At 34.9% G+C, this 57,671-nt stretch carries 37 protein-coding genes and 2 pseudogenes (2 of these 39 only partly in view); 14 read left to right on the forward strand and 25 right to left on the reverse strand.

Annotated elements, in window-relative coordinates:
* The 3 genes and pseudogenes from ACWA1B_RS01315 to ACWA1B_RS01325 all read right to left on the reverse strand — a co-directional run.
* Positions 1-448, reverse strand: partial view of an NUDIX hydrolase gene (locus ACWA1B_RS01315; protein WP_456904047.1) — the 5' portion only. Its footprint begins 245 nt before the window's first position; the window shows 448 of its 693 coding nt (coding positions 1-448); it begins with the start codon at positions 446-448; the stop codon falls past the left edge of the window.
* 183 nt (positions 449-631) lie between these two features.
* Positions 632-697: pseudogene (locus ACWA1B_RS01320) on the reverse strand (PKD domain-containing protein); the annotation flags it as partial.
* Between the two features lie 67 nt (positions 698-764).
* Positions 765-1,670 (reverse strand): LysR family transcriptional regulator, encoded by a 906-nt coding sequence (locus ACWA1B_RS01325; RefSeq protein ID WP_456904049.1) that lies wholly within the window; start codon positions 1,668-1,670, stop codon positions 765-767.
* 86 nt (positions 1,671-1,756) lie between these two features.
* Between ACWA1B_RS01325 and ACWA1B_RS01330 the strand changes: the two genes are divergently transcribed.
* The 3 genes from ACWA1B_RS01330 to ACWA1B_RS01340 all read left to right on the forward strand — a co-directional run bounded on the left by ACWA1B_RS01330 (position 1,757) and on the right by ACWA1B_RS01340 (position 5,140).
* Positions 1,757-2,518 (forward strand): type 1 glutamine amidotransferase domain-containing protein, encoded by a 762-nt coding sequence (locus ACWA1B_RS01330; RefSeq protein ID WP_456904051.1) that lies wholly within the window; start codon positions 1,757-1,759, stop codon positions 2,516-2,518.
* A 170-nt stretch (positions 2,519-2,688) separates the two neighbouring features.
* Complete coding sequence (locus ACWA1B_RS01335) at positions 2,689-3,846, forward strand: iron-containing alcohol dehydrogenase (RefSeq protein WP_456904053.1); 1,158 nt, start codon at positions 2,689-2,691, stop codon at positions 3,844-3,846.
* 298 nt (positions 3,847-4,144) lie between these two features.
* A complete protein-coding gene (locus ACWA1B_RS01340; RefSeq protein WP_456904055.1) occupies positions 4,145-5,140 on the forward strand; it encodes an NAD(P)H-dependent glycerol-3-phosphate dehydrogenase in 996 nt (331 codons plus the stop codon).
* Between the two features lie 146 nt (positions 5,141-5,286).
* Here ACWA1B_RS01340 and ACWA1B_RS01345 read toward each other — a convergent pair whose 3' ends face one another.
* From ACWA1B_RS01345 to ACWA1B_RS01355, 3 genes are all read right to left on the reverse strand, one after another.
* Positions 5,287-5,694: a hypothetical protein gene (locus ACWA1B_RS01345; protein WP_142451476.1), complete on the reverse strand. Its 408-nt coding sequence runs from the start codon at positions 5,692-5,694 to the stop codon at positions 5,287-5,289.
* 84 nt (positions 5,695-5,778) lie between these two features.
* Positions 5,779-6,798, reverse strand: a complete 1,020-nt coding sequence (pheS, locus tag ACWA1B_RS01350) for a phenylalanine--tRNA ligase subunit alpha (RefSeq protein WP_035652981.1) — start codon at positions 6,796-6,798, stop codon at positions 5,779-5,781.
* A 122-nt stretch (positions 6,799-6,920) separates the two neighbouring features.
* Positions 6,921-7,277 carry a hypothetical protein gene (locus ACWA1B_RS01355; protein ID WP_035652978.1) on the reverse strand — a complete coding sequence of 119 codons (357 nt, stop codon included), beginning with the start codon at positions 7,275-7,277 and terminating at the stop codon, positions 6,921-6,923.
* A gap of 242 nt (positions 7,278-7,519) precedes the next feature.
* Between ACWA1B_RS01355 and ACWA1B_RS01360 the strand changes: the two genes are divergently transcribed.
* On the forward strand, positions 7,520-8,050 hold the full coding sequence (locus ACWA1B_RS01360; RefSeq protein ID WP_456904057.1) for a CvpA family protein: 531 nt from the start codon (positions 7,520-7,522) through the stop codon (positions 8,048-8,050).
* Positions 8,051-8,313: 263 nt separating this feature from the next.
* Here the strand turns inward: ACWA1B_RS01360 and ACWA1B_RS01365 are convergent, their stop codons facing one another.
* The 5 genes from ACWA1B_RS01365 to ACWA1B_RS01385 form a co-directional block, all read right to left on the reverse strand.
* Positions 8,314-10,722 (reverse strand): glycoside hydrolase family 95 protein, encoded by a 2,409-nt coding sequence (locus tag ACWA1B_RS01365; RefSeq protein WP_456904058.1) that lies wholly within the window; start codon positions 10,720-10,722, stop codon positions 8,314-8,316.
* A gap of 309 nt (positions 10,723-11,031) precedes the next feature.
* Positions 11,032-12,978 (reverse strand): sialate O-acetylesterase, encoded by a 1,947-nt coding sequence (locus tag ACWA1B_RS01370; protein WP_456904060.1) that lies wholly within the window; start codon positions 12,976-12,978, stop codon positions 11,032-11,034.
* 111 nt (positions 12,979-13,089) lie between these two features.
* On the reverse strand, positions 13,090-15,327 hold the full coding sequence (locus ACWA1B_RS01375; RefSeq protein ID WP_456904062.1) for a glycoside hydrolase family 3 C-terminal domain-containing protein: 2,238 nt from the start codon (positions 15,325-15,327) through the stop codon (positions 13,090-13,092).
* A 52-nt stretch (positions 15,328-15,379) separates the two neighbouring features.
* A complete protein-coding gene (locus ACWA1B_RS01380; protein WP_456904064.1) occupies positions 15,380-17,386 on the reverse strand; it encodes a glycoside hydrolase family 97 protein in 2,007 nt (668 codons plus the stop codon).
* 195 nt (positions 17,387-17,581) lie between these two features.
* The gene (locus tag ACWA1B_RS01385) at positions 17,582-20,083 is read right to left on the reverse strand and encodes a glycoside hydrolase family 2 TIM barrel-domain containing protein (protein ID WP_456904066.1); all 2,502 of its coding nucleotides are present in this window, start codon (positions 20,081-20,083) and stop codon (positions 17,582-17,584) included.
* A 445-nt stretch (positions 20,084-20,528) separates the two neighbouring features.
* On the opposite strand from ACWA1B_RS01385, the pseudogene ACWA1B_RS01390 reads away from it, so the two are divergent.
* The 3 genes and pseudogenes from ACWA1B_RS01390 to lepA form a co-directional block, all read left to right on the forward strand.
* Positions 20,529-20,696 (forward strand): annotated as a pseudogene (locus ACWA1B_RS01390) (NrtR DNA-binding winged helix domain-containing protein); the annotation flags it as partial.
* Between the two features lie 20 nt (positions 20,697-20,716).
* Positions 20,717-21,433: an NUDIX hydrolase gene (locus ACWA1B_RS01395; protein WP_456904068.1), complete on the forward strand. Its 717-nt coding sequence runs from the start codon at positions 20,717-20,719 to the stop codon at positions 21,431-21,433.
* Positions 21,434-21,595: 162 nt separating this feature from the next.
* A complete protein-coding gene (lepA, locus tag ACWA1B_RS01400; protein ID WP_456904070.1) occupies positions 21,596-23,392 on the forward strand; it encodes a translation elongation factor 4 in 1,797 nt (598 codons plus the stop codon).
* Positions 23,393-23,465: 73 nt separating this feature from the next.
* Here lepA and ACWA1B_RS01405 read toward each other — a convergent pair whose 3' ends face one another.
* Positions 23,466-23,960 (reverse strand): hypothetical protein, encoded by a 495-nt coding sequence (locus ACWA1B_RS01405; RefSeq protein ID WP_456904072.1) that lies wholly within the window; start codon positions 23,958-23,960, stop codon positions 23,466-23,468.
* Between the two features lie 16 nt (positions 23,961-23,976).
* Positions 23,977-24,495, reverse strand: coding sequence for a hypothetical protein (locus ACWA1B_RS01410; protein WP_456904073.1), 519 nt, complete (start codon positions 24,493-24,495; stop codon positions 23,977-23,979).
* A gap of 186 nt (positions 24,496-24,681) precedes the next feature.
* Here ACWA1B_RS01410 and ACWA1B_RS01415 point away from each other — a divergent pair, with 186 nt between their 5' ends.
* The gene (locus ACWA1B_RS01415; protein ID WP_456904075.1) at positions 24,682-25,641 is read left to right on the forward strand and encodes a helix-turn-helix transcriptional regulator; all 960 of its coding nucleotides are present in this window, start codon (positions 24,682-24,684) and stop codon (positions 25,639-25,641) included.
* A gap of 50 nt (positions 25,642-25,691) precedes the next feature.
* Here ACWA1B_RS01415 and ACWA1B_RS01420 read toward each other — a convergent pair whose 3' ends face one another.
* Positions 25,692-26,189, reverse strand: a complete 498-nt coding sequence (locus ACWA1B_RS01420) for a DinB family protein (protein WP_456904076.1) — start codon at positions 26,187-26,189, stop codon at positions 25,692-25,694.
* A gap of 46 nt (positions 26,190-26,235) precedes the next feature.
* Positions 26,236-26,715, reverse strand: a complete 480-nt coding sequence (locus tag ACWA1B_RS01425) for a DinB family protein (protein ID WP_456904078.1) — start codon at positions 26,713-26,715, stop codon at positions 26,236-26,238.
* A 218-nt stretch (positions 26,716-26,933) separates the two neighbouring features.
* Between ACWA1B_RS01425 and thiL the strand changes: the two genes are divergently transcribed.
* Complete coding sequence (gene thiL, locus ACWA1B_RS01430) at positions 26,934-27,980, forward strand: thiamine-phosphate kinase (protein WP_456904080.1); 1,047 nt, start codon at positions 26,934-26,936, stop codon at positions 27,978-27,980.
* Between the two features lie 90 nt (positions 27,981-28,070).
* Here the strand turns inward: thiL and ACWA1B_RS01435 are convergent, their stop codons facing one another.
* From ACWA1B_RS01435 to ACWA1B_RS01455, 5 genes are all read right to left on the reverse strand, one after another.
* The gene (locus tag ACWA1B_RS01435; RefSeq protein ID WP_035652933.1) at positions 28,071-28,769 is read right to left on the reverse strand and encodes a response regulator; all 699 of its coding nucleotides are present in this window, start codon (positions 28,767-28,769) and stop codon (positions 28,071-28,073) included.
* Positions 28,759-30,816, reverse strand: a complete 2,058-nt coding sequence (locus ACWA1B_RS01440) for a tetratricopeptide repeat-containing sensor histidine kinase (RefSeq protein ID WP_456904082.1) — start codon at positions 30,814-30,816, stop codon at positions 28,759-28,761. Before ACWA1B_RS01440 ends, ACWA1B_RS01435 begins: the two co-directional genes overlap by 11 nt.
* 96 nt (positions 30,817-30,912) lie before the next feature.
* Positions 30,913-31,149, reverse strand: coding sequence for a hypothetical protein (locus ACWA1B_RS01445; protein WP_035652931.1), 237 nt, complete (start codon positions 31,147-31,149; stop codon positions 30,913-30,915).
* 178 nt (positions 31,150-31,327) lie between these two features.
* Positions 31,328-32,227 (reverse strand): LytR/AlgR family response regulator transcription factor, encoded by a 900-nt coding sequence (locus ACWA1B_RS01450; protein WP_456904084.1) that lies wholly within the window; start codon positions 32,225-32,227, stop codon positions 31,328-31,330.
* Between the two features lie 263 nt (positions 32,228-32,490).
* Entirely contained in the window at positions 32,491-34,032 is a 1,542-nt protein-coding gene (locus ACWA1B_RS01455; protein WP_456904086.1) for a glycine--tRNA ligase, read from the reverse strand.
* A 203-nt stretch (positions 34,033-34,235) separates the two neighbouring features.
* Between ACWA1B_RS01455 and ACWA1B_RS01460 the strand changes: the two genes are divergently transcribed.
* A complete protein-coding gene (locus ACWA1B_RS01460) occupies positions 34,236-34,814 on the forward strand; it encodes a ComF family protein (protein ID WP_456904088.1) in 579 nt (192 codons plus the stop codon).
* Positions 34,815-34,883: 69 nt separating this feature from the next.
* On the opposite strand, the gene ACWA1B_RS01465 is transcribed toward ACWA1B_RS01460, so the two are convergent.
* On the reverse strand, positions 34,884-37,556 hold the full coding sequence (locus ACWA1B_RS01465; protein ID WP_456904089.1) for a zinc-dependent metalloprotease: 2,673 nt from the start codon (positions 37,554-37,556) through the stop codon (positions 34,884-34,886).
* Positions 37,557-37,751: 195 nt separating this feature from the next.
* Here ACWA1B_RS01465 and ACWA1B_RS01470 point away from each other — a divergent pair, with 195 nt between their 5' ends.
* The 4 genes from ACWA1B_RS01470 to ACWA1B_RS01485 all read left to right on the forward strand — a co-directional run bounded on the left by ACWA1B_RS01470 (position 37,752) and on the right by ACWA1B_RS01485 (position 41,448).
* Positions 37,752-38,681, forward strand: a complete 930-nt coding sequence (locus tag ACWA1B_RS01470) for a bifunctional riboflavin kinase/FAD synthetase (protein WP_456904091.1) — start codon at positions 37,752-37,754, stop codon at positions 38,679-38,681.
* 120 nt (positions 38,682-38,801) lie between these two features.
* Positions 38,802-39,239 carry a hypothetical protein gene (locus ACWA1B_RS01475; protein WP_035652919.1) on the forward strand — a complete coding sequence of 146 codons (438 nt, stop codon included), beginning with the start codon at positions 38,802-38,804 and terminating at the stop codon, positions 39,237-39,239.
* A gap of 172 nt (positions 39,240-39,411) precedes the next feature.
* A complete protein-coding gene (bioB, locus tag ACWA1B_RS01480; RefSeq protein WP_035652916.1) occupies positions 39,412-40,500 on the forward strand; it encodes a biotin synthase BioB in 1,089 nt (362 codons plus the stop codon).
* Between the two features lie 81 nt (positions 40,501-40,581).
* A complete protein-coding gene (locus ACWA1B_RS01485; RefSeq protein ID WP_456904092.1) occupies positions 40,582-41,448 on the forward strand; it encodes a cupin-like domain-containing protein in 867 nt (288 codons plus the stop codon).
* Between the two features lie 69 nt (positions 41,449-41,517).
* Here the strand turns inward: ACWA1B_RS01485 and ACWA1B_RS01490 are convergent, their stop codons facing one another.
* The 4 genes from ACWA1B_RS01490 to ACWA1B_RS01505 form a co-directional block, all read right to left on the reverse strand.
* Positions 41,518-45,255: a T9SS sorting signal type C domain-containing protein gene (locus ACWA1B_RS01490; protein WP_456904094.1), complete on the reverse strand. Its 3,738-nt coding sequence runs from the start codon at positions 45,253-45,255 to the stop codon at positions 41,518-41,520.
* Between the two features lie 473 nt (positions 45,256-45,728).
* Positions 45,729-51,080, reverse strand: coding sequence for a fibronectin type III domain-containing protein (locus tag ACWA1B_RS01495; RefSeq protein ID WP_456904096.1), 5,352 nt, complete (start codon positions 51,078-51,080; stop codon positions 45,729-45,731).
* A gap of 607 nt (positions 51,081-51,687) precedes the next feature.
* Positions 51,688-55,542 (reverse strand): T9SS sorting signal type C domain-containing protein, encoded by a 3,855-nt coding sequence (locus ACWA1B_RS01500; protein ID WP_456904097.1) that lies wholly within the window; start codon positions 55,540-55,542, stop codon positions 51,688-51,690.
* A gap of 153 nt (positions 55,543-55,695) precedes the next feature.
* Positions 55,696-57,671, reverse strand: partial view of a T9SS sorting signal type C domain-containing protein gene (locus tag ACWA1B_RS01505; RefSeq protein ID WP_456904098.1) — the 3' portion only. 3,838 nt of this gene lie beyond the right edge of the window; 1,976 of the gene's 5,814 nt are visible here — the last part of the coding sequence; its start codon lies off the right edge, out of view; its stop codon occupies positions 55,696-55,698.

Here is a 57,671-nt window from a genome sequence, read left to right on the forward strand (position 1 = left end):
CAATGGGTTCATAAGTCAGTTTTGCTTTTAGCCTTTCGATACCTTTTTTTAAAATTAAATTATGATCAAATGCCAGAGACGGAATTTCATCAATTTTAAACCATTGTACTCTTTCGGCATCAGTATCGGCTTTAATTTCCAAATTTGAGGCATCAATTAAAGCATAGTATGCCACCGAAATAACGCGATTTCTGGAATCGCGATTAATATCATCTCCAAATGTGTACAATTGTTCCATAAAAGTCAATTGCACATTGGTTTCTTCATGCAATTCTCGAATAACTGCATCTTTCAAAGATTCATTGTCCTGAACTAAACCTCCCGGCAAAGCCCAATATTTCTCTGAAGAACCAAATTGCTGTTCGATTAACAATACATATAAACCACTGCTTTTATAACCAAAGACAATAGCATCAACAGCAATTCTAATATTTTGCAATTTTTCCATACTTAAAAATCATATTCGAACAAATATAACGAATGAGAGTCAATTTTATAATTTAATGCTGAAACATAAATTACAAAATTGACTCTCATTAAATAACTTTTTTATCTAATTTATAGTAACACTTCGCTTAGGAACCGAAGTACATGTCGCAGCATCTTTACTTATCGTTACCTCAGCTTTTACTTAGTATGTTCCCTCAGCAGTGTATGTATGAGTAACTTCAGTTCCAATTCCTGTGGTTCCGTCTCCAAAATCCTATTTAACAAAAGTCAGAGTTTCAGTTCCGTTATAAATAGCGGAATAATTCATTTTCAAACTATAATCTATTTCCAAAGAACAGTTTTAATTCTTTCTCAATAATATCAAAAAAAGATTTCAAATTATTGTTTTTTGGAGTCAATAAATACACAAATTCTTCAGGAACATGAAAACTGTTCCAAACTAACTGGAGCTTATTTTCTTTAATAAAATTTCTGGCATTACAATTCCATGTGGCAGCTATTCCCTCATTTTTAGCTAAAAGTCTAAGCATTTCAGATTCTGAAGGAATAATGTAATTCGGAACCATCGATGGTCTTTTTTTATTGAAAGCATGCAACCAGAACAGTTTTATATGCGGAATACGAGCGTCGTGACTATACCACTTTTGTGCATTAAGCCATTGCTCTATTTCATTGAAATCATCTGCTTTTAATTTTTGGCGGAATTCCGTTATATCCAAACTCGTTGGAGCAACAAGAATCAATTTAATTTTGCCGACAATTTCATAAGTAGTATCAAAAGTGTCAAATCTTTTTGTGGTAATGGCAAAATCTAATTTTTTAGCATCCACTAAGGCAAAAAGTTCATCATTTTCTGCAAAAGTAAAATCTATTAAATCAAATTTTGCAATTAAAAGAGCTCCAACGCAGTCAAATAAATGTCTTGAAATTCCAACCGAAATTAATCGGTTTGCATCTTCTGCCTTTGCCCTGAAACCAGTTTCAACACTTTCGAGTCTGTCAAGCGCGTCTATTATTAAATTATTCAGTAACTTAGCGTATTCAGTTGGTTCTACGCCCTTTGACTTTCGATTAAATAATTTATTCCCAACATGAGCTTCAAGCATAGAAATCTGCTGACTTACGGCTGGCTGGCTCATAAATAACTCTTTTGCAGCGACAGAAAAATTTCCATTTTTATAGACTGCCTTAAAAGTTCTGTACCATTCTAAATTGACCATGACATAAATTTATTTATGACAAACATAGTTTATTTTATTTTTACTGATATCACTTAAGACGTAAATTTGTCAAAAAATTTAATCTTATGAAAAAAATAGCACTACTCGCAATAATTGCAATTACAGCCACAAGCATTTCTGCATTGGCACAAAAATCAAATAAAAAAGGTATGAAAAAAGTATTATTTGTTGTGACCAGCAATGATAAACTGGGCAACACAGGAGAAAAAACCGGATTTTGGTCAGAAGAACTAGCTGCGCCTTATTACGAATTATTAGATCAGGGAGTTGAAATAACAATTGCATCTCCGCTTGGAGGCCAACCACCAATTGATCCAAAAAGCTCTGATCCAGCTTCAGCAACTGAAGACACAAAACGTTTTGATGCAGATAAAGTTTTACAAGAAAAACTAAAACATACGTTAAAACTTTCAACAGTAAATCAAAAAGATTACGATGCGGTTTTTTACCCAGGAGGTCACGGTCCGCTTTGGGATTTAGTAGAAGACAGAAATTCGATCACTTTAATCGAATCTTTTTACAATCATAAAAAACCAGTTGCTTTTGTTTGTCATGCGCCTGCCGTTTTGAAAAACGTAAAAGTTGATGGGCAATATCTGGTAAAAGGGAAAAAAATAACCGGTTTTACTAATGAAGAGGAAGAAGCAGTAGGATTGACAAAAGTAGTTCCGTTTTTATTAGAAGACGTTTTAGCATCAAACGGCGGAATTTTTTCAAAAGGACCAAACTGGCAGCCATACGCAGTTGAAGACGGACTTTTAATCACAGGACAAAATCCAGCTTCATCTAAATTGGTCGCTGGAAAATTGCTAAAAAAATTAAAATAAAAGGTACTAAGGTTCTGAGTGGCTAAGATTCTAAGTTCTTTTAATCATAGCTACTTAAGAATTCGGTATTTAATAATAATTACAAAGAATAATAACCCGATACTAAGATTCAGACGCTAAGTAAAAACTTAGAATCTCCAGAACCTTAGCATCTTAGAACCTTAAAAAAAATGCTAAACTTTGAATTGTATAATCCGACGAATTTAATTTTCGGAAAAGGGCAAATAGAAAAGCTTTCGACTTTAGTTCCAAAAAATGCTAAAATATTATTGGCTTATGGCGGCGGAAGTATTTTTAAAAACGGAATTTACGATCAGGTAATCCAAAATCTAAAAGGATTTGAAATTGTGGAATTTGGCGGAATCGAACCAAATCCACGATTTGAAACTTTAATGAAAGCTGTCGATATAATAAAAAGAGAAAAAATCGATTTTATTCTTGCTGTTGGTGGTGGATCTGTAATTGATGGAGTGAAATTTATTTCTGGCGCTGTTAATTTCGAAGGAAATCCGCTTGATATTCTTCAAAAAAGAATTTTGATTAAAGAAAACGCAATACCTTTTGGAACCGTTTTGACACTTCCGGCAACAGGAAGTGAAATGAATTCTGGCTACGTGATAACTATTGAAGCAACTCAGGAAAAATTAGCTTCTGGCGGAAGCGCTTTATTTCCTCAATTCTCCATTTGCGACCCAACTGTAATAGCTTCTTTACCAAAAAGACAAATCGAAAACGGTGTTGTAGATGCTTATACCCATGTTATGGAGCAATACTTGACGTATCCGCATGATGCTTTTCTTCAAGACAGAATTGCAGAAGGAATTTTACAGACTTTAATTCAGGTTGGTCCTGGTGTAGTCAAAAATCCAACAGATTATACTTTGGCTTCTAACTTTATGTGGAGCTGTACAATGGCTTTAAACGGATTAATTCAAAAAGGTGTTCCAAGCGATTGGGCAACACATATGATTGGTCACGAATTGACAGCTTTATACGAAATTGACCATGCAAGAACTTTGGCAATTATTGGCCCAAGTTTGTATACCGTAATGTTTGAAACTAAAAAAGGAAAACTGGCTCAATACGGAAGACGCATTTTCAATCTAACAGGTTCAGATGACGAAGTGGCAAAAGAAGCAATCAACAAAACCGTTGAGTTTTTCCACACAATGGGAATGGACACCAAACTTTCGCAATACACAAGAGAATACTCAAATACAGCAGATTTTATTGTAAATCGTTTTGACGAAAGAGGCTGGAAAGGTTTAGGCGAAAATCAATTGGTTACGTTAGAAAAAGTAAAATCAATCGTAGAATTGAGTTATTAAACTTTAAAAATTAACTAAATCAGAAAAGGCGTTCTTAAAGTAACTTTAGGAACGCCTTTTCACAATACTAAAACAAAACTAACTAACTCAATTTTTATTAAACTCATTAAAATTTTAATTTATAAACAGTTACAACGTAAGGTTAGTTGTTTTATTGTGTACAACGTAAAATATTTTTTTGTTTTTTTTCTAACCACTTGAAAAACCGCGGTATTTAAAGGCGTTTTTCAAATTTCTTAAATCAGATTTTGTATTATTACTACATTATTAAGTACTTTTGTTTTAAATTATTAAAATAATGAGCGAAAATTTAAAATTTGCAGTAATTGGTGGAGGAAGCTGGGCAACTGCAATTGCAAAAATGTTATGCGTAAATCAATCTGAGATTGCATGGTACATGCGCAACGATGCTGCGATCGAGCACATTCAAAAATACAAACACAACCCAAACTATTTAAGTTCAGTAGAGTTTGACACTAAAAAACTTAAATTAACCAACAATATCAACGAAGCAATTGAATATGCCGATTATTTAATATTCGCTATCCCATCTGCCTTCTTAGATGCCGAAATGAAAAACATGACGGTTTCTTTATCAGACAAAATTATTTTCTCGGCAATTAAAGGAATCGTTCCTGAAACAAGCTTAATTGTTGGAGAACATTTCCATATTCAATATGATATTCCATATTACAATATTGGTGTTATTACAGGTCCTTGCCACGCAGAGGAAGTGGCGCTAGAAAGACTTTCTTATTTGACAATTGCTTGTGGCGATCCTGAAAAAGCCTGCAACGTTGCCAAATCACTTTCAGGAAATTACATTAAAGCTAAAATTTCAGACGATATTATCGGAACTGAATATGCGGCGATGTTGAAAAACATTTACTCTATTGCTGCCGGAATAGCTCATGGTTTAGGTTATGGCGATAACTTTCAATCGGTTTTAATGAGTAATGCGATTCGTGAAATGAAGAAATTCATCAGAAAAGTGCATAAAATGAAACGTAACATCAATGATTCGGCTTATTTGGGCGATTTATTGGTTACTGGATATTCCGTTTTCTCAAGAAACCGAATGTTCGGAAATATGATTGGAAAAGGCTATACCGTAAAAAGCGCAATGATGGAAATGAGCATGGTTGCCGAAGGTTATTATGCAACAAAAAGTGCTTATAAACTAAATCAAGGTTATGGTGCAAAAACACCAATTATAGATGCCGTTTATGCTGTTTTATACGAAGGAAAAGACGCGAAATCTGTATTTAGGAAATTGACTGAATCTTTGGATTAAGTTTTTAGAAAAAAAGAAGCAAGAAACAAGAGAAAAGACTTGTTCTCTTACAAATAAAAAAGAGCCAAACTGAATTTTAGTCTTGGCTCTTTCTCTTTATTCTATTTCTATGAAGTTTTCCTTCTTGTTTCTTACTTCTTTTTTCTCTACTTAACCATCACGCCCTCAACAAACAAAATCGGCACTTCTTCCGTATTATTTTCGTTGATTAGGTTCGATTTAAAGATGAATTTCTTGTCGTATAAAGTATTCCCGATGAAGAAAGTCACCATGAATTCATTATTCAAAACCAAAAGACTTTTCTCAATCATTTCGATTTTAACAACAGAAACCGAAGGAACTTCAACAAATGCATGACGCAGAATCGAAGTTTTTTTCATTTCACCATCAATCGTTCCAAATGCTTTTGAAACAACCATCACGCTGTCTAAATTAAAGTCGCTATCGTTTACCAGATATGCGTACCACACTTTTTCCATAAAATCGTCGCTCCACTCCTGCACCGCTGCAAGAAACACGTTTTCAACTTCTGGAATTATTATATCTTTTTTCATGTTAGTCAAAAGTTTAAAAGTCGAAAAGTCGAAAGCCACAAAGTAAAGACTTTATGACTTTCGACCTTAGACTTTCGACTTAAATTATATATTTGATTTGAACTGCTCTAAGAAACGAACATCGTTTTCATAAAACATTCTGATATCGCCAATTTGGTATAAAAGCATTGCGATACGCTCTACTCCCATTCCGAAAGCGAATCCGTTGTATTCATCTGGATTGATATCGCAGTTTTTAAGAACGTTTGGATCTACCATTCCGCAACCTCCAATTTCCAACCAGCCAGTTCCTTTTGTAATTCTGTAATCAGTTTCGGTTTTTAATCCCCAATAAATATCAATTTCAGCACTTGGTTCTGTAAATGGGAAATAAGACGGACGAAGACGAATTTTAGATTTTCCGAACATTTCTTTAGTGAAATAAAGCAATGTTTGTTTCAAATCAGCGAAAGACACATCTTTGTCAATGTATAGTCCTTCCACTTGATGGAAAATACAGTGCGAACGAGATGAAATCGCCTCGTTACGGAAAACACGTCCCGGAGAAATAGTACGAATTGGCGGTTTGTGATTTTCCATATAACGCACCTGAACAGATGATGTATGCGTACGCAACAGCACATCAGGATTTGTCTGAATGAAAAATGTGTCCTGCATATCACGCGCCGGATGATATTCTGGCAAGTTCAATGCAGTAAAATTATGCCAGTCGTCTTCAATTTCCGGACCTTCAGAAACATTGAATCCAATATTGGCAAAAATATCTATAATCTGATTTTTTACAATCGAAATCGGGTGACGAGATCCTACAATTACTGGCTCAGCAGCACGAGTCAAATCACCAAAGGCACCTTTAACTTCTTCTTTGCTTTCAAGCTCTTCCTGAATAACTCTAACTTTTTCTTCAGCAACAGCTTTTAAGGTATTGATTACTTGTCCAAAATCTTTTTTCTGATCATTTGGAATATTTTTAAACTCAGTAAAAAGTTCTTTTAATAACCCCTTACTTCCTAAATATTTAATTCGGAATTGCTCTAAAGATTCTTTATTTTTCTCATTAAAGGCCTTTGCTTCCTCTATATGTACTTTTATCTTATCTATCATTTTCCTTCGGTTCTTGAGAATACAAATTTAGTGTTTTTAGTTTAAAGTGTGCAGTCACAGTCACAGTTTTCAGTTTTGAAACCAATAATTCTGTAAACTACGACTATCACTGTAGCTAAAAACTACTCGATAAGGTTTCTTTCTAAAAAATAACTTACAATGGCTTCTTTCATCAAAACCGATTGTTCTCCGGCTTTCAATGGTGGCAATTGCTCTTTTATTTTGTAATGTGGCCATCCATCTTCATCAAAATATTCGAATTCATAAAATCCGTAAGGTTCTAATAATCGACATATTGCGATGTGCATTAAGTTCAGTTTTTCATCTTTTTTGAATTCACGGTGTATTTTCCCGAATTCCTGAACTCCAATAAGGTAAATTATGGCATCCAAATCCAGATCTTCGCCTTGCGAAAATTGATTTGAAAGTATATCAACGAGCTTTTCCCATCGCTCTTTTAGTTGTGTATCTCTAGACATTTTGATTATGATTTTAGATTGTAGATTTTAGATTGCTGATTAAAAATCTATTCTGAGGGGGCAGAATCGCAATCTGAACTCTAAATTTGAATTGCAAAGATACATAGTTCACTACATTGCACCTAAAAAAATAAACACATACCAAAAAAGCACTACAAAAAGCCTCTGAACGTTTGTCTCATTGAACCTCTGAACCTCAAAAAAAGCATATCTTTACGCCTCATTAAACACCAAACCAAAGCATGAGTTTTTTTGATATTATTGTAGGCGCACTTTTATGTTACAGTCTATACAAAGGCATAAAAAATGGTCTTTTTGTAGAAGTTGCTTCTTTTATTTCTTTGCTGTTAGGAATTTATCTTGCCATTAAATTTTCGTCATTAATGACCGGAGTGATTTCAAAACATGTTTCCTGGAATCCCACAAACATTCAAATTACGGCTTTTATCCTCACTTTTATTCTGGTTGTAATTGGTGTTTACTTTTTAGCCAAAATATTAACCGGAATTGCTGATTTTGCCATGTTGGGCTGGATGAACAAACTGGGTGGCGGGTTTTTTAGAATTTTAAAAAGCATCTTAATTCTGAGTATTTTTATTGCTTTGTTCGAAAAAATAAACTTCAACAATACTTTTGCCAAACAAGAAACTTTAGATAAATCTATTTTTTACAATCCGGTGAAAAAAGTAGCCGCTTTTGTGTATCCTTCCATCGAAAAATGGTACGAAAGTTTTAAAAAACATCATTCTGAGAAACCAGAAGAAAAAGAATAAAAAAATTATAACCGCATTCGATAAAGCCCCAGCGGAGCAAAATATTTATAGAAATAAAATTTACACAAAGAAAAAGAGTCCAAGGGGAGCAGCATAATTTATATTGTCATAACACATGTCGCTCCAATGGAGCTTCAATCGTAGATGTTCATCTTTTCTATAAACATTTCGCTTCTCCAAAGCTTTAAAAAACGAAACCCGACAGGCTTTAAAAACCTGTCGGGTTTACTATTGAGTTGTCATGCTGAGCGAAGTCGAAACCCTTACCAACTAATGTCTTTCTTCTCTCCTTTTTTCAAAACAACTTCCTGCTTTTTATCCCCGAAAATCAAAGTTGTTTTTCCGCCGATTTTAGAAGAAACGATCAATTTTTGAATCGTTTTATTGCTCCAGTTCATTTCAATTTCAAATCCGCCTCTTGCACAAATTCCTTTTACAGAACCTTCTTCCCAAGCGTCTGGCAAAGCAGGAAGTAAACGAATTTCATTTTCATCTGACTGAACCAACATTTCGGCAACGGCTGCTGCACCACCAAAATTTCCGTCAATTTGAAATGGCGGATGCGCATCGAACAAATTCGGATACGTTCCCCCTCCTCGTCTTGGTCTTTCGGTTTTCTTTTTATCTGGATCTACGTAACGTAGCAATTCACGATACATTTTATAAGCGCGATTTCCGTCCCAAAGTCGTGCCCAAAGATTAATTCTCCAACCTTTTGACCAACCTGTTGTTTCGTCGCCTTTTATTTCGAGCGTTTTTCTCGAAGCCTCAGCCAAATCTGGCGTTTTTAATGGCGTAATATGATTTCCTGGAAAAAGTCCGAATAAATGCGATTGATGACGGTGTTTTGGCTCGTTGTCATCCCAGTCAAAATACCATTCTTGCAAATTTCCTTTTTTACCAATTCGATACGGATGAAATTTCTCAAGCGCTTTTTCTAATTTTTCCCTAAAAGCAGCATCTGCATTCAGCACTTTTGAAGCTTTTATGGTTTTGTCAAAACATTCGCGAATCATTGCCAAATCTGCAGTGCCTCCATATAAAGTAGCTCCGACAAAACCATCTGCTAACTTATATTGATTTTCTGGCGAAGTAGATGGCGATGTTATTAAATTTCCATTTTTATCCGTCACAAGCCAGTTTAAGCAAAATTCGGCTGCACCTTTCATTAACGGATAACCTTCTTTTTTAAGATAAGCTACATCTTTTGTAAATATATAATGTTCCCAAATATGCGTACTCAGCCATGCGCCGGCTATTGGCCAACATGCCCACATAGGTTCTTCTTTTCCAAATTGTCCAACCGGATTGGTCATTGCCCAAATATCCGAATTGTGAGCGGCTGCCCAGCCTTCATTTATTCCATAAAAAGTCTTTGCCGTAACTTTTCCTGTTACAGAAAGATTTTTTATAAAACTCAAAAGTGGCAAATGCATTTCTGAAAGATTGGTATTTTCTGCCAGCCAATAGTTTTCTTCCAAATTAATATTCATTGTATAGTTACTGCTCCAAGGCGGATTCATATACGGATTCCAAAGTCCCTGCAAATTTGCTGGAACGCCAATTGTTCTGGATGAACTGATCAACAAATAACGTCCGAAATTAAAATACAGAATTTCCAGATTTTTATCTTCTTTCCCGTCGGCGTAACGTAATAAACGTTCATCTGTTGGTAAATCTGGCGCTGTAGTTTTTCCTAAATCTAAATTGACGCGATTAAAGAATTTTTGATAATCGGCGATATGAGATTCTTTTATTTTATCAAATGGTTTTGCGTACGCTTTATTCAAATTTTGCAATGCCATTGTAATATCATCTAAACCTTCAGTTGCCGGATTTTTATCAAAACCATTAAAACTGGTTGCAACTGAAACATAAATAATGGCTTCGGTTGCATCTTTTAAAGTTAAAGATTCCCTTGAGCTTGTAATTTTTCCGTCGGTTTTTTTGATTTGGACCAAAGTCGTAAATTTTGTTCCTCTTTCTTTTATGCTTAGGTATTTTGGCAAAACGGTATATCCTGCATTTTCGTGAATTGGCGCAGAGCCTTTCATTACCAAAATATTACCTTTCACTTCGACATTTGACTGTAAAAGGCTTTTTAAATTAATGTCAAAATTCAAAGCGCCTTTTTGATCGGCTGTTAATTTGATTATCATAATTTGATCAGGCGCTGACACAAAATATTCACGTGTATATTTTATACCTGCCATTTCGTAACTTACTTTTGAAATTGCATTTGAAAGATCCAGTTCGCGATGATAATTTACAGCGCTTCCTTTTTCGGAATTATTGATTTCTAATGTTCCTAAAGGCGCATACGATTCCGAGTTTTTGCCTTGAACTTTTTTGTTTAATTCTTCAGCAAGTTTATAGTTTTCATTTTTTAAAGCTTCGCGAATTGCCGGAATGTTTTTGTAAGCTTCCGGATTCATATTAGCATTAACAGGTTCACCCGACCAAAGCGTGATGTCATTCAGATAAATTTTATCTGAATTCGCACCACCAAAAACAGTTGCTCCCATTTTTCCGTTTCCTAAAACAAGACTTTCTTCAAAGAATTCTGCGGGTTGTTTGTACCATAAAATATTTTTGGTTTGCGCCGAGATGTTAATGTGGTAAAATGTGAGAAGTAGAAAGAGAAATGTTTTTTTTATGATTTTGGGATTCATAGGATTGTTGTTTTTGGTCATGTTTTTTACATCTGGTATTTCTGCAATCTTGTCATTCCGAGGAACGAGGAATCTTCGTTAGTAGCTCGACAAAGATTGAAGATTTACTTTGTGGAGTTTCCTCGTTTCCTCGGAATGACAAAACTATCGCGTTAATCTTGCAATAACAAATAATTATTCCTAACGGAAAATTTCTTATCACCTTTGTTCGCGTGAGGGATAGAAGCAAACTACCGAAGTAGTGCGTATAGCCCGGTCCAGTTTAGATAACGGGATCACGCCCAGAAATTTTTTACTAATCACTAAGGACTATTTACTAACTCTATATATTTCATTTGCCGAAATCATTTCCCAATTATCAGTTCTGAAAGGCGATGCCGGGAATTTTTCTTTATTGAAAAGATTAATTTGTGTGTCGTCGTCTGCCCAGCCGTAATGGACCGCAACAGGATTTTGAACCTGATCGCTGGAAACGATAATTTTGTTGTCTTTTATTATCGCTTTCGCGGAATGAAAAACTTTATCTGCGCCAGCGATTTCGAAACCTTTTAATTCATCGTTATTTGGCGTTGATAATCCGCTGCCGATGTGATCGAAAGTCAATATAATTTGATTTCCATTTATTTCCTGAGATTTATAAGTTGGACCGCTGAAAACTTGTTTTTTGTCGTAAATATTATTCAATGCAATTGCTGCCAAACGAAGTCCAACATCTTGTTTGTTAGTTGGGTGAATATCTTTTGCGTTTCCAATATCTGTGGTAACGGCCATTCCGGTATTCTTCAATTTTAAAGTTTCAGATTGTGCTTCGCGAAGTTCTGCCCAACGGCTTCCTTTTTTGCTGTTTCCTCCAAATTCATCAAAAGTAGATAATTGCACGAAGTAGAAAGGAAAATCGCCTTGTTTGAACTTTGTTCTCCAGTCTGTAATCATTAACGGAAATGCTTTTTTGTATTGATTTGCTCGCCAAACATTAGTTTCGCCCTGATACCATAAAACACCTTTTATTGCATAAGGAATTAACGGATTTACCATTGCATTGTACAATAATGACGGATAACTATTTGGCGATAAAGCTGTTTTTACAACAACTACTCTGAATTTCCATTTTCCGTCAAGCGGAATAACTTTGCTTCCTAAAGTTAACTTTAGATTTTCCGATTCTCCATAAATACCTCCGCCTCCGCCGTTATCGACAATTCTCACGGCAATTACATTTTTTCCTTCTTTTAAAACATTTTCTGGTATTTGATAAATACGTTTGACATCATATTGAAAATTTTTTCCAACTTCAATTCCGTTTACGTATGTAATATCTTCGTCGTCGATTTTTGCTAAACTCAACGTTGCTTTATTTTTAATATCTTCTGCAGAAAGTGTAATAGTTTTTCGCATCCAAACTACGCCGTCTAAATCGCCAAGATGTTGACTTTCCCATATGCTTGGCGTATTTAATTCGCCCCAGGAATTATCGTCAAAAGAAAGTTCTTTGAACGTATTTTCATTTGCTGTGCTTACTGGAGTTCCTTGAATTTTCTCAATTCTCTCGCTCATACGTTTTGCGTACAATTTTGAAATAGAATCGACATTCATAACCGGAACATCGGCAATCATGTTTTTGAATTCATCGCTTTTTTCAAATGCTTCACGGCTCGTCCAGGTTTCAACATTGGTTCCACCCCAAGATGTATTGATAATTCCGATTGGGATTTTTAATTCCGAATATAATTTTCGTGCAAAATAAAATCCGACTGCAGTGAAATTACCAACTGTTTCTTTGCTTGAAGCTTCCCATTTTCCGGCTTTTAAATTATCTTTTGGTATTCCACTAAAATCTCGCTCAACACCAAAATGACGAATCATAGGATATTCAGCATTGTTTATTTCTTTTTCTGCATTCACAGTTTTAGAAACCTGAAATTCCATGTTCGATTGTCCGCTGCAAATCCAGACTTCACCAACTAAAACATTTTTAATCGTGATTTTATTTTTCCCGATAATAACAAGTTCAAGAGGTCCGCCGGCTTTTTCAGCATCTAAATTGACAGTCCATTTTCCGTTTTTATCGGCCTGCGTTTTTTTGATTTGTTTATTGAAATGAATTTCTACTTTTTCATTGGCATCAGCAAAACCCCAAACCGGAATTGCTTTATTGCGTTGCAACACCATTCCGTCTGAAAATAGTAGCGGCATTTTTACATTGGCGTTTGCCATTATGCCACATAGAAGTAAAAGAAAGAGTGTGATTTTTTTCATTTTTTCTAATATAAAATTAAACCATATAAGGAATATAAGAGATTTAAGTTCAGCCTCACGGTTAGCTTAAATCTCTTATATTCCTTATATGGTAAATTTACTGTTTTCTTTTTACTGAATTGTTATAGCAATCTCAGTTTTGATATCTCTTGATGAATTTCCGATTTTTAAAGTATATTTTCCTGATTCGACTGTCCATTTTTTTGCTGAAACATCATAATACGCTAATTCTTTTACCGGAATTTGGATCGTAACCGTTTCTGAACTGCCCGATTTTACTAATACTTTTTTGAAACCTTTTAACTCTTTTGAAGCGCGGGTTACTTTAGAATCTGCTTTTGAAGAATATACCTGAACAACTTCTTTTCCGTCAACTTTTCCGGTATTTTTTACATCAGCAGAAAGAGAGATAATTTCATTTGAAGCATATGAAGTTTTGTCTGTTTTACCATTTTCTAAAGCAAAAGTGGTGTATGACAATCCGTAACCAAAAGGAAATAATGGCGCAATATTTTTAGTATCAAACCAACGGTATCCAATCAAAAGTCCTTCGGCATAATTAACCGATCTTCCTCCTGGGAAACTGTTTGTAGCATGCGCTGGTGAATCCATAATATTTTTAGGCATTGTCCAAGGCAGTTTTCCTGACGGATTTACTTTTCCTAAAATAACATCGGCTAAAGCATTTCCTCCTTCAGAACCATTAAACCAGCTCCAAACCACAGCAGGCGATTTTTTAGTTACTTCATCAATATCAAATGGCGCGCCGGCAATCATAACTACAATAGTTCTTGGATTTACTGCCAATACTTTTTTGATTAATTCTTCCTGTCCAAAAGGCAATTTCAAAGTTCTTCTGTCAGAAGCTTCAGTTTCATAATCACGATTTGAACCTGCAAAAATCACCGCAACATCCGATTTTTTAGCCGCTTCAACAGCTTCTTGCACTTTTGCCGGATCTAATTCGTCAATAGTTACCGGACCGTTTAATGTAATATCGCCTAATTTTCCTTTATTTTTTTCGTCATAACGTTCTAAATAACCTTCAGCATAATTGATTTTTATTGAAGAAGGCAATCTGTTTTTCAAACCTTCAAGTGGCGTAACTTCTCTTTTTGTTTTTACTCCCGCTCCAAATCCACCTAAAGAATTTTTCTTCACTGCATTGTTTCCAATTACAGCAATAGATTTAACGCCGTCCAGTTTTAATGGTAAAGCATTATTATTGTTTTTCAATAATACAATATCTTCTGCTGCAATTTTGTAAGCATCTTGGTAATGCGCTTCTGTTGCAATACTTCCTTTTGCTCGTTCGCCTCCGCCCATTGCTTTTACTTGGAACAAAACTCTTAAAATGCGTTTTACATGCAGATCAATTTCAGATTCTGAAATTTCTCCGGCTTTTACTGCCGCAATTAATTTATCTGCCAGGAAAAATTCGTTGAATGGTTTTGGTGTTCCCATTTCAATATCCAATCCACTTTTTAGAGATTTTACTGTTGAATGTACCGCAGCCCAATCAGAAACGACAACGCCTTTAAATCCCCATTCATCACGAAGGATTTTATTTAGCATATAATCGTTTTCACATAAATATTCACCTCTCAATTTATTGTAAGCGCCCATTATTGCATACGATTTTGCTTCTTTTACTGAAGCTTCAAACGCTGGAAGATAAATTTCACGAAGCGTTCTTTCATCAATTTGAACATCTACAAAATCACGATTTGTTTCCTGATTGTTTGCTGCATAATGTTTCACACAGGCCATTACATCTTTTTCCTGAAGTCCAACAATCAAAGGCACAGCAATTTTCTTATTCAAAAACGGATCTTCGGACATATATTCATATGTTCTTCCTCCAAGTGGCGTTCTAACCATATTGATGGCTGGCGAAAGCAACATGTCTTTATCTCTTGCTCGAAGTTCTTCTCCCAAACTATTTCCGAAAGTATGCGCCATTTCAGCATTCCAAGTCGCAGCCAAACCGCCTCCAGCTGGGTAATAAGTTGCAAAATCATTTGTTAATCCGGCTGGTGCCCAGCTGTCTCTGGAGATTTCCTCACGAACTCCAAGTGGACCATCGGCCATTTTTAATTCCGGAATACCTAAGCGTTCAACAGCTCCGGTACTGAACATGCTATTTCCATGTAGCATCCCGATTTTTTCCTCAAGTGTCATTTGAGAAACTAATTTATCTATTTCGGCATCGTGTTCTGAACCGATTTCTTTTCCTTTATATTCCTCTATCTGTGCATTTTCTGAAGTAGCTGTTTTTGCATCATTTTTACAAGAAGTAAATAATACAAAAACCAGAGCTGCAGACAGGTATATCATTTTGTTTTTCATTGATTGTGGTTTTTAGTTTTTGATAGTTATGTTTTTTTTAAATCTAAAATAATTATAATTTCTTGAATCTTATTGCCGCGCCACCAGCTCCTCCTAAATGCAATTTCAGAACATCTGAAGCTTTTACTGTCTTCTTTGAAATTGCAACGGCTTCCGGGTTGTGTTTTTGATCAGTTTTTTCGGCATCAACATAAATCTGTGCCTCGTAATTTGCATTAGAATCTAAGAAAGAAAGTGAAATTTCAAGCGCTCTTGGTTTTTCATTTGTCAAAGCTCCTAAGTACCAATCGGCGCTGTTTCTATCTTTTCTTGCCGTTGTGATATATTCACCAATTTTTCCTTCTAAGATTTTAGTGTCTTCCCAATCTGTTGGAACATCTTTTAAGAATTGTAAAGCTGGTTTTCCTTCGTAATTTTCTGGAAGATCGGCCAACATTTGAATTGGCGAATAAATTGTTACATACAATGCCAATTGCTGTCCAACTGTTCCCTGAATTCTTTTTCCCGGATAACCTTGTTTTACCTCAACATCAAAAATTCCAGGCGTAAAATCCATTGGTCCGGAAAGCAATCTTGTAAACGGAATAATAGTTAAATGGTTTGGCGGATTTCCTTCGCTCCAGGCGTTGTATTCTTGTCCACGCGCTGCTTCTCTTGAAACCATGTTTGGATAAGTTCTACGTTCTCCGGTATCTTTTATTGATTCGTGAAATAAAACGGCTAAATTATATTGTGCTGCTTTTTCTAAAATATATCTGAAATAATTTACTCCAAATTGCCCAAAGTGCATTTGTTTCATATTTAATTTAGAACCTACGTGACCAATTTTTACGGTATGAATTCCGAGTTTTTTGTATAATTCAAAACCATCGTCAACTTGTTTTAAATAGTTGATTAAGTTGGACCCTGTTTCGTGGTATCCGATCAATTCAATATTGTTTTTCTTTCCGTATTCCACGACTTTTTCTAAATCGAAATTATCTGCGGTTTTGGTGAAACTGAACATATGCATTCGGTTTTCATACCAACCCGGCGTCCAGCCTTTGTTCCAGCCTTCGATCAATAAATGATGGAAACCTTCTTTGGCAGTAAAATCGATATATTCTTCGGCATGTTTGGTTGTTGCGCCTTGTTTTTCACTTTCCCAAAAAGTGTATTTCCCAATATGCATTCCCCACCAAATTCCTAAATATTTATAAGGTTTAAAATAGCTGTTTGTGTTTTTTAATTTATTTGGCTCATTTAGGTTCAAAACCAAATATGAAGTAATCAATTCTCCCGGATTTTCGCCAATTTGAATGGTTCTCCAGGAAGAAGTAAACGAATCTTTTACACGAACTTTTACACCATCGGCCCACGGCACTAAATCTGATTTTAATTCTGTTCCTTTATTATTTACCAAAGTCATACTGGCAAAATCTACCAAATTTGCTTCGTGAAAACTTAAGGCTAAACCACTTTTACTTTCAATTGTTAATGGAGTTAAAACGGTATCAAGCGTACTTACCGGAGCATCTTTAAAAAGATATTCGTCGCGGTTTTCCCTGTTTGCCGGAATCCACCACGCTTTTCCATCTTCTTTTAAGTTAAAAGTCGTTTTTTCATCCATAATGAAAATACTGTCTTTTACATTTTGTTTTGGATAAACATATCTAAAAGCGATTCCGTCATCGAAAGCTCTAAACTGAATTTCCAAATTGCGTTTGTTGCCACTTTTTTGCTGTAATTGAACTGAAAGTTGATTATAATGATTCCGAATATTTTTCTTTTCTCCCCAAACTTGTTCCCAAGTTTCATCAAATGTTGAAGTTTTAACTCCTTTAATTTCAAGATTTGAACTTAAATCTTCATTTCCTTTCAATACAAATCCCATATCCGATGGAGAAATCACTTCGATTTTTCCGTGTGAAACAGCATATTTTGGCGCGTTTTTTACCAGTTCGAATTTGATTTTATTTTGTCCGTTTGGCGATGCTAATTCATAAACATTTTTGTTTTTCTGACCAAAGCCAATTGAAACTGAAAGTACAAAAGCAGGAAGAATGAGATATTTTTTCATGATATTTTTTTTAATTCATTTTTAATAAATCGGACGAAAATTAGGCTTTCGCCCGATTTAGAAACTCAATAAAAACTATTTTTTGTTGGCTATTCTCTAAAACAGACAACTATATATTTAAAATAATTGAACTATCATTTCAAGACTATATATTCTTCTTTTACTTCTTCTAAATATTTAAAGCCTATAAACTTATTATTCTGCTGTAATTACAATTGTTGCCGATTTTAATCCGTTTGCTTTAGCGGTTAGTTCCAATCTTCCCGATTTAGTATCCGATTGAACGATCACTAAGCATTTTCCGTTCAAAGCAGTATGTTTTGAACCTTTGTAAGACTCGTGACTTACCGGATCACCGCTGCAAACGCCTACTATTTTTCCGTTTCCTTTTAAAGAGAAATTGATTTCATTATTTGCATTTGGCGCCAAAGTTCCATTTGCATCTAAAATATCTACTGTTACAAATGACAAATCATTTCCATCTGCCTTAATCGTGCTTCTGTCTGCAGTCAATTTTAAATTATCAGGATTTGCGGCCGTTTTTATTTCGGTTTCTAAAACTATTTTTCCGTTTTTACGAGAAACTGCTTTTAATATTCCGGCCTGATAAGGAATTCTCCACATTACGTGCAAGTCGTCTCCTTTTTTACTTCTGATTCCGACAGATTTTCCGTTTAAGAAAAGTTCAACCTCGTCCGCTTTATTATAATAAGCCCAAACATCAACGGTTTGCCCTGCTTTCCAATTCCAATGTGGAAAAATGTGAAGTACGGTTTTGTCTGTCCATTCACTTTGGTACATATAATAAACGTCTTTCGGGAAACCGGCCAAATCTACAATTCCGAAATATGAACTTACCGATGGCCATTCGTATGGAGTTGGTTCTCCGATATAATCAAAACCTGTCCAAATGTACATTCCAGAAAGGTAATCGTGTTTTTTAATGACTTTCCAAGTTGCTTCGTGCGTAGAACCCCAAGGCGCCTGAACTTGATCATAAGCCGAAACGGTGTTTCCTGGATTTCCATCTGTAAATTTAAGATCCCAACGAAGTGGCCATTTTTTTACAACATCAGAAGCATTGTCATAATAACCTCGTGTTTCTAATCCAGAAGTTGTTTCAGTTGCTATAAAAGGTGTTTTTGGGAAATTTTCTTTGTGATGTTCATAGGTTTGATGCGCATAATTGTATCCAATCAAATCCAAAACTCCAGATGCAGCAATTGGGTTAATTTGAACATTCTTTTTCTCGAATTGCAAAGTAACTTCATCGATATTCATATTAACCGGCGGATTCATCGCTGCAGTAAGTGGTCGTGTTTTATCATAATTGCGAACAATTCCAGCCAATTCTTTTGCAATCTGGACTCCGGTTTCGCTCCATTGATCCGGAATTTCATTTCCAATACTCCAAATAAAAACACTCGCATGATTGCGATCGCGAAGCAATTGGTCGATCAAGTCTTTTTTATGCCATTTCTCCCAATCATTTGCGTAGTCGTATTTCGTTTTATTTGTTTTCCACATGTCAAAGGCTTCATCCATAACAATGAAACCCATTTTATCGCAAAGATCTAAGAGTTCTGGAGCCGGTGGGTTATGAGAAGTTCTAATTCCGTTTACACCCATTTCTTTCAGAATTGCTAATTGGCGTGCGATTGCGCGAGTGTTGATTGCAGCACCTAACGGACCCAAATCATGATGCATGCAAACTCCTTTAATCTTAACTTGTTTTCCGTTTAAAAGGAAACCTTTTTCAAGATCAAATTTAAAATCTCTGATTCCAAAATTAGTTTTGTATTGATCTACAACTTTATCGTCAACTAGAATTTCGGTAATTGCTGTGTATAATTCCGGTTTATCAACTGACCATAAAACAGGATTTCCAACTTCAATATTTTGTTTGATAGTATGATTGGCATTCGCATCAATGGCTATTTCTTGGCTAGCCGATTCTACTCTTCTAAGATCATTTCCCGTACCATAAAAAATAGTGGTTGTTACAGTTGCTTTTTTTGAAGCTTTGTTTTGATTCTGAATCGTAGTTTCAATATTAACTGACGCTTTTTCAGCAGTAACTTTTGGCGTTGTTACATAAGTTCCCCATTGTGCAACGTGTAATTTATCTGTGGTTTCGATCCAGACATTTCTAAAAATTCCGGAACCCGAATACCAGCGTGAATTAGGTTGCTTTGAATTGTCAACCTTTACAATAATTTCGTTTTCTTTTTCGCCATAATTCAAATAAGGTGAAATTTGATATTGAAAACCAATATAGCCATTTGGACGTTTTCCTAAATAATGACCGTTTATCCAGATTTCACTGTTTTTGTAAACGCCGTCAAAAGTGATTGAAGTTATTTTTGTACTGTCTTCTGCCGCAACTTTAAATGTTTTTTTGTACCAGCCTAAACCGCCGCTTAAAGAACCTCCGCCATATCCGGCTGGGCTTTTTTCATCAAATTTTCCTTCGATGCTCCAATCGTGCGGAACATTTAACGTTCTCCATTTTGTTGAAGCGCCAATGGTATCTTTATCAACGATGCTATCATTGAGATGAAAACTCCAATCAGAATTAAAAGAAACTTTTCGGCTGCTGAAGGCCTCTTTGTTTTTCTTGCATGAACTGAATAATGTAATTACTGCCAGCATTACTAATGTCAGGCTACCGCTTAGATATTTTCTTTCATTCTTCATTTTGATATAATTTTATAGTTTTTGAAAAACAAATATAAACATAGCGACAAGTGACTGTATCAATCACCTACCGGTTAGTTTATATATCTAAGTGATTTAGGCTTTGATTTATATTAAAAAACAATCGAACAAACACTTTCCCAGTTGAACTTTCTTCGTTATAAACACATTGATGCTCTGGATAACTAATCTAAGTTTACTATTTAAAACTTATAATTAAACAATATTTTCTTATGGTTAATTAGACCACAAGTATAAAACTAATTTTCTATTTTGACAAAATATCAAGTCGTTTTTTTTATAAATTCAAATTTATAAGCACTTATTATTGCTAATTCATAATTCATTTTCTTAAAATTAGATATAAATAACAACGAAAAACATTTTGTCAATCAAGGATTAAATCACAAGGGCATTTTTTAAACTCGTCTTAATTTTTTCCAGCATCGAAATGGATAAATCTAATTTCAGAAGAAAAATGCTGCACATGAAATTATTAGTCGCTGTAGATGAAAAACAACAAGATATTTCGCACTAAGCAGCAAAATTGTATAAATTTGACGCTGAGATTTATTATAAACTCACGCAAAAAGGATTTAATTTCGAATTTTAAACACTGATTATAAAGCTGTAATGACATTTCCTTCTCCTAGAAAACTCGAAAAACCAGACAGCAGTACAGCCATTGATGGCATTACAATTGACTGCGTTATTTTTGGATTCAATAAAGCTAATTTGGAAATACTTTTAGTGCAGCATGCCGAAGGGGAAAGTATTGGGAAATGGGGTTTGCTTGGAGGTTATCTAAAAAAAGAGGAAAGTGCAGATGAGGCAGCACAGCGAATTGTTTATGAACTCACTACTCTTGAAAACATCTACTTAGAGCAGCTGAAAGCTTTTACAAATCCAAATCGTGTCAGCGAAAGACGTGTAGTAACTATTGGCTACTATACTTTGGTAAACCGTGAAGACTATAACATCAAAGCAAGTCAAACAGTAATTGAAGCAAAATGGTACAAAATCAATGAGATTCCAGATTTGATTTTTGACCACAATGAAATTCTGGATTTTAGTTTAATGCAACTTCGAAACCGCGTGCGACAGGCACCAATTGGTTTTAACCTATTGCCTGAAAAATTCACTTTATTACAATTGATGCATCTTTATGAAGAAATTCTCGGAATTGAATTGGACAAATCGAATTTCAGACGAAAAATTCTTCATATGAAACTCCTTGTTGCACTCGACGAAAAACAACAAGATGTTTCACATCGGGCCGCAAAACTCTATAAATTTGATCCTGATATTTATAAAAAACTGACTGAAAAAGGTTTTAATTTTGAATTTTAGCGTTTCTTTTGAATCTCAGTTGCCAACTATCGGGCAACTACATTTCAGAATCCAAAACTTTGCGCTATCTTTGCGCCTTAATAACATGCGCTAAAGCAATTGCTGCAGTGCAATTTATACTCAAAAAAGACTTAAACTCGATTAGAGAACTGATATATTAAAATGAAGAAGATACGTAACTTTTGCATTATTGCACACATTGACCACGGTAAAAGTACATTAGCAGACCGATTATTGGGCGCTACACAAACCGTTACAGCTCGTGAAGAAAAAGCACAATTGCTTGACAACATGGATTTGGAGCGCGAGCGTGGAATTACCATAAAAAGTCACGCCATACAAATGGAATATACCTACAAAGGGGAAGAATATATTTTAAATCTAATTGATACTCCTGGTCACGTTGACTTTTCATACGAAGTTTCAAGATCGATTGCTGCCTGCGAAGGTGCGCTTTTGATTGTTGATGCTGCGCAAAGTATTCAGGCACAAACTATTTCGAACTTATATTTGGCTTTAGAAAATGACTTGGAAATTATTCCGGTTTTGAATAAAGTCGATTTACCAAGTGCTAACCCAGAAGAAGTTAGTGATGATATTATTGATTTGCTTGGATGTAAATTAGAAGATATTATTCACGCTTCTGGAAAAACAGGTTTTGGTGTTGAAAATATTTTGGCTGCCATTATCGAAAAAATTCCAGCTCCAAAAGGAAACCCGGAAGAACCATTACAGGCTTTGATTTTTGACTCGGTTTACAATCCGTTTCGTGGAATCGAAGTAATCTTTAGAGTTGTAAACGGTGAAATCAAAAAAGGGCAAAAAATTAAATTCATGGCTACGGACAATGAATATTTTGCTGACGAAATTGGGACTTTAAAATTAAATCAGGTTCCTAAAAATGTGGTTTCTGCGGGAGATGTTGGATATTTAATTTCAGGAATTAAAGAAGCACGCGAAGTAAAAGTTGGTGATACGATTACTGATGCAAAAGTGCCGACTACGAATATGATTACTGGTTTTGAGGATGTAAAACCAATGGTATTTGCTGGAATTTATCCAGTTGATACTGAAGATTACGAAGATTTGCGTTCTTCTATGGAAAAACTGCAATTGAATGATGCTTCGTTGGTTTTTGCTCCTGAAAGTTCTGCGGCATTAGGATTTGGTTTCCGTTGCGGATTCTTGGGAATGCTTCACATGGAAATTATTCAGGAACGTTTAGAGCGTGAGTTCGACATGACTGTAATTACTACAGTTCCTAACGTTTCTTATTTGGCTTACACCAAAAAACACCCAGAAACGCCATTAGTTGTAAACAACCCTTCTGATTTGCCGGAACCTTCAAAGCTAGACAGAGTTGAAGAGCCGTTTATCAAAGCAACTATCATTACTAAATCTGACTTTGTTGGAAACGTAATGAGTTTATGTATCGAAAAACGTGGTTTAATTACCAACCAAACCTACTTAACAACAGAACGTGTTGAATTAAATTTTGACATGCCATTAGCGGAAATCGTATTCGATTTTTATGACCGTTTGAAAACCGTTTCTAAAGGTTATGCCTCTTTCGATTACTCTCCAATCGGAATGAGAACTTCGAAATTAGTTAAATTGGACGTTCTTTTGAATGCACAAACTGTTGATGCACTTTCTGCATTGATTCACGAAGATAACGCATACAACATCGGTAAAAAAATGACCGAGAAATTACGCGAGTTAATCCCAAGACAGCAATTCGACATTCCGATTCAGGCTGCAATTGGAGCAAAAATTATTGCTCGTGAAACGATTAAAGCACTTCGTAAAGACGTTACCGCAAAATGTTATGGTGGAGATATTTCGCGTAAGCGTAAACTTCTTGAAAAACAGAAAAAAGGTAAAAAACGTATGCGTCAGGTAGGAAACGTTGAGATTCCGCAAGAGGCGTTTATGGCTGTTTTGAAACTTAACGACTAAGCTTTATAAGAAAGAATCCAGAAACAAGATTATATATTAAACCCGATAACTTTCGTTATCGGGTTTTTTGTTTTTATGCTGAAGGCTGCGTAAAAGACCAACCCGCTATAATTAAGTCCCGAACGACTTCGTTTCTTTCCGCTCCATCTTCCAGCGTATAAATATCATGTCCGACAACAAAAGACTCTGTCATTTTCTTTGATCCATAAATTCCGCCAAAAATCATTGCAAAAATTCCTCCCACTACAACAAACGGATTAAGCAACATGAAGTTATAAACCAAAAGAGAAATTGCCGCCACAATAGCAATTCCTGTTATTAACTGTGACTTAGAAGTTGATTTTTCATGAATTGTTTTACAAGAAGAACATCTTGGAATTCCGATTAAAATTTTAGAATATTTAACCGATCGGTATACGATAATATTAGTTCTGTCTGCTTCTACAAAAAGCGGTACAAAATAGCACTCGTTCATGCTTTTCATATGATCTCGTTCACAGTAGGTACATTTGGTTTCGTGCGGTTCGAATCTTTTATAATGTTCATTAAAAGAGTAATTTTCAATCATAAATTTAGTTTTTAAATTAGTCTGAAGGTAAAATTTGGGATAAAATATATTTAAACAATAAGCCCGGGCCGAAAGAAAACAATAATGGAATAAGAATTTCTAAATTCAAAATAGTACTTCTTCCTTTAAAATAGAAACCGCAGGCAAAAGGCATAATCACAGCGGCTATAGCATAACCAACCATTCCAGGAATTGGATGATCCTGATTTCCATAATACCCACAAAAACAAGCAACTACAATAGATATCAGAATTATCAAACCATCATTTCCACCAAACATACCCAAGAAAGTTGTAATCATAATCACAGCACCAAAAGCAACATTGCTTCTTTCTTCACTTGCTTTGGCTTCTTTAGTTTCTTCATAAAGATCATCTTTATGACTTTTGATTACTTTTGTTAAAAGTTCTTTCGCTGTAACAGGATCATAGCCTAACCGAATTAAATCAATCAGTTCCTGATTCGCATCAAAAGTTCCAGCACGAAGTTTTTTTTTAATTTCTTCTTGCTTCGAATACGAAAAATCAGTCTGCATTTGGTTTGTTTTTAGTTGCGTTAAAAATACATCTTTTTTTAAATCAGCTACTAAAGGGAATAAAAATAATTAACAAGATAGTTCCTGATATTTCAAAACTGTCTCAATTTGGGACAGCTTTTTTATTTACTAAAATTTTGAACCTTTGTATCTTTGAACCTCTAAACCTTAGAACCTTTAAAAAAAATGCTCGACGAAACTCCAAAACGATTTGATAGAATTGTTGCCATTCTTATCCAATTACAATCTAAAAAAATTGTAAAAGCACAGGAATTGGCTGATCGTTTTGAATGTAGTCTGAGAACGATTTACAGAGACATTCGAACACTTGAAGCATCTGGAGTTCCTATTTACAGTGAAGCTGGAGTTGGTTACGCCTTAATGGACGGTTACAGATTACCACCAGTAATGTTCACACGCGAAGAAGTGAGCAGTTTTATTGCTGCCGAGAAATTAATGCAAAAATTTACTGACCCTTCTTTGGGAAGTCATTATGCTTCGGCGATGTATAAACTGAAATCGGTTTTGAGAAGTACAGACAAAGATTATCTTTCGAATATTGAATCACGAGTTGTAATGAGCACGGCTGAACCCATGTTTAATGAAAATTCACCAAATACCTTATCTCTTCTTTTTGAAGGTATTGCAGAAAAAAAGCAAATTTTGCTTTCATACAAAACGTTTGATGCCGACGAAACTACACAAAGAAACATAGAACCTGTGGGCGTTTTTCACGACAATAATAACTGGTATTTTCTAGGATATTGCCATTTGCGACAAGATTACCGTCAATTTAGAACCGACCGAATTCAGGAAATTAAGAAAACAGAATTTGACTTTACGATTGAACATGATGCTTTGGAAACGTATTTAACCAAAACAGAAAACTGTCCAACAACAAAAGTGAGGATTTTAGTAGAGAAGAAAATTGCAAGATATTTGACAACAGAACGCAAATATCATGGTTTCGTTTCCGAAAAGGAAATAGGCGATCAAATTGAAATGACTTTTATGTCCCGAAGTGTGGAAGAAGGTTTTCCACGCTGGTTTTTGATGTTTGGTGATTATGCCACAATCCTCGAACCAGAAAGTCTAAAAATTAGAACTTTAGAATTGCTGGAAATCAATAAACAAAGGCTTTTATAGAAAAAAAACTCCTAAAGAAACTAAGTTGCATTAGGAGTATTTTTTGATTTCTATTTCTGTTTTACAACATTATAAAAATTATAATCTGTATTTGAGGCGTCTGTAATTCCGATATTTCGACCCATTGTTACAATCTGGCCTCTATGGTAAGTTCCGTGATTGATAACCTGAAGCAAATAATCAGCAATTGGTAGTTCGCATTCAAACCACGGATTAATGATTTTAACTTCTCTCGCTAAATCTTCTTCAGACAATGAATTGATCAGATGTTTCAATTTTGTAGATGAATTTAATAAGCCTGCGAAGATTTCTTCTTTCGATAATTCATTTTCTGGTTTCTTTTGTAACATATCATTTTCAGAAATAACAGAAAACCAATATTCTTCGGTAGACCAAATATGATCTAATGTTTTTACAATAGTCGAAAAACTCGAAGGAACTTCTGCATACAACAATTCATCAGATTTCGGCGAAAGCCAATTCACGAATTGCTGGTTTACCCATAAATTATAATCTGCATAATTGGTCATTATCTTTTTTAAGCTCATAGCCATTAATTTTAGATTTATTCAATAAAGTTACAATTTTGTCTAATTATCTTTCCCAAAAAAATGGAGGTTCGATATTTAAGGCTCTTAAATAAACATAAGCCTGTCCACGGTGATGCACTTCATTATCAATAAAATACAAAATATTTTGAATAATCGGGAATTCATATTGTCCGAAAAGATTAAAGGTTTCGCTAAAATCTTCTACAGATAATTGTTCCCAATATTTGTTGATTTCTGCTGTCGCTTCATCCCATTTTTCAAGATATTGCGCTTTAAAAATCAGTTTTTCTTCTGCTTCATTATAAGGCTCGCTTTTACGGTTTACAATTCCTTTTAATGCCGGAGCTGCGATTGCTAAAAGTTCGTCAACTAATTTTGCGAAAGGACGCATTCCACCGATTGAAAATTCGAAGAAATCTTTCTCTGGAAAAATCTCAATTAAACGACGTGTAAGAGCGCGGTGACCTTGCCAGTGTTTCAATAAATCTTCTGAAGTAATTACTTGTGCTTCTAATGTTTTCATGATTTTAAGGTTTTAAAGTTTTGATACTTCAAAAGTAAAATGGGCTGGTGACAACAGTTTGTCAGCAGGAAAAAATAATTTTATTTTTTTATTAGCTGGAAAAAAACTTGGTCACGATAGTTATCAAGATAGCATCTCAGTCCCGATAATCATCGGGATAGCATCTTAAAAAAAACCTTTGTACCTTTGCGCCTTAATAACTTTGGAACTCAGAAGAAATGATAGAAGATAAAAATCCGCAACGTACCAGTTTAGCACAATTAGGCGAATTTGGTCTTATTGACCATTTAACCCGAAACTTTGATGTTACACAAGAATCTACTTTAAAAAGTATTGGCGATGATGCCGCAGTGTTAGATTTTAAGGATAAAAAAGTTGTTGTTTCTACCGATTTATTGATTGAAGGCGTACATTTCGACCTGGCTTATATGCCTTTAAAACATTTAGGTTACAAAGCAGTTGTAGTAAATGTTTCTGACATTTGTGCCATGAATGCGAAACCAACTCAAATTACAGTTTCTGTTGCTGTTTCTAATCGTTTTCCGCTGGAAGCTTTAGAAGAATTATTTGAAGGAATTACGCATGCTGCAAAAGAATATAAAATTGATGTTATTGGCGGCGACACAACCTCATCTCAAAAAGGATTAATTATTAGCATCACAGCAATTGGTGAAGCAGATGAAAATGAAATTGCATACCGAAATGGAGCTAAACAAACTGATTTGCTTGTTGTTACTGGAGATATCGGTGCGGCTTACATGGGATTGCAGGTTTTAGAACGTGAAAAGCAGGTTTTTCAGGTAAATCCAAACAGTCAGCCGGATTTAGATCCTTATACTTATTTGGTAGAAAGACAATTAAAACCAGAAGCACGTACAGATGTTCGCACACTTTTACATGCTCTTGAAATAAAACCAACTTCGATGATTGATATTTCTGACGGATTATCATCAGAGATTATTCATATCTGCAAACAATCAAAAGTGGGTTGTAATTTATATGAAGATAAATTGCCATTGGATCCACAATTTATTTCGACTTGTGAAGAATTCAATATTGACAGTACAACCGTTGCGATTAACGGTGGTGAAGATTATGAACTTTTGTTTACAATCGACATCAATGATTTCGATAAAATAAAAGGGAATCCAAATTTTTCAATTATTGGCCATATGACAGAAGAAAATGAAGGAATTCATCTTGTTACTCGTGCAAATACAAAAATTGCTTTAAAAGCCAGAGGATGGGATGCTTTGAGCGAATAATTTTGAAAAGACTCAAATAAAAAAAATTCCAAATTCAAAATGGCTTAATTAGCATTTAGAATTTGGAATTTTATTTTTTGAGTTTTATATCTAAAAAAGGCCCTTGCTTTTTGCTTCTTTCAAAAGTTCTTCATCAGATCCTGTTCTTATTTTCAGCAATTCTTTCAGATTAGTTTTTCGTTTTTCAATCGCTGCTAAAGAAATCGGAATATATTGCGACATATCCTCCGTTTGTGTACCTTTTGATAAATGAAACAAAATCTGTTTATCAAACTCATCGATTTCAATAGAATTATGCGGAGATTGATTCACCATTTTCACTACAGACTGACTGTAATATTTTTCATTTTTCATTACTTTATCAAACGCAAAAAGAAGTTCATCAAAAGTCAGATCATTTTTAATAATCAAGCCATTTGGGTTAATTGTCCTGATAATCGTTTTTATTTTGAGCAGCTCTGTATACATCGTAAGCAGAATCACTTTGCAATCTGGCATTTTTTTCAAAATCAATTTAGCCAGATCTTCGCCTGAAAAAATTTCTTTTTCTTCATAAGCAGGCATACTGATGTCCAAAAATGCAACATCAAATTTTGGTGTCGATTCATTTTCCAACAAATCATAAGCAGATCTACAATCATAAGCCTGAGCTATATGAAACTCATATTCTTTGGGATTATAACGCGTTATCGCATTTTTATATCCCTCAATAATAAAAGGGTGATCGTCGACAATTAGAATGTTTCGCGTGATTAAGTGCGAAATGGGAGCAGATAAATCAAATGTCATTATTATGCAGGTTAATTTTTTGATCGATTGGGACTTTAACAACTAGAAGTGTACCTTCTCCTTTGGCAGATTTTATCGTAACTGTACCCTTACATTCCGTCGCCCGATATTGAATATTTTGCAATCCAATACCATTTTTAGTTCGTTTTGCATTAAATCCAATTCCGTCATCTGCGATTGACAAAACTAAATAATTTATTTCACTTTTAAACTCAACTGTAATGGTATCAGCATCTGCATATTTATTACAGTTTTGTAGTGCCTCTTGTATAATTCTATACAAATTAATTTTGACGATATTGCTTACCAGATCCCATTTTATATTAGAATCAAATGTCGTAATTAATTTTGAATCATAAGTATTTCTCTGATCTTCAAACAGTTTCATCAAAATCGCAACAAAATTATTAATTAATTCTGATTTTTCTCTATTTAAATCATGTGAAATTTCACGAATATCCTCTTCAATATGCTTAAGCTCAGTTAAATACTTTTTCCTTTTCGCGCTAGCCTGAGCTTCATCAAACTTGTCGAGGCTGTCTAGACTGATTCTAACCCCAAACATTCTGCCTAAAACACCATCATGCAATTCCTGTGCTACTTTTTTCTTTTCTTTAATTCGGGTTAGCTCGATTTCATTTTGCTGCGAAATCATCAGATTGTAAATATCTTCATTTGCAATTTGATGCTGCTGCTTAAAAAGTAATTCTCTGTTTTTTGCCTGTTGTGTTTTATAAACGTAAAAAAACAAGCCCACTAAAGTACAAATACTGAATACATAAACTAAAGTCCTGTTTTTTTCCTGTAGATTTGAATTCTGATCCTTTATTTCATTGGTTTCATATTCAATTCTGGAGAATTTCTCACCCATTTTTCGTTCTGCTTTCAACATTTTATCATTCAACTGAATATATTCAACAGAATAAATGGAGGCATTTTTTGGGTCAATAGTAGCTGTCTGTTTAAGCGCCTCTAATGTATTGACCAATTTACTTGATGTTCGCGACAACGCCAAAGCTTGTTTTGAAAACTGAAGCGCCTTAAAAGTATCTTTTTTAAAAGCGAAATATTCAGATAAATGTATTTTACAAGATACAACTCCAGAAGAAAGACCAAGGCTATCTCTAATTCTTAACGATTTATAAAATAAATCCGGTAGTTGGGTCGATTCCCTTAGTTTAAATTTAGAATAACCTAAATTGTCCAGCAAAATAGCATACAAACCAGCCCTGTCTTCAAAAAGGTTTTTTTCCTTTAAACCACGTTCAAAAAAAACTTTGGCCTGACTGTAATTCTTCATATTCATATAGATAAAACCAATATTATTCAATGAAGCTGCCCTGTATTGCAATTCTAATGGTATTGATTTATCGTCTAAAATCTGCAAAGCTTTATTTTGAAATTCCAAAGCCTTTTCAAATTCTTCTCTTTCATTGTAAAGAATTCCCAAAAGATTATAGCTTTCGTAATAAAGGTCGTTTACTTTTTTTTGTTTCTTTAAACTGCTTAAAGCTTTAAAAACAGCTATTTCACTCTCAAAGAAATCACCTTCATTGTATTGCAGACTCGCTTTATTTAAAAATGTTTTTGCCAAATTATACTGATCATTCATTTTCAGATAAAACTTTTCCGCTTTAAAATAATACAAAAAGGCACTGTCAGAAACAGACTGAGAATCATAATAATCCCCCAGATACGTATAGGCTTTTGCCATATGGACAGAATCTTTAGACTTTTGTGCTCTTTCTAAAACTAAATTCGTCGTTTTCAGATAACCTTTCCAATCGCTCATATTATAATAACGATTGGCAATCTTAAAAAGATTCACTTTATTGAGGGAGTCGTCTTCCATATCTAAAACGACACGGAGCGCTTTTTGATTATAATTTTGCTTCACACTTAAAGGAAGATTATTTTCGTTTGCCAACGAAAGGTAAACAGGAAGACTATCCTTGGGAGAAGTTAAATCTTGATCTGATTTTGCATTTTTATTGCATGCAAACAAAACAAAAAATAAAAGTAATAGTATTTTACATTTTTTTTTCAATTGTTTCTTTTGAGTTTTACCAAAAATAATAAAACTATAGACACAAAAAAAGGCCGTCAATAAATTGACAGCCTTTCTGCACATCTAAACTTACGTTTAGTCTATTTTTTTATCTGATCCAAAAGCTTGATTCACACTAGAAAAGTTTGATTGGCTATTATTTAATGTTTGATCGTTTGTTCCGTGAAAATCAAGTTTTTTTGTTCTTCCTGTCGCACCGCCGTCAATTATCGTATCAGAATCTGCTAAATAAGTTGGATTTTCTGGAGCTGCAAAAGAAGTTGCAACCATTACTAAAGAAAATAATCCGAATGTTAAAGCTGTTTTTTTCATGATCTGAGGTATTAAGTTTTATTTGATTTTTTTGTTTTTGGGGCTGACCGCTCTCTGCGAATCGTTGGTGTAAAATTATACCCGTAAACAAAAAAAATTTACATGACAAATGGAGTTTATGGTAGATCATGCCCAAATGATAGTCACTGGGCGTCAAATCCATGTAAATACTTAATATTTAGACCTCTATGTAATTTCCAGCGGAGAAATTTGCAATGATTAAATCTACATTTGCTTTATAAGTTTTGGAAAAAGGGATCTTTTTAGGCGAGTTTTTTATGTAACAAACTGAGTTTCCGTTATGAATTCGGGAAATGTAATTTTGATTGATAATATAACTGTTATGAATTCGTACAAACGGATGTACTAAAATACTTTCAAAATGCTTTAAGGTTTTAAAGGCCGTCACCATTTCGCCAGAACTTAAATAAATATCTGTAGAATTATTATCTGCCTGAAAATAGCAAATATCGGCTGCATTCATATAGCGATAATCACCGTATGATTTTATGCAAAGTATAAGTGGTTGTTCAATTATTTGAGGCACTTGAACTTCTTTAACAACAATTGGAGTTTCCTGCTCAACGCTAATTGTATTCATTTCTTCTTTTAAAGGCATTATTGGAGTCTCTAAAGGATTTTCTGTAACAATATCGGCCGAAGGTTCGACTTCAGCATTTTTTTGCGTTTTTGACTCTATTGCAAGCTTTTCTAGTTTTAAAAGTGTTTTTACAAGATCAACATGTGTAAGAGGTTTCAAAATATAATCAAAAACGCCATACTGAATTGCGTCAAAAGCCAAATCCTTTTTTAAGGTTGTAACAATTATTTTTGGAACAACTGACAAATAACGATACAGTTCGCCCACAAAAGCAAGTGATAAATTACCTGAAGAATTTTCAGAATCAATTTCTAAAAAAACAAACGAAGGTTTATACTCTAAAACCAGATTTAATCCCTGCTGATAATTCGTAGCCGATCCTATAAAAGTCAATTCTGAAAAACCTTCTGCAACAATTCTGGTTTTCAAAACACTCTCAGCGTCATTGTCAATTATAATGTAGGAATATTTTTTCAATTTGGTTTTAAGCAGTTTTTAAAATGAACCAAGACTTTTGGTCTTCAAATTCATTTTCTAATTTTAATGTATGATGCGCAATTAAATTTACGCATTTCATTTGTGCAAACATTTCATTGTTAACACATTACACTAAAATGTTAATACAAAAAGCTGAAATGCATAAAAGTTCGATGAAATGCATTTTCAAAAGTAAAAAAATCCCAAACTCTCCCGAGACTTCGGGATGGAATTTGGGATTTATATAGTGTTAATTAAAAAAATTACATTTTCATCAACCAGTTTTTCATTGAAACTTCGTTTTCGATAATTCCTTTTAATTCAGAAATCTTAACACGATCTTGTTTCATTGTATCTCTATGACGAATTGTTACTGTTTCGTCTTCAAGAGTTTGGTGATCTACTGTGATACAGAAAGGAGTTCCAAGAGCATCTTGTCTTCTGTAACGACGACCCACCGCATCTTTTTCATCATAAGCAACGTTGAAATCCCATTTCAAATCTTCAATGATTTTTCTTGAAATTTCTGGTAATCCATCTTTTTTAACCAATGGAAGAACCGCTGCTTTAGTTGGCGCTAAAACTGCAGGCAATTTCAGCACTGTTCTTGACGAACCATCCTCTAAAACCTCTTCTTGCAACGATGTTGCAAAAACAGCTAAAAACATACGATCTAAACCCACTGAAGTTTCTACTACGTATGGCACATAGTTTTCATTCAATTCAGGATCAAAGTATTGCAATTTTCTTCCTGAATATTCTTCGTGTGCTTTTAAGTCAAAATCAGTACGAGAGTGAATTCCTTCTAATTCTTTAAAACCAAATGGGAAGTTGAATTCAATATCTGCAGCTGCATTTGCGTAATGCGCTAACTTTTCGTGATCATGAAAACGATAGTTTTCTTTTCCTAAGCCTAAAGATAAATGCCAGTTTAAACGTGTCGTTTTCCAGTGCTCATACCATTTCATTTCTTCTCCTGGACGAACAAAAAACTGCATTTCCATTTGTTCAAATTCACGCATACGGAAAATGAATTGTCTTGCAACAATTTCATTTCTGAACGCTTTTCCAGTTTGAGCAATTCCAAAAGGAACTTTCATACGACCAGATTTTTGAACATTTAGAAAGTTTACGAAAATACCTTGTGCCGTTTCTGGACGCAAGTATAAATCCATTGCATTTTCTGCAGAAGCACCAAGTTTTGTTCCAAACATCAAGTTAAATTGCTTAACCTCTGTCCAGTTTTTAGAACCTGTTTCAGGATCAGCAATTTCAAGTTCCTCAATTAATGCTTTAACATCGGCTAAATCTCCAGCACCTAAAGAACGTCCTAAACGCTCTCTGATTTCTCTTTCTTTAGCAAAATATTCAATAACGCGAGCATTTGTAGTTACAAATTCTTCTTCATTGAATGCCTCTCCAAAACGTGCTTTTGCTTTTTCGATTTCTTTTTTAGCTTTCAGATTAATTTTTTCAGCATGATCTTCAACTAAAACGTCAGCTCTATATCTTTTTTTAGAATCTTTATTGTCAATCAAAGGGTCGTTGAAGGCATCAACGTGGCCTGAAGCTTTCCAAGTTGTTGGATGCATCAATATCGCCGCGTCTAAACCGACAATATTTTCATTCATCTGAACCATTGATTTCCACCAATATTCTCTAATATTCTTTTTTAATTCGACACCATTTTGTGCGTAATCATACACTGCACTCAATCCATCGTATACTTCGCTCGACGGAAAAATAAATCCGTACTCTTTTGCGTGCGAAACCACATTCTTAAATAAATCGTCTTGTTTTGCCATAGTGATGCAAAAATATAAAAAGTACTTTTAAAAAAAAGAAAAATAATAAAGATTGGAGTTTGAATTTCGTTAGTTTTGTAACTAAATTCTTTCTATTTGTGTTTAAATCTATAATAAATCTGTTTTTCCCAAAAGTTTGCACCGGATGCCGCCAAATTTTACAGACCAATGAAGTTGTTTTTTGTTCAAAATGCCGTCATGAAATGCCTCTGACGCAATATCATCTGGATTCAGAAAACGAAGCTGTTAAAAAATTTTATGGGAAAGTTGAAATTCAGCATGCATCAGCTTTATTGTATTTCATCAAAAAGGGAATTGTTCAGGAATTGATTCACAATTTGAAATACAAAGGGCATGAAGAAATTGGCACTGTTTTAGGCAGTTGGTATGCCGAAGATTTAAAAGAATTAAAACTGGATATTCCTTTTGAAGTTGTTATTCCAGTACCGCTTCATCCAAAAAAATTTAAAGAACGAGGTTATAATCAAGTCACGACTTTTGCAAAAGCACTTTCGGAAGGATTGAATCTCACTTTTGATGATCGCATTTTATTCCGAAAGAAATATTCTAAAACACAATCCAAAAAGAATCTTTTAGGAAGAACTGAAAACATTGAAAACATTTTTGATGTGAAATTCTCTGAAGAAAATCACAATAAACATTTTTTAATTGTTGATGATGTCTTGACAACAGGCTCAACTTTAGAAGCTTGCTCAAAAGCGCTTTTGAAAATTCCGGGTGCCAAAATTAGTATTGTTTGTATGGCTATGGCGAACTCATAAAAGAAGAAATCCAAATTCCAATTGATTAGCTTTTGGAATTTGGATTTTTTATTTAAGGTTTTTAAATTTTTAATTCACAATTATTTTTTTCACTGTCCTTCTGTTTCCGTCAATAACGGTTACCAGATAAACTCCTGCAGCGCTATTAGGCAACTGAATGTTTTGATTAAAACTTGAAGAAGCTTCAAAAGTTTTTGAATAAACTGTTTTTCCTAAAATATCATGTACAAAAACTTTAACTCCTGTTTCAGACTGGCTTTCGAACTGAATTGTGAAATTTCCTTTGTTCGGGTTTGGATAAAGACTAAAATCGATATTTTCAAAATCTGGCGTTGCTAAAGTGTAGGTTTGCCCACAAATATTTATTGACGCCGAATTTAATGTTCCAAAATTTCCAACAACAGCATCTCTAACTCTAAAAACCCAGTTCCCTTGTACATTTTCACCATTGAAAGCACTTAATACATCAACTGGCAAAACAATTTGTTCAGTCGTTCTGGCACAATCCAGAGCAGCGCCGGAATCATCAAACTGCATGGCTAATGTGGATTTTGTTGATCCGCAGCTTCTATTAAACAATCGAACAACAGTTCCCGCCGGACTTACGATTTGAAGCTCAATATCAGAAAATTTATCGTGTGTAATATTTACAGAAACATTTACATCTGTAACAGTTGCTTCCGTTGCCGGAACAGTCACCGTTCTTGTAACAAAAGTTGTTGTATTTGGAATCGAAAATGAACTTCCAAAACTATACGTATCACAAGTTGTCGTTGATGTAAAACCAACTGCAAATGCTTTACTGTTTATGGCATAAAAAATGTTTCCTGTTGGTTCAATCAAAATTCGGCAATTTTTAGACGAGGGAACACTTGTAGGAAGCACAATTGTTTCAGAACCGTCATTTGGTGTATTTGAAGCCAAAGTTATAGGGAATGTTAAACCTCCATCTGTAGATAATTTAATATTAACTGTTAATGAACCTGCAAGTGTATTTGTATTGTTTACGCTCCAGGTTACATTTTCAGATAATCCCTGCCACCAGCTCACATTGTCATTTGTATGAGAAGTTACTGCAAAAGGTCCCGCAGTTGCTACAACATTTACAACCATTTCATCTGTATTTGTCTGCGCTGTTCCTTGCGCTGCATTATCACGTCCTGTAAAAGTAAAATGCAATGTTCTTGCAATAGACGATACAGATTCCCAAGTTGTGGAAAGCCTGTTTTGAAGAACATAATTATAACTTGGCATGTAACGAATTTTGCTGGTTGTTGGAATTACAGAACGAAACAATGGTCCATCAGGCTTTGTTGAATACGCTATACTAGTGCTTCCCGAAGTTGTTGTTGCATTATCATTTTCTTCCCAATTATAAGTAACTGAATCACCTTCGGGATCAGAACCTATTCCAGTTAAGACAAAAGCGGTACTTATAGGAATTGTGAAATCATTACCAGCATCGACTACGGGCGGATTATTTGAAATCGCAGTATTTACCGGACAACTTTTATTGGCCAATGTGTTTTGAATCTGCCTGATGCTTGAATAAGCAAAATAATCATCAGACGTATCTTGAATATCATAATCACCCGTTACTCCTGCATAAGCCATAATAGTTGAGCCGCTTCCAGGTTCGACATTTACATTGGTTCTTTCTTCAGAATCATAAGAAAAAGTGTGATTCGCTCCTAGTTGATGCCCAAATTCATGCGCAACAAAGTCAATATCGAAAGTATCGCCTTCTGGTTTACCATCCGATGGTGAAGTATATGCGCTTCCTTTTCCTAAAGGAACTCCTGTTGTTGGATTTGTACAAACGCACCCAATGCAACCGGCATTACCACCACCGCCAGAAGCGCCAAATAAATGTCCGATATCATAATTTGCATTTCCTATAACATTTGTCAAAGTCGTCTGAACTTCTTGATTCCATGCTCCATCAGCTCCTTCTTTAGCTGCAGAATAAGGATCTGTTGTAGCATCTGTATAAATTACAGCATCATTATTATCAATCAAAATTAATTTTACAGCCAAATCTTTATTGAAAACACCGTTCACACGAGTCATGGTTGCATTCATTCCTGCAAGTGCACCAGCTTTTGTGCCGCCAAAATAAGCTGTATATTCTGCTGTACATGACAAAGCGAGACGCATTGTTTTGAAAATTTTTGCACTTGATGCCTCTTTTGCTGTTTTCCCGCTCATATTTTGATTTGAAACTACCTCATCAGTCTTACAAACCAATTTTTTTGAAGTCGAAGTGTTTTTTGCAAACAAAACATATTCGGTTTTATCATCTGGATTTTCTTCGATAAATTCAGTTGATTTATTGGCACGAAATACCATCGTCTGAAATCCAAGTGGTGAAACACTAAAATACACTTTTGCAGTTTTATCATCTAAACCACTTCCTTCGTACGCTCTGATTTCTGGGTATTTAGCCTGAAGTTCCGGTTCAAAATTCGAAGATTCCCAAACGATGAAACGCTCTAAAATTCCGGAAGCATTTGGAATCGTGATTTCTGCAGTGTTGCTTTTTGAGCCTTTGCCCGTGGCTGAAGTCAATTGAATTTGAAGACGTTCTGAATTTAATTTATAGTATAATTTATCAGCGTCGGAAGTATTTATTCTTTTACTCAATACAGAATTAACGCTTACTTTTTGCCACAAATCATTGTTTTGGGCATTTAAAATAGCACAGTAAAAAGTAAAAAATAAAAAGAGTAATTGTTTTTTCATATTTGTTGGCGTTGATAAATCAAAATTAAGTCAATTAAATGAAATTCTTACATATAAACGACATTTAACGTTTTTTAGTCGACGAGCTGGCTGATTTTCACAAAAAGAAATAATGTTAGGTCAAAAAAATCAATTCTGCTTGGTGTCAAATTCAAAATAGATAGTATAAATTTGCAGCATCTTAAATTATTTGTTTTGAAGCTCTTTCATTCTATAAACGATTTCCATTCAACCAAGAAAACTATTTTAACGCTTGGTACCTTTGATGGCGTTCATATTGGTCATAAAAAAATTCTCGAACGAATTACGCAGAATACTGAAAATGGCAAATATGAAAGTTTAGTGCTTACTTTTTTTCCGCATCCAAGAATGGTTTTGCAAGAAAAATCAGAAATAAAACTTTTAAATACAATTGCTGAAAAAACAAAACTTCTAGAAGCAACAGGAATTGAAAATCTTATCATTCATCCGTTTAATGAAAGTTTTTCACGACTTACAGCCGAAGAGTTTGTGCATTCCATTTTAGTTGATCAATTTCAGATTCAGAAAATAATAATTGGACATGATCACCGCTTTGGAAGAAACAGAACTGCCAATATTGATGATTTAATCGCTTTTGGTGCCGAATATGGTTTTGAGGTTGAGCAAATTTCAGCTCAGGAAATTCAGGATGTTTCGGTTAGTTCAACCAAAATTAGAAAAGCTTTAGACGAAGGAAATATGGCTTTAGCCAATGATTATCTAGGATATGACTATTTTTTATCTGGAGAAGTAGTAAAAGGAAAGCAATTAGGAAGAACGATTGGCTATCCGACAGCAAATATTCAAATTGAAGAAGATTACAAATTAATTCCGAAAACGGGAGTTTATGCCGTAAAAGCAATCGTAGATCAAAAAGAAGTTTTCGGAATGATGAATATTGGATTCAATCCAACTGTAAATGGGCAAAAACAAACTATTGAAGTCAATCTTTTTGATTTTGATGAAGACATTTACGGAAAACAGATTGAAGTTTCTTTATTAAAATATTTGCGTGAAGAACAAAAATTTGGTTCAGTCGATTTGTTGAAAGAGCAATTAAATCAGGACAAATTGAATGCTTTGGCATTTGTAAATCAACGTTAGAAAACGTCCGATAAAATACTTTTCGGCCATTTTAAATCATCGTAGTTATTTTTTTAGTAAATTTGATATAGAACATTGTTTTTCAAATATTTACTATTAACTTCTTTAAAAATAACCACTATGAAATTACCTAAAGAAATTACCAACGGGTTTCTGATATTTCTTGGAATAGGCATTTATTTTTTATTGATGAATGTATTAGGACTAGCAAATTTGTTTTATTTACGTACCCTAAATGTATTTTTTATCTTTTATGGCGTGAACAGAACCATGCAAATGAACTTGCGTGAAGGAGAAACCAATTTTGTGTCGAATGCCGTTTCTGCCATGGCAACTTCAGTAGTTGGCGTGTCAATGAGCGTTTTCGGATTATTAGTTTATAGTTATGCACGAGGCGGAGATGCCTATGTAAAAACCTTATCTGAGACTTTTATGTTTGGAGGAAATCCTTCAGTTCCAACATATTGCATTTGCCTGCTTTTTGAAGGCGTAGCTTCTTCGGTCATTGTTACTTTAATGATGATGCTCTACTGGAACAATAAATATGCTGCCGATTAATATTTCAAAATAAATCAAACATTTTAGCACCCTAAAATCATAGAATTAGATATTTTAATGATTTTAGGGTGTTTCTTTTTTGAAAATAGTTGCCATATATTCATTTGCAGAATACATCATTGGTTGATTAGAACAATTTAACTACTTTTGAAGCTTCAAAAACAATGTATCAATGAGCATTACAAAACACAATTGGACCAAAGACGAGATAATCGCCATATATAACAAGCCTATGATGGACCTTCTTTATGAAGCTGCAAGTATCCACAGGCAAAAACACGATCCGAACGTTGTTCAGGTATCAACTTTATTATCAATCAAAACCGGAGGTTGTCCTGAAGACTGTGGTTACTGCCCGCAAGCAGCACGTTACAACACAGGAGTTGAAGGAAACGATTTAATGAGTGTTAGTCAGGTTAAAGCTCAGGCTTTGCGTGCAAAATCAAATGGATCTTCTCGTGTTTGTATGGGAGCTGCCTGGAGAAACGTAAAAGACGGCGAAGAATTTGATCAGGTTTTAGAAATGGTGCGTACTATTAACAAACTTGATATGGAAGTTTGCTGTACACTTGGAATGATTACTGAAAACCAAGCACAACGTTTAGCAGAAGCTGGTTTATATGCTTATAATCATAATTTAGATACTTCTGAAGATTATTATAAAGATGTAATTTCGACACGTGCATTTGAAGATCGTTTAGAAACCATCGAAAATGTTCGTAAAACTAATGTTACCGTTTGTAGCGGAGGAATTATCGGAATGGGAGAAAGTATTGAGGACCGAGCAGGAATGCTGGTTGCGCTTTCAACTTTAAATCCTCAGCCAGAATCAGTGCCTATTAATGCTTTAGTAGCTGTTGAAGGAACTCCAATGGAAGATGAAAAACCAGTTGAAATCTGGGAAATGATTCGTATGGTTGCTACAACCAGAATCGTAATGCCTGAAACTCAGGTTCGTTTATCTGCAGGAAGAACAAATATGAGTCGCGAAGGACAAGCAATGTGCTTTTTTGCTGGGGCAAATTCAATTTTTGCAGGAGACAAACTGCTTACAACTCCAAACCCTGATGTACACGAAGACATGAAAATGTTTGAACTTTTAGGTTTGAATCCTCAAAAACCATTTACAAAAGTTTCTCAACCAAAAACAGTTGAAGCAGAAGATTCTCAATTTGCTCCTCTTGGCGAAAAACCAAAATGGTCTAGACCAGGACACACAATTGAAAGAAACGTTGAACATTCGATTAAATCAAAAATTTAATTTTTAGAGTTCAATTATCTGAATAAATATTTTTAAATTGCTTATGACTCTGAGTTATAAGCAATTTTTTTATTTAGAAAGATGAAGTTAAAACAAATTGAAAGGGTTAAAAAAATCTCCAAAACTGATTTTGTTTCCCATTATGTAAAAAAACAAATCCCTGTTGTTGTTGAGCAACTCACCGAAGATTGGCCTGCTTATGAAAAATGGAAATTATCCTATATTAATGAAATTGCAGGAGACATTACAGTACCATTGTATGATAATAGACCAGTCAATCATGAAGATGGTTTTAATGAAGCACACACCAAAATGAAAATGAGTGATTATATCGCTCTATTAGAATCAAAACCGACCAATTACCGAATCTTCCTTTATAATTTCATGAAAGAAGTTCCTGCGTTAAATAATGACTTTAAATGGCCTGAAATTGGCTTAAGATTAGTCAAGCAAATGCCAATGTTATTCTTTGGTGGAGAAAATTCGAAAGTATTTATGCATTTTGATATTGATTATTCGAATATTTTGCATTTTCATTTTCATGGAGAAAAGCAGTGCATGCTCTTTCCTCCAGATCAATCCAAATATATGTACAAGGTTCCTCATGCCTTAATTTCGAGAGAAGATATTGATTTTGACAATCCTGATTATGAAAAATTCCCAGCACTAAAAAATGCCGAAGGTTACATCACCAATTTAAAACATGGTGAAATGCTTTATATGCCTGAAGGATATTGGCATTACATGAAATATCTGACTCCAGGATTTTCTATGAGTTTGCGTTCTTTTCCGAAAAACATTGGCAACCTATCCAAAGCAGTTTATAATGTTTTCATTATGCGTTATTTTGATATTATAATGCGAAAATTCAAAGGACAGAAATGGATTGATTATAAGAATGAAAAAGCAATTACAAATACGCATGAGCATCTCCGAAAGACTGCTTAAAAATGATTTAGAAATAAAAAAGCAGTGCGAGTTTAATCCTTTAACTGCTTTTTTATTCTCCATAGTTTTTTAGAATGCAACTTTCTTAGTTGTTATATTTCCGTTTTCTAAAGTCACTTTTACCAGTAAAACCTGGTTGGCAGAGCGGAAATTCAATATTTGCAATTCTGTTGCATTAATGCCTTTTTTCTCAAAAAGAAGTCTTCCGGAAAGATCAAACACTGCGACTTGACTTATTGCTTCTTTAGTTGATATTACTTTCATTTCGTTTGATTTTATTAAAACCGATATCGTATTTTCATCATTCGCTACCTCGTCAATACCTAAAGATTTATCGGTGTATCGCAGTACAAATCGGTCTGAAAAAGTTCCGATTTCAGTTTTAAATGTATAATTGCTTGCACGCAGATCGTGAATTTTATTCAGCTTCTTATCTTCTAAATAAACGGATTGCAATGTGAGCGAACCATCTACATGATATATCGAAATCGTAAAATCACCAGCAATTGTCGTACGATATCCTAACGGAACAACATCAGTCTTTTTAAAAGGCAGTCCACGTGCTTGAATGGCAAGTTTATGTTCTTTATTTATACTATAAAAATCTATAAATTTATTTCCATCAAAACTGTTTCCGTCATACTTTCTGTCGTATTCATCTGTGGCTCCCTGAATATATCCAACCATCAATTGTTTATAAGCTCCTTCGGTATTGGTCATATTTAACCAAATTCTATTTTTTTCAAGTGCTGATTCTTTAGACTTTTTATCGGATTTATAAAATTGAGAATTGGTATTTCCTCCTCTTCGCATAGAATTATTAAAAACAATCGTACCAGACGCAACTGTCCCAGCAAAAAATGATTGCCCAGCAGCGATATCACCAGAAGGCGGGGTGTTATTATTGCCAGAATTATTCCCCGAAGGAGCTGATGAACTCGTACCAACTCCTCCAGATAAATTATAAGTTGCATAATCATCTGTCGCATATTGATAGGCTCCACTCAAAACCACTGGGGTGTTATGTGTCCAGAAATAAAGTGTTCCTTCAAGAAGTGAATTCCCGTTTATGAAATCATCAGCATGCAACGCCGATGGATATGGATTTCCTATCAAATAATATTTCTCTGCATTTACCGTTTCGCCTGTAATATCTCCGTTATTTGGTACTCCTATAAAAGTTGTTGCAAAAGGATATCTAACTGTATTAGAAAAATTTTCTGGTCCGCGTATAATATATCCTTTTCCAGTTATCATTACGCTTGTTTTAGGAACTCCTACCCATTTTGTTCCATCAAAGCTAAAATATTTGTCATCTGCAGTTTGCGAAGAAACATCAACTAAACGTTGATTTTTAACTGGTGACGACCAATAAACAAAATCGGCTTGGCGAATAGGCTGACTGTTTCTTTTGTATTTAATAACACCGGTATTCAAGTTATTATCAGCACTTGTCTGCAATAAACTTGCTCCATCGGCAAAAGTCAAAGTTCCATAATCGACATGAACTCCATTAACGACATTTAAGGTTTTTCCATTTTGAATAGTAACTGCGGCATCGTTACTAATTGTACAAGAACAAGCATTTACATCAGCACTTACATTGTAATCTTCCTGAAAATCGACAAGGTTGTCTATTGTTGGTGCAGTTCCGTATGACCAATTTGTTCCATTCCATGTATTTGCTTGTATTGTAATTTCAGATGAATACGTTATCAAACAGTTATTATTGATTGCGAATTTGTATTTACCTGGAATTAATCCTGAAATGGTTATTGAATTTCCAGAGTAAGGACGATTTAAAATAACCGCCCCGTCTGATTGTAAAATATCCCCTGAACCTGATAATCCTGATAACACAATACTTCCGGTAGGCACAGTACAATTAGGCTGTGTAAAACTTAAAATAGTGGGTGCCTGCGGAACAGGATCTACATCAATTCGTGTTTCTATTGCAAATTCTTCAGGACAGGTTTCGTTTTTAACAACTGCTCTATAACTAGTACTTGTAGTTAATATTCCAGGTTGATATGTAACTCCTGTATGATTAATTGGCTGCCACACATAAGGTATTGCTTCAGCATATTCCCATCTTACAATTGTACCTACATAATTATTGAATGTTAATAAAGGACTTGGACTTCCTTGGCAAATATGTGTTCCTCCATTTACTGTGCCACGATCCGTTTTTGTTACTGTTGTTGTATTACTGGCATTTATGACTGCAGGACAGCCATTTGAAGAATATTTGGCTGTAACCGTTTTATTTCCGCTAGTCAACCATTGCAATGTGACAGTATTGTCCGTTGTTGCAATTCCACCTGTAATAATGTTATAATCGATTCCGGCAGTTCCTGAAACATTCCATATATAATTTGTTTGCCCGGATTGAGTGGTGTAAGTAACATCTGTATTAACACAAACTGAAGAAGCTGGCTGAACAGAAAAAGTTGGTATTGGAGTTGGATTAACCGTAACTGTAGCCGCAATAGAACTTGTTGAAGAACATGCTCCGTTTTGTACAACAGCTCTGAATTGTGTTGTTTGTGTCAAAGTTCCCGAAGTATAAGTTGTCGAAGTATTTGAAATTGGAGTCCAAACAGAAAATGGACTAACGGAAGATTCCCAATTTAAAACAGCGCCTGTATTTCCAGTCAAAGTTAAGACACCACTTGGTGAACCGCTACAGATTGTTGATCCTCCTCCAACAGTTCCCCCAATAGACGGTGAAGAAATTACTATTGAAGCTGTGTTGCCTACTGTTATATTTGAAAAACAATCACCAGATGTCAATTTAGTAATTGTAATATCTCTGGTACTAGCAGTATTAAATCCTGATAACATAAAACTTCCTGAGCCAGCAGCTGTTACAGTCATCGAAGCACTCAACCCATTGCTTGTTGGATTGCTAAGATTATAAGTTACCGTATAAGTCCCAACAGGCAATAAAGTAGATGTAGAAGTTAATAGTATAGTTGTATTTCCTAATGAAGTACATACGGGAGATGCTGACACTGATGTAATATTATAAGTTGGGCATGTATAACTTATAATCATTTGACCGGCTGCACCAGCTCCACCTACTTGCGGGCTTCCTAAAAGTGAATTCATTGCACCTCCGCCTCCGCCTCCCGGAGAAGACCCTGCATTTCCTGGAGCATTTCCTAAAACCAAACTTGTTATCCCTAAGCCTCCAGCACCACCTCCGGTATCTCCACCTTTTCCACCGGCACCAGAACCTTGTAACAATCCTATAACACCTGTGTTTCCTGCGCCACCATCGACACCAGAGGTTTTTTTTATAGAACCAAATGAATCTGTATCTAATCCTCCCTTTCCACCGGCTGGAGTTCCTCCCGAATTGTTTGGTGTACCACCTTTTCCTCCTGCTGCTAAAAGAATACCTTCATATCCCAAAATAGTAGAATTTCCACCTGAAGCTCCATTAGCAGTAGCACCAGTTACTTTAATACTTAAGCTAGCACTTGGTATCGTGGTAATTTTGCCTTTTACATAAGCACCACCGCCTCCGCCTCCTGCGCTACGTCCATCTAAAACCGCTCCGCTAGCACCTCCACCAGAGCCACCTGCACCCCACGCCTCAACATCCATTGTGATAACACCAGCGGGGACGACCAGTGTTGCATCTGATGAATAGGTATGCTGGGTCTGTGCCCATAATGAGTTACAAAAGAAGAACAGCAACCAAAAAAACTTCAGTTTTTTTATCCAAACATGTAGTTTTTGGTGTTTTAAATGAATCGAAAATTGAAAAGTAAGCAAGGATCTAAGTAATTTTTTTTTCATACATCAGCATTTTTAATTAAAAAAAAATCAAGCGTATAAAAGAATCATCTTCAATTTTAAATACCTCAAGAATAAAACAGAATACCAGTCGATAATCTGTACCCCATACCTATTTGACGAAGGAAGGCAAAAGATTCTGCTCAGATAATAAGGTATTTTCGTTAATGATAAGATTTTGGCAAATAAAAAGGACTCAAAAGTATCTTTAAGCACTCATTAGAAAATGCAGTACAACGGGCTTTTATGTTGTTTTATCGAATTAAAACAACAACAAGGTACGATTTTATTTACATTAAATAAAAATTTTAACTTAGAAATCAACACTTTAACATTCCATTCTCACAAATTATTAAAATCCTAAAAAATCACTGTAAGATGTTAAAACGATTTTTTAACATGGTAGTGATTTCTAAACACAAAAAATCCATCCGCCGTGGCAGATGGATTTTTAACCAAAAGCAATTTTTATGTTTTTAGAAAATAACTTTTGAATTTGTTATGCTTCCGTTTTGTAAAGCAACTTTTATCAATAAGACCTGATTAGATGCCTGAAGGTTATCAATTTGTAATTCCTTCTCATCCATATTTAATTTCTCATAAAGAAGTTTTCCTGAAACATCAAAAACATACACTTTTCCAAGCATTTCAATTGTTGAAGTGATTTTAATTACTTTATCTTTTATTGCAATTAAAACTTTACTTTCAGAATTTTCAATATCAGGCGTACCTAAAGATTTATTAGTATAACGTAATACGAGACGGTCTGTGAAAGTTCCCGCTTCTGTTTTAAATGTATAATTACTCTCGCGCAAATCATGAATTTTTCCGGTCACTTTATCTTCTAAATATATTGCCTGGTTTTTCATATTACCATCTACCTGACTTATTGAAATTGTAAATTCTCCAGCAATTGTGCTTCGATATCCTAAAGAAACCAAATCGATATCTGAAAATGGGAGCGCCCGTCCCTGAATTGCAAGATGTTTCTGGTTGTTTACACTATAAAAATCAAGATATTTATTTCCATCAAAAGTTTCACCATCGTATTTTTTTTCGAAATCATTACTAGCTCCCTGAATGTATCCAACCAATAATTGCTTGAAAGCGCCTCCATTATTAGTCATATTTAACCAGATACGGTGTTTTTCAGAACCGTTTGCTTTTGAGTTTCCTTTAGGCTTAAAAAACTGGCCATTATTATTGCCTCCATTTCGCATTAAATTATTAAATTTAATTGTTCCGGAACCTGACATTTCTGCAAAGAAAGATTGTCCTGCTGCAATTTGACCACTGGGAACATTTGCATTATTACCTGAAGCTTGGGTACCTGATGGGGCAGCCGCGGTTCCAACACCTCCACTCAAATTATAACTAGCATAATCGTCTGTAGCATATTGGTATGCGCCGCCTAAAACGACAGGAGTATTATGGGTCCAAAAATACAGTGTACCTTCTAGCACACTATTGGCATTAATAAAATCATCAGCATCCAGCGCTGAAGGGTATGGATTTCCAATTAAATAATATTTGCCTGCATTCACAACTTCACCATTTATATCACCATTGTTAGGCACCCCTTTAAATGTAGCGGTAAAAGGAGTTCGAACAGTGTTTGAATAATTTTCAGGACCCCGAATAATATAACCTTTACCAATAGTCATTACAGTTGATCTTGGCACCGCTACCCATTGTGAGCCATTACCGTTGTATGTTAAATATTTATCACTAGCGGTTGCAGATGAAACGCCAGCCAGAGTTTGACCTTGTACAGGTGTAGACCAATACACATAATCAGCCTGACGAATTGGAATACTATTACGTTTGTAAATTATACTTCCTGTATTGACGACATTATTCATCTGAATCAGGCTTGCGCTATCTTCAAATGTCAATAATGCTCCACTGGCGGATTCAACAACTACCTCATTTTCGATTGTTAAAGTATGACCTGAATTAATGGTAACTTTTTTTCCGGCATCTACTTTACAAGAACATGCGCTTAAATCACCTGCTGACTGATAATCCGCTGCAAATTCAATTATATCGGTACTAACTGGATTACCATTTGACCAACTACTACCGTTCCAAATATTTGTTACTGGCGCTATAATATCAACATTTACAGTTGCCATTGATGGACAATTAGCTCCCTCATGAATCGTAAAACTATACGTTCCCGGAATTAAATCTGAAATTATAAAATCTGTATCAGACGTATTATAAGTCTGCGAAACGGTTCCTGTTTGAGTAATAGTCCAATTTACTCCCGAAAGCAAACCGTCTAATTTTATACTTCCTTTTTGATTAGCACAGGTCGGCTGAACAATAGTACCAATGCCAGGGGCTACAGGCAAAGGATTGACTATTATTGTTCCTGTAGCATTCAATGTTCCGCAACCACCAGTTAACGGAATAGTATAATTATAAGTGCCAATATTTGTTGGCGTTCCACTAATGGTAATGGTATTTGAAGCCCAGTTTGCTGTTATTCCAGGTGGCAAACCCAAAGGTGAACCTATACTTGTTGCGCCTGTTGTTGTATGCGTAATGTCTGGCATTACCGTATGATTGCAAACTGTTGGTGAAGAAGATGCAGGTCCAACACTATTTAAATTTACAATTATAGTTCCAGTTGCATTGTATGTTCCGCAACCACCCGTTAAGGGGATACTATAACTGAATGTTCCCGAATCACTTGGAGTACCACTGATTGTAATTGTATTTGAAGCCCATGAAGCCGAAACGCCTGTCGGCAAACCTGATGGAGTTCCGATTCCTGTTGCACCTGTTGTTGTATGAGTAATATTTGTCATCAAAGTATTCACACACAAAATAGGCGATGATGAAGCTGCAGTTACCGTATTTTCCGGACGAACAGCAATAGTATAAATATCAGATACAGTGTAAGCTGTTGCGCAAGCTGGTGAAGCTGTTACATTTAATGTTAAAGTAACTTGTTTACCTGCATCACCGGCCACTGCTGTATAAGTTGGTGTCAGAGTTGTACTATTAGAAAGTGTTCCAAGTCCGTCGTGTGTCCAGAAAACTGTCCCATTTGCTGCATTCGCTTCTCCCGCTCCAACTGTAGCTGACCCATTAGAACAAATAATTTTAGAACCAGTAATTGACGCTGTTGGTGCTCCTTGGACATTTATTGTATAGGTAGCAGTTGCAATTTGTGGAGCACAAGTATTATTACTAGTTACTGTCATTGTTAAAATGATAGTTCTCGCCGCACCTCCTAATGTAGGGGTATAAGTTGGAGTAAGAGTCGTATCGCCTGTTAAGGTTCCTGAGCCTCCACTAAAAGTCCATTTTATAGTTCCATTTGAAGCTGATGCTCCACTTACTGTTGCGGATCCATTTGAACAAATTGTTACAGAACCACTTGGTGTTGTTGCTGTTGGCAGATCTTCAACTACAACTACTTTAGCTGCTGATGAAGGACTATTACAACCGCCAGCTTTTGCAAACTGAACAGTATAACTTCCCGCAGCAGTAACAAAAATTGTTTGAGTAGTTGCACCTGTCGACCAAAGATAGGTATAACCACTTGGTGCGGCGCTAGAAGTAAGGTTTACTCCATCTATCTGACAAAATGTTAATGCTCCGTCTTGAGTTATTGTTGGAGCTGCCGTCGGAGTTGTCGTAACTCCTGTAACTGTAGCAGAAACAGTTCCATTACCTGCTACACATCCATTTTTTGCATAAACCCTAAAATAATAAGTTTGGCCAGAAGTTAAGCCTATAAAAGTATAATTAGTAGTTGTTAGCCCGGTTACTGTCTGAGTTGCTGTAGTTGCTGGAAAAGTATTGGATGTCGACATTTGAACAGTATAACTTAACGTTCCGTTAGGAGCTGTCCATGTTATACTAATTTGATTACATAGCGCAACAGGAGTACTTATTACAGGAGCTGCAGGCGCTGTGTTTGAAGTCGTTGGTGATTGAGTTGCTGAATAATTATTGCTGACGCCACAGCCATTTTTTCCTTTTACTCTATAATAATATTGTGTACCTCCATTCAATCCGGTAACAACATATCCATTAACATTATCTACATCTAAAGATTGGAATCCAGGCAAAAAACTTGCAAAAGTCGATGACGTTGAAACATCCAACAAATAACTTGATGCTCCTGATGCAGAGTTCCATCTAGCGTTAAAAGAATTACAGAATATATTATTAGCACTATTAGATGTTACATTTCCTGGTACATTATTCGTTGTGGTAACATTGCGAACTGTTGAATAATTAGTGCTTATACCACAGCCATTTTTTCCTTTTAATCTGTAATAATATGTAGTATTTGGATTTAAACCTACAACATCATAAGTTGTTACATTACCAACATCCAAAGAATTATAACTCCCAACAAAAGTATTAAAAGTAGAAGATGTGGAGACATCTAACAAATAACTCGTTGCACCTGTCAATGTATTCCAATTTGCAATAAACTCAGTACAAATTGCACCTGTTCCGGCGGAAGAAGTTACTGTACCTGGAATTACTGCAGTTGCATACGCTATAGTATTTGAATTTGCACTAATACAATTTCCGTTATAGGCTCTAACTCTATAATAATAAGTATTATTTGTTAAACCTGTAATATTATAAGTTAATACATTCGCTATATTCAGTGCATTATAACCTGTTACAAAACTAGAAAAATTGCTTGCTGTAGAAACATCAAGTTCGTAATAAACTGCTCCTGCAACGGCTTGCCAATTTGCTGTAATTTGATTACAAGTAGCATTTGTTCCTGCAGTAGCTACTGGAGCAGTTCCTGATGAATTTACTGTGATTGTTGCTAAATTATTAGCATTAATAGGTGAAGTACAATTTTCAGAAGCTACAGAACTTGATCCTGATGATAAAGCAGTTATTACAATCGTTCTTGTTCCTACGGTAGTAAAACCTGAAGCAATAAAACTTCCTGTTCCTGCTGTTGTCACTTTCATAGAAACCGGAGTTTGAGCGGCGCCCTGAATATTATATGAAACAGAGTAAAGTCCAATAGGCAAATTTCCTGTCAATGTTACTTCGGAAGCATCTCCAGAACAAACATTTACAGCAGTTGCAGTTGTACTGGTCAAACTATAAGTCGGGCAGTTATAAGTTATAGTAACTTTCCCATCACCACCATCACCACCACGTCTGGGCGTAGCTAAAAAAGAAGATCTTCCGCCGCTTCCTCCTCCTCCCGGAGCGTTCCCTGCATTTCCAACACTCGAAGTAAAAGCCGTTGCAATACCTGCTCCACCAGTTCCTCCTCCGTTGGCTCCATTTCCTCCAGCACCAGAGCTAATAATTGAACCTGTATCATCAGTAAATCCAAACTCTCCATTTCCTCCGGCAGTACCAGAAATTCTTGTTGCTCCTGTAGAATTTGCAGCAAGTCCTGCAGCTCCGCCCAGAACTAAACTGCCGTTATTTACCAAACCTCCTTTTCCACCTTCTGCTAAAATAGAGTATCCTGTTATTCCAGATGATCCACCTGCACCACCATTAGCGCCGGTAACACCTTTTCCGCCAATACCCACATTAACGCTCAAAGTTTCTCCTGAAGTGATTGTAAGAGGAAAAGTACCAGTACTTGCAAAAGCACCACCGCCACCACCTGAACCACCATATGCACCATTGAAACCCGGGTTTGTTGAGCTTCCTCCAGCTCCACCGGCACCCCATGCCTGAACAGTAATACTAGTAATACCGGCTGGGCTTACAAATGTTTGTGTCCCTCCAAGAGTAAATGTTGCTGTAGTTTGTGCCAAAAGAAAAACAGGAAGGCAAACTAATAACGAAATAAGTAATGTTCTTTTCATACTGTAGCATTTTAAATGACAAAAATTAAATTCAGATTCAACTGAAAAATTATTCTGCAATTAATAAATACCACATTTGCAGGAACATGATTGACAGGCCTGAGTAGTGAGAAAAAAGAAGTCGTATAAAAGTAATTCTGTTCCTTAAATCTGGTATTTTAAAGTTTTAACACTCAGTATTTAAATCTGGCAGAGGGGCGTTAGAAAACAAATTATTTTTTTTATGTTTTCAATTGAAAAGGCATAAAATGAAGTAAAAAATAGTGGCGCAAATTATTGAAAAACATCCTTAAACAATTTACAAATTTTTAATAAATATCTAAAAAACAGACCATTATAATTTGATTTTATTTCTAAAACACAAATATTTAAGTAAATTCTCATGAATTATGTTTTTTGATGTAATTGGTCTTTTAAATTTTGCAAATCGTCTGAAGAAGTAAATTTGAGTTTTTTAAGTTTTTCACCAACTTTAAAAAAATTTTAGTCCGTTAAGAAAAATTGAGAGAAAAAAACGTCAGGTAAACGATAATTCCACTAAAAAAAATGCTAAAAAAAATCCGTTTAAAAGAGTTAAAACGGATTTTTTAAAGTTGAAAAAACGCTTTTAAAAAATTACTTTTCTTATCGATTCAGAACCATTTTCTAAAATAACTTTTATCAATAAAATTTGATTTGCATAATTCAGATTTTGAATAGAAAAATGAGGTGTATTAATTTTAGTTTTTTTGTAAAGAACTTTTCCTGTCAAATCAAAGACTTCAATTTCTTTAATTGATTCCTGTGAAGCGTTAATATTAATTTGTTTGTCTTTTACTGCCACTAAAATGACATTCGAATCATTTTTAAAATCATCAACTTTTAACTCATTGTCAACATACTTTAATTCAAATCTATTATCAAAAGTCCCTTTCTGCGTTTTGAAACTGTAGGGTGAATCTTTTAAATTATGCACCACCTTTAATTCTTTGTCTTCAAGATAAATGTTCGTTTCCGAAAATTCATCATCAAAATGATCAATACTTAAGCTAAAATTACCTTCAATTTTTGACATATATCCAATTACGACTGAATCTGTTTTTTCAAAAGGGAAAGCCCTGCCTTGAATAGTCAGGTTTATATTTTCTGATATACTATAAAAATTTGCATATTTATTTCCACTAAAAGATTCAGCATCATAACTTACATCATATTCGTTGGTTGCGCCTTCTATATATCCAATTAAGATTTGTTTGAAGAGACCTTCTTCATTTTTAAGATTCAGCCAAATTCTTTGTTTTTTTACGTCGTTTTCTTGAAAATTTTTACTTTTTGATGGTTTAAAAAAGGAGGTATTACGTTCCTTCATTCGCATCTTATCATTAAATTCAATCACGCCCGAATTTTGGCTGGCCACAAAAAAGGCTTGTCCTGCGCCAATTGTTTTATCGGGTATAATTTCATTGATACCGCTTGACAAAGCGCCACGAGTTCCTACTCCTCCAAGCAAATTATAAACAGCATAATCATCAGATTCATATTTATTATTTGTAATCGGAGTATTGTGAGTCCAAAAGTATATTGTCCCTTTAATTTTTGACGAATTTTCTTTTAAAAAAATATCAGCATTCAATGTCGAAGGATAAGGATTTCCAATTAAATTAAAGCTATTGGCTGGTCCTAAATTCACTTCTATTTTTCCATTATGCGGTAGTCCTTTAAAAGTTGCAGGGTAAGATACGCGGGTTACCGAGGAGAAATCTCTTGGACCTTGAATAATATAACCAATTGCAGGCTGCATAGTATTAGCTACATTTTCAACTTTCCAGTTTTTTGTTGTGGGATTATAAGTTAAAAAACGATCAGATATTGTATTTGGTGAAAGATCAAATAATTTTTGATTATCAACTGGGGATGACCAATACACATAATCTGATTTTAAAATAGGCGATGAATTTCGTTTCAAATGGATAACTCCTGTATTCACAATATCATCATCTGACTGATATAAATTTGCCGAATCTTCTAAAACTAAAGTTCCTAAACCTGAATACGAAAATTCGATACTTAAAGTATTTCCACTCTGCAAAGTAACTTTTTTGCCTTCATCAATATTGCAACTACATACATTTGCTGTTGTCAAAGTAGCGTAATCCTCTTTAAAAAACAGTTCTTTTCCGCCTGACGGAAAACCATTTGACCACGAATTTCCATTCCAGATTGTTGATTCTAAGCAAAGCTTCAAGCGCGCAATTCTATGTTTGGAAATTCCGGAAACGGAATTAAAATCTCCACCAATTAAAAGTTTATGGTCTGAGGAAAAACTAATTGAGAATACTTTATTATTTAACGTAGTATTAAAAGAAGCATCTAAACTACCCGACTTTAATAATCTTAGCAATCTTAAAGCGGAGATATTTTTATATGTTCCGGAAAAAGTTCCAGCCACCAAAATACGATCATCAGGCTGTACTAAAATACTTCTCACATCTCCCTTACTAAAACCCGAACCTGAATCGAATGTACTATCTAAACTTCCATTTGGATTGAGCCTTACAATTCTTTTTTGTGCCACTTTATTAAAACTCAAAAAATTACCGCCTAAAACTATTTTCTGATCAGACTGCAATGCTATAGCATAGACATTTTTATCAAATCCGTCGCCAATCGAAAACGTTGGATCAATACTTCCATTATTATTTAAACGCACTAGATGCGAAAACGGAATGCCGTCAAAAGTTGTAAATCGTCCACCTAACAAAATCTTTCCGTCGGGTTGAATCAAAACCGATTCAATAATGGCATCAGCACCTAATCCTGGATTAAAACTGCTGTCTCTTGAGCCATCAGATGTAAGTCTTACAATTCGGCCAGCATTTACATCATTATACTTCGTAAAACCTCCCGCCACAATTATTTTCCCATCTGGCTGTATCGCCAGCGCATAAACCTGACTGTTGCATCCGGAGGTTATATTAAAAGAAGCATCTGCAGTTCCATCTGGCAAAATCCTTACAATACGATTAATCAACGTTTCATTATACTTTGTAAAATTTCCTCCCAGAATAATTTTGCCATCTGGCTGTAGAACTGCGGTTTTTATTAAATTATTTGCTCCGATCTGTCCCAAATTAAATTCCGGATCAGACGAGCCGTCTTCTAAAAGCTTAGCTATTCGGCAAGCGTTTGTTCCATTAAACTTTTTAAAATTGCCAAATACCATTGTTTTCGCATTCTCTAAAGACAGTATACTATAGACTGAATTGTCAAACCCAATTCCGGATGCTAAATAACTCGTATCATATTCGCCTTCGGAATCAATTTTCGCTAATCTTCCTTGATTTAAACCATCAAAAACTGAAAATGAGCCTCCAATATACCACGCGCCTTCTGCATCATTATCTAAAGCAAAAACTGATGCCGTCGCCGGACCTGATCCAAAATCAATTTCATCTTTTAATAAACCAGAACTATCTAAAAAACAAACTCTGTTAACACTAATTCCGTTATAGTTTCCTGTGAATGATCCTCCGAGCATAATATTTCCAAAAGAATCTATTTTACAGGCTAAAACTGCACCCGAATTAAATCCAGATCCTGTTGCAAAAGATATATCGATACTGCCATCAGGCATTATTCTGATAATTCTGTTTGCGCTATTTCCGTTAAAATTGATAAACTTTCCTCCTAGAATAATTTTACCATCGGACTGAACTTCCATTGCATTTACATCATCATCAAAACCTGTCCCAATATTAAAACTTGAATCAACACTTCCATTAGTGTTTAAACGCACAATTCTATTGCACGGAATACTATTGAAAGAAGTAAAATTACCTGAAAGCAAGATTTTTCCATCAGCTAATACTTTTGCATTATTAATATTAGAAGCAGTACCGGAACCTATTAAAAAAGAAGTATCTAGAGCCCCTGTGGATAAAATTCTTGCAATACGATTTGTGGTTATATTATTATACTTTGTGAAGCTTCCACAAATAATTATTTTACCATCAGATTGAAGCGCAATATCATATATAATACCTGTTGTCGCACCAATTGAAGTATTGAATGATGGATCATAACTTCCGTCTGTATTTAAGCGAATAAGTCTTCCTGCATTGATGCCATTGTAAGAAGTAAAGCTTCCTCCAACAATTATTTTTCCATCTGGCTGAATATATGTTGTATATACTTTTCCATTGAAACCACTTCCTGTATGAAAACTTTCGTCGATTGTACCGTCTGGTTTTAAGCGAGTGAAATAAGGAGCAGCTATTCCATTAAGATTTAGATATTCACCACCAACTATAAGATTTTGGTCGGATTGCAAAGATAAGGTTTGTACTGCACCGTCAAATCCATCTCCAATTGAACCGTCATCAAGAGTATTAAAATTAACATCAACTTTTCCTTGCTGACCATAAAACTCAAAATTTCCAAAAAATACAGTCAGAGTGACTGCATAAAGTAATTTTCTAATCAAAATAAAGCTAATAAATAATTATACAAATTTTCCTAAATTATAAATAGCTTTATGAATGTGCAATACCCACTTTTGGTGATATTTCAAATTAAAAAAGGTCATTTCCCGCAATGAGAAATGACCTTCTTTTTAGTTGAGAAATATTTAATCTATTTACTGAAAAATTAATTTTCTAGTTGTTTTATATCCGTTTTCTAATGTTATATCAATTAGTAAAAGCTGATTACTAGATTGTAAATTTGAGATAAGTAATTCATTCGAACCAACTTTCTTTTTATCATAAAGTAACTTACCAGCTACATCATAAATAGCAACATTTTGAATTGTTTCATTTGAAGACAATAGTTTAATTACTTTATCTTTTCCAGAAACCGTAATACCTTTTTCAATATTTTCGAAATCACCAGTTCCTAAAGATTTGTTAGTGTAACGAAGTACTAAACGATCAGCAAAAGTTCCAATTTCAGTAGTAAACGTATAATTGCTGGCTCTCAAATCATGAATTGTGCCTATCTTTTTATCTTCAATATAAATTGCCTGAGTTTTCATATTTCCGTCCACCCTATTTATAGCGATTGTAAAATCGCCGGCTACTGTGGTACGATAACCTAATGGCACTTGATCAACATCTGTAAATGGTAAACCACGGCCTTGAATAACTAATTTGTTGCCTTCGTTGATACTATAGAAATCAAGATATTTATTTCCATCAAACGTTTTCCCATCATAAAGTCTTTCATAATCATTAGTAGCTCCTTCAATATAGGCAACTAATAATTGTTTAAAAGCACCTCCTTCATTTGTCATATTTAACCAAACACGGTGTTTTTCAACTTCAGCAGTTTTTGCCGTTTTACCAGGCTTAAAGAATTGACCGTTTGAATTTCCACCAACTCTCATTGAATTTTTATAAGTCACATTACCTGACATCACAGTACCTGTAAAGAAAGCTTGTCCTGCACCAATTTGACCGCTTGGTGTATCTCCATTAGGATTATCACCACTAAGATCTGGATCAGATGCAGAAATGGCTGGACGTGTTCCTGTACCTCCACTCAAATTCCATGTTGCATAATCATCTGTCGCATATTGATATGCTCCACCTAAAACCACTGGAGTATTGTGTGTCCAGAAATAAAGTGTTCCACTTAATAAATCTCTATTATCAACATCAGTAATAAATGCAGTAGCATCTAATGCCGAAGGATATGGGTTTCCAAGTAAGTAATATTTTCCTCCAACCATTGCTTCGCCTGTAAAAGTCCCATTTTGAGGTGTTCCGAAAAAACTTGCTGGAAAATCTTGTTTAACGGTATTTGAATAGTTTTCTGGTCCGCGAACGATATATCCTTTACCTGCAGCCATTATAGTAGTTCTTGGTGTAAATACCCATTGGTTACCATCATATGCGTAAAGTTTAGAACTAGCAGTTAATGATGAAAGCGCTGCCAAAGTCTGGTTTTTAACCGGCGTTGACCAATAAACATAATCAGCCTGACGAATTTTTGGTGCTATACGATTATAAAAAATATTACCCGTATTTAAAGTATTACTTGTGCTTGTTTGTATTAAGTTTGAACTATTCTCAAAAGTTAAAGTACTTCCTGAAACAACATGTACTCCATTAGTAACGGTTAATGTTTTGCCTGGTGCGACTGTCACTGCTGCACCATTACTTACAGTAACAGAACAATAAGTTACATCTGCGCTGATGGTATAACCACTAGCGAAATTAATATAATCATCTGAATTAGGAGCGCCATAAGTCCATGAACTACCACCTGTAAAAGTATTAGCCATTACTACAACTGGTGCTGAGTATGTTACAGCACATCCATTATCAACCGCAAATCTATAAGTCCCGGGAACTAATCCTGTAATAGTATGTGTATTTGATAAAAAAGGAATTGTAATTATTGATGTTCCGTCATTTTGCAACAAATTCCCCGAAGCTGGCAAACCGCTTAATGTTACGCTTGCTCCTGCTGAACAAGTTGGTCGTGTTGGTGTTCCTGCAGTTGGTGCAGGATGATTTGGATCAATAATCAAACCAATTGTTGCAGTGTTTGAACAGCTATTGCCATTAGTAACTGTATATACAACGGTTACATTTCCTGCCGTAACTCCTG

It is taken from the genome of Flavobacterium xizangense, assembly GCF_054075145.1.

Bases quoted from the DNA above. Each gene is read 5' to 3' on its own strand.
- lepA (WP_456904070.1), top strand. From the start codon at position 21,596: ATGAAGAAGATACGTAACTTTTGCATTATTGCACACATTGACCACGGT.
- ACWA1B_RS01375 (WP_456904062.1), bottom strand. From the start codon at position 15,327: ATGAAAAACAAAATGATATACCTGTCTGCAGCTCTGGTTTTTGTATTA.
- ACWA1B_RS01435 (WP_035652933.1), bottom strand. From the start codon at position 28,769: ATGACATTTGATTTATCTGCTCCCATTTCGCACTTAATCACGCGAAAC.
- bioB (WP_035652916.1), top strand. From the start codon at position 39,412: ATGAGCATTACAAAACACAATTGGACCAAAGACGAGATAATCGCCATA.
- ACWA1B_RS01360 (WP_456904057.1), top strand. From the start codon at position 7,520: ATGAGTTTTTTTGATATTATTGTAGGCGCACTTTTATGTTACAGTCTA.
- ACWA1B_RS01460 (WP_456904088.1), top strand. From the start codon at position 34,236: ATGCCTCTGACGCAATATCATCTGGATTCAGAAAACGAAGCTGTTAAA.
- ACWA1B_RS01465 (WP_456904089.1), bottom strand. From the start codon at position 37,556: ATGAAAAAACAATTACTCTTTTTATTTTTTACTTTTTACTGTGCTATT.
- pheS (WP_035652981.1), bottom strand. From the start codon at position 6,798: ATGATAGATAAGATAAAAGTACATATAGAGGAAGCAAAGGCCTTTAAT.
- ACWA1B_RS01445 (WP_035652931.1), bottom strand. From the start codon at position 31,149: ATGAAAAAAACAGCTTTAACATTCGGATTATTTTCTTTAGTAATGGTT.
- ACWA1B_RS01485 (WP_456904092.1), top strand. From the start codon at position 40,582: ATGAAGTTAAAACAAATTGAAAGGGTTAAAAAAATCTCCAAAACTGAT.
- ACWA1B_RS01355 (WP_035652978.1), bottom strand. From the start codon at position 7,277: ATGTCTAGAGATACACAACTAAAAGAGCGATGGGAAAAGCTCGTTGAT.
- ACWA1B_RS01490 (WP_456904094.1), bottom strand. From the start codon at position 45,255: ATGAAAAAAAAATTACTTAGATCCTTGCTTACTTTTCAATTTTCGATT.
- ACWA1B_RS01455 (WP_456904086.1), bottom strand. From the start codon at position 34,032: ATGGCAAAACAAGACGATTTATTTAAGAATGTGGTTTCGCACGCAAAA.
- ACWA1B_RS01410 (WP_456904073.1), bottom strand. From the start codon at position 24,495: ATGCAGACTGATTTTTCGTATTCGAAGCAAGAAGAAATTAAAAAAAAA.
- thiL (WP_456904080.1), top strand. From the start codon at position 26,934: ATGATAGAAGATAAAAATCCGCAACGTACCAGTTTAGCACAATTAGGC.
- ACWA1B_RS01415 (WP_456904075.1), top strand. From the start codon at position 24,682: ATGCTCGACGAAACTCCAAAACGATTTGATAGAATTGTTGCCATTCTT.
- ACWA1B_RS01330 (WP_456904051.1), top strand. From the start codon at position 1,757: ATGAAAAAAATAGCACTACTCGCAATAATTGCAATTACAGCCACAAGC.
- ACWA1B_RS01370 (WP_456904060.1), bottom strand. From the start codon at position 12,978: ATGAAAAAAATCACACTCTTTCTTTTACTTCTATGTGGCATAATGGCA.
- ACWA1B_RS01340 (WP_456904055.1), top strand. From the start codon at position 4,145: ATGAGCGAAAATTTAAAATTTGCAGTAATTGGTGGAGGAAGCTGGGCA.
- ACWA1B_RS01380 (WP_456904064.1), bottom strand. From the start codon at position 17,386: ATGAAAAAATATCTCATTCTTCCTGCTTTTGTACTTTCAGTTTCAATT.
- ACWA1B_RS01495 (WP_456904096.1), bottom strand. From the start codon at position 51,080: ATGAAAAGAACATTACTTATTTCGTTATTAGTTTGCCTTCCTGTTTTT.
- ACWA1B_RS01335 (WP_456904053.1), top strand. From the start codon at position 2,689: ATGCTAAACTTTGAATTGTATAATCCGACGAATTTAATTTTCGGAAAA.
- ACWA1B_RS01475 (WP_035652919.1), top strand. From the start codon at position 38,802: ATGAAATTACCTAAAGAAATTACCAACGGGTTTCTGATATTTCTTGGA.
- ACWA1B_RS01385 (WP_456904066.1), bottom strand. From the start codon at position 20,083: ATGAAGAATGAAAGAAAATATCTAAGCGGTAGCCTGACATTAGTAATG.
- ACWA1B_RS01420 (WP_456904076.1), bottom strand. From the start codon at position 26,189: ATGAGCTTAAAAAAGATAATGACCAATTATGCAGATTATAATTTATGG.
- ACWA1B_RS01395 (WP_456904068.1), top strand. From the start codon at position 20,717: ATGACATTTCCTTCTCCTAGAAAACTCGAAAAACCAGACAGCAGTACA.
- ACWA1B_RS01425 (WP_456904078.1), bottom strand. From the start codon at position 26,715: ATGAAAACATTAGAAGCACAAGTAATTACTTCAGAAGATTTATTGAAA.
- ACWA1B_RS01365 (WP_456904058.1), bottom strand. From the start codon at position 10,722: ATGAATCCCAAAATCATAAAAAAAACATTTCTCTTTCTACTTCTCACA.
- ACWA1B_RS01405 (WP_456904072.1), bottom strand. From the start codon at position 23,960: ATGATTGAAAATTACTCTTTTAATGAACATTATAAAAGATTCGAACCG.
- ACWA1B_RS01325 (WP_456904049.1), bottom strand. From the start codon at position 1,670: ATGGTCAATTTAGAATGGTACAGAACTTTTAAGGCAGTCTATAAAAAT.
- ACWA1B_RS01345 (WP_142451476.1), bottom strand. From the start codon at position 5,694: ATGAAAAAAGATATAATAATTCCAGAAGTTGAAAACGTGTTTCTTGCA.